The organism is Gilliamella sp. Bif1-4, assembly GCF_001690535.1.
Lineage (GTDB): Bacteria > Pseudomonadota > Gammaproteobacteria > Enterobacterales > Orbaceae > Gilliamella > Gilliamella bombi.
Map to the genome: position 1 here is coordinate 1 of NZ_LZHC01000059.1, position 52,269 is coordinate 52,269.

Genomic DNA, 52,269 nt, shown 5'->3' on the forward strand with positions numbered 1-52,269 from the left:
ACGTTAAATCCGCAACAACAATTTGTTTTTTATCACCTACATCAAATTGTCGTTGCAGGTGATTTTCTGTGGCGGTTTCATTCACTTCCGTATTGTGAGATTGATAACGTTTAACGGTGTATTTTGATACCAGCAATAAGGCTTTCATCACCCGAGCAATGTAACGGCGTGACACCCAAATATTCTCTTTCTGTAAATCAAAACGAATTCGTCTTGTACCATAAGACTGATAGCTCTGATTAAATAGCGTCACGATTTTATCGGCATAAAGCCCTACTGATTTTTGTCTATTCAATTTACACTGATAATAAGCATAATGTTTTGATAATCCTAAATATTGACATAGCTTTGTTATGCTATAACGATGTCGATTTGCTTTTAGGATAGCGATTTTCGCCCTATTATCAGTGCTGCTTGCTTTAGAATATCGTTTTCCATACGGAGTTGTTTAAGCTCTTTACGCAACGCGATTAACTCTTGTTCTTGTGGACTGCGATTATCTTTTGTTTTAAATGAGCCGCTTTGGCTTGCTTGCGTTATCCAACGGTCCAAAGCTGATGGTGTCAAATCATATTCGGCAACGATTTCACTACGTGATTTACCATGTTGATAAAGACTGACCATTTGGTGTTTAAAATCATCTGTGAATGTTCGTCTTTTGCGTTTAATCTTATTCATATTTGTTCCTTTTTTAGTTGTGATAAGTTTACCTTACCCCTTAAAAAAGTTGTATGATTTAGTGTAGCCTATCCACTAGTAAATCCTACATATCAATCAATAAAACGTTCGAAACCTAACAGTATAAAAAGTATTTTTATTTAAAATATTAAACTGAAAGATGTTGATAAAGAGTTATTACTCCAATAGAAATAAGTACTAACCCGCCCAAAAGCTCAGCCCGTTTACCAATTAAACAACCAATTTTATTACCCAATAATAACCCAATAGTAACCATTGTACAGGTAGCGAGTCCAATCATTGATGCAGCAAAAAAGATATTAACACTTGCTAATGCTAAGCCAACACCAACGGCAAATGCATCTATACTAGTTGAAATTGCTGTGAAAATTAACATTAAAAAAGATTTTTTTGATGATATTAATTCATCTTCTTGGCAATTTCCATCTGACTGTTTCTGGCTGTTATATATCATATTAATGCCTAAAAATAGCATGACAGCAAATACAACCCAATGATCCCATTTTTCAATATATTGCAACGTAATATAACCAACTAACCAGCCAAGCAATGGGGTAATAGCCTCAACAACACCAAATAGAATACCAATTTTTAATGCGCCTAAAATTGGTGTTGATTTAAGTGAAATCCCACGACAAATGGCGACAGCAAAGGCGTCGGTTGACATTGCTAGTGCTAATAATAAAATAGCCCAAAAATTCATGACATATACTCTTGCTTATAATTATTAAAAATTTATTACTTTTATAATAATAGTGATGATTTATTGATTTATTACTGAAAATAGATAATTTGCTATTTTTTTATCACCTTTGTTTTTATAAAGTTCAGCTGTTTTTATAACGTTGTCTCGACGATTAGCATCATATTGAAAAAGTTGCTTAAACATTAAGTCAGCTGTTTTTTTATCACTATTTTGGATTGCACAATAACCATATTGTTCATAAGCATCGGCTTTCCAACGATGACGATCGAACTCAATACTTTGTTCAAATTGTTTTTTTGCTTCTTGATAACGATCTCTACCACATAAAAAAGAACCATAATGGACATGATATAATCCATTACCTGGTTGCATTAGAGTAATACGTTTGTAAATCATCTCTGCTTCGTTGTATTCACCAACATGTTGATCAAACATTGCCATGGCTAACATAACTTGGGGATTATTTGGGGAGTATTGTGCAGCTAATTTTAGATTATAATGTGCTATCTTTATATTTTCTTCTGACTCATTTGCTTTAGCAAGATATCCTAATCCAAGTCGCATCCTAGCCAAAGCGGCTTTTTCTGGGTCAAATTCATTGTTGCTTTTCATTTGACAACCCGCTAGTACTATCATCAAAAAATAGCTAGATATAACTAACAATTTCTTCATCTATTTCTCCTTTTTATAAAGATTTATCCTTATGCTGTTTGCTTAACAAGGTTCTGCTTTTTATAAAGAGTTCTTTTAGTGCGGTCAACAACTTCACCAGCTAACTGGCCACATGCAGCATCGATATCATCCCCCCGTGTTTTACGAACAATTACGGTAAATCCATATCCCATTAATGTTTTCATGAAGCGATCAATTCGTGTATTTGAACATCTTGAATAAGGCGCACCAGGGAACGGATTCCAAGGAATTAAATTAATTTTGCTAGGTACATTTTTTAGGAATTGAGCAAGCTCATGAGCATGTTCAACGCTATCGTTAATTTGATTAAGTAATACATATTCAATAGTTACTTTTCCGTGATTTGCGTTTGAAGATGAAAGATAACGCAGAATTGAATCACGTAGCATAGACATATTGTATTTTAGGTTAATTGGCATAATTTCATTACGAATAGTATCATTAGGTGCATGAAGTGATATCGCTAGCGCCACATCAATCATACCGGCTAGCTTATCTAAAGCGGGAACAACTCCTGATGTCGATAGTGTTACACGCCTTTTTGATAAACCATAGCCAAAATCATCTAACATAATTTCCATAGCTGGTGCAACATTAGATAAATTAAGTAGCGGTTCACCCATACCCATCATAACTACATTAGTAATGGGCCTATCTGCTAATTTTCCGGTGACACCAATTGCATTTGATGCACGCCATACTTGGCCAATAATTTCAGAAACGGTTAAATTACGATTAAATCCTTGTTGGGCAGTAGAACAAAATTTACACTCTAATGCGCAACCAACTTGAGATGAAACACATAATGTTGCACGATCACGTTCAGGAATATAAACAGACTCAATCAGTTGGTTATTACCAACATCAAGTGCCCATTTTATTGTGCCATCAGAAGAACGCTGTTCTATGGCAATCTTCGGAGCTTTAATTTCTGCTAAAGTCTTTAGTTGTTCACGTAGTTTTTTATTGATATCGGTCATTTGATCAAAATTATCTATACCAAAATGATAGATCCATTTCATTACTTGATCAGCTCGAAACGGTTTTTCACCAAGTGATATAAAAAACTCTCTCAATTGTTGACGTGTGAAGTTTAGTAAATTTATTCTTTCGTTTATGGAATTAGTTGTATTAAGATTCATTGTATTGGCAGCGTCTAAACAATTTCCAGACGTATTAGATGTAGATGTTGTTAACATAAGGCCTCGTTTTTACACATTATGGCTATTTCTTTTTTAGGAAAAGGATTATACTGTTTTTAACTTAATCTGGCTATATAGAATATTGGCAATGCTTGAAAGATGAAGAAATCAACAATATTAAAAAAAATAGGTGGTTTGACTTTAAAATTATCTTTACTTCTATTTCCTACTTTTATCATGGCACAACAGATCACATTAAATAAATTGATTGGACAGTTTGACGAAAAAAAAGATAATGTTTTTATCGCGTTAGACTCAACTATACTACCTGTTAATAAAAAAGGAATGTATCTACAAAAAGAACCAACCGAACAACTTATAAAAGCCTACAATGATTTTAAAAAAGTTCATCCAGGTATTCCTTTTATCATAGTAAGTGCAACGCGAAATTACACTTACCAAAACGGTATTTGGCAACGGAAATGGGATGTTTTATCAGCTAAAATAAATGATCCAGAAAAAATTGCTGAAGAAATTTTGAAATTTTCGTCAATGCCTGGCACATCAAGGCATCATTGGGGAACAGATATTGATATTACCAGCGTTTCATCAACATATTTTAAGGATGATAAAAAAGGCATCATTCTATATAAATGGCTTCAAAAAAATCTACCTAAATATGGATTTTGCCAAGCTTTTAATGAGGGACGCAAAGGTGGGTATCAACCTGAAGAATGGCACTGGTCATATAAACCTATTGCTAGCCAATATATTGACCAATACAAAACTATATTGGAAAGTGATCCAGAAATTATCATGAAAGCTCTAAATTTTATAGGGCACGATAAAATCAAGCTGGAAAGCCTAGTTAAAGAGTATGTATTAACTGTGAATCCTGATTGTTATTAATATATTTTTATTATTAATGTTTTCTCCAATAAGGCAAACATATTGTCACAATAAGGCCTCCACCATCACGATTAGTTGCTTGGATAGTACCGTTATGCATAATGACGGTCTTTCTGGCAATTGCTAGTCCTAGACCATAACCTTTACCTAATTGTGGAGACTGAATACGGACAAATGGTTCAAAAATACTTGATAACTTATTTTCTTCAACACCAGGGCCTCGATCTTTAACTTCAATTTGTAAATACTTACCTGTTTCTTTTAGTGAAACTTGTACAGCTTGCTGAGCTTTTGAAAAACGAATAGCATTGCGGATAATGTTTTCAACAGCACGGCGTATTTGTTCTGAATTACCTTTAACAATTGGATGAGTAATGGATGATAAAGTAAAATGTACCTCAATTAACTGGTGATTAGCTTCATAATTAGCATCATTGATTACTACACTTATTAAGTCTTTTAAATCAAAATATTCATCAGTGCGATTATTCATTTCAGCACGAGAATAATTTAGAATTTCGCCAATTAACTGATCTAAACGTTCTGACTCTAACTCTATTCTAGCTAAAGATGTATCAATATTTTGTTTATTTTGTTGAGCAAGTCCAATTGCTAGTTGCAATCGAGCAAGCGGAGTTCTAAGTTCATGAGAAACATCATGAAGAAGAGATTGACGATCAGAAAGCAATATATTAAGTTGTTCAACCATCATATCAAAATCTTTACCTAATTCGCTAAGTTCGTCACGTCTAGGTTTTAGTTTATTAAATAATCTAACAGAAAGATCTCCCTGAGATACCTTGAAAAAACCTTGTCTTAATAGCCTCATTGGTCTAGTTAAATTCCATGCTAAAAAAAGGCTAAAAACAAGTCCCACACATATGCCCATTAATACAATGGGCAGGGGCATGTTGAACAATGCCTTTTTAACATGATCCTCTTTATCCTCTTTAAATGAAACAGAATAAAGAGTTCCGTCAGGGGCGACAGTCATACGTTGATAAGCATATGTAGGTGTTTCTAATTCATCGGTTAAAATATTAACTTGATCATTCAATGGAGAAACTAATTTTATTGACAATAACGTTCTTTCTCGATCAGGTAAATGCGCTATGAAATTAAGCGTTTCATCTTCGCCAGCTACATGTAATAACTGAGCAATCATATCGACTTTTGTGGGCATATGATTGAGAAATCTTTGATTTTTATTTTCTACATAAATAGAAAACGCAATCCAAGTCAATTGGAAGGTAAGATAAAAGATTACCCCAAACGTGATAAGTATTTTCCAGAATAATCGATGATTCATGTCAAGCCTATTTGTTTGTTAACGAATACGGTAACCGACGGCTCTAATCGTCTCTATTGTCACATCATTTTGTGCAACTTGATGTAATTTTTGGCGAATATTGCTGATATGGACATCAACACTACGATCATAAAGCTCTCTTGCTCGACCAAGTCCAATTTCAGATAATTCTTCTTTAGTTACTACTCGCTCGCTATGTTTCACTAATAAAACTAATAAATTAAACTCGGTTGATGTCAAATCAATCACTTGCCCATTCCACGTACAAAGTCGTTGAGGTAGATCTAACATTAAACCATTAAAATGATATTTTTTATCATCAACCATTTCGACCGAGCGTTCATCAAAACGTCGTAAAACTGCACGTAATCTTGCTAATAATTCACGCGGATAACATGGTTTTGGAATGTAATCATCAGCACCTAATTCCAAACCCAAAACGCGATCAATATTATCACCCTTAGCAGTTAACATAATAACAGGCATATTACATTGTTGACGGATGCTTTTCAGAACATCAATACCATTAATATCAGGTAACATCACGTCTAAGATTGCTGCACGATATTTACCTGATAGCGCTTCATCAATACCATCTTTACCTAAATAAACACTTTTAATATTAAAACCTTCATTAGTCAAATATTCGCTAAGCATTTGTGATAATTCAACATCATCATCTATTAATAAAATATTTATCATAATCGCAATCGCCATTGTTATCTAATTATAGGTTTTTACATTATTGCAATAATAAAAAAAAGTCAGGTTCTTTTACTAAAATATTACATATTTTAAACTATTCCTAATTATTTAATTTACTATTAAATAATGTAAAAAGGTTTCAGATATAACTATATGTTTTAATATATCTTTTCACAATAACCTCCATAACCACATGTTACTTTATACTGGTTATAAATAGGCATTATTCAATTCTTAATTAAGATAGACTAAAATAGTCTGCTTACTTAACATTAAATGTTTCACCATTTAACACTACTAAAGTTAATATGGAGATAAAAAATGGAACAACAAGTAATGTGGCAACAATTAATTCAATTGGTAAAACGTGAAGTTTTACCTGCAGTTGGTTGTACTGAACCCATCTCTTTAGCTTTGGCTGCAGCTATTGCGATTCAACATAGTAGCAACAAAATTATTGAAAAATTGATGCTTATATTTCGCCTAATTTAATGAAAAATGGTGAAGTCATTTTTAAGGCTGATAAACTTAACATAAATGAATCAAACATGATGCAATAATAGAAAATATATCGGTGAGATTAATTTATGACTTTGCAACTCAAGCTAATTTTAAAGATATAGAATTTATTTTGCACTCAGCTAAGCTCAACGATGCTTTATCTCAATAAGGATTAAAAAGAACCTATGGCTTAAGCATTGCCAACATTACATGAACAAACAAAAACAGGGCTATTAGCTGACGATTTACTATCAAAAGTGATTATTCACACAACTGCTGCATCTGATGCCAGCAAGACTACCAGCAATGAGTAATTCCGGTTCAGGTAATCAGGGTATTACCGCAACTATGCCTGTTGTTGTCGTTGCCGATTATCTGCAAGTAACGCCAGAGCAATTAGCAAGAGCGCTTATTTTGTCACACACCATTGCAATTTACATACATAGCAAGTTTCCACCATTGTCAGCACTTTGTGCCGCATCAACTGCCCGCTATGGGGGCAGCCGCTGGCATGGCATTGTTGCTTGGTAATGGGCATTATAAGCCTATTGATACGACTATTTGTAGTATGATTGGTGATTTAACTGGTATTGTTTGTGATAGCGTGGAAACATCAATCAATAATCTTGGTGCAATTGTTAGTCAAAGCATGAAAGTAACTGACACACAAATTATTGATATAATGTCACATAAAGCATAAACATTTGCTTAACGCTAAAATATTAGGCTTTTAGCGCTTTTAATATAAGCAATTAGCATGTTTTTTTAAAAAATTTACTGGACAATATTATTTTTTATGCGTAATATTTTGTCCTGCTTCTATGGTGGCTATAGCTCAGTTGGTAGAGCCCTGGATTGTGATTCCAGTTGTCGTGGGTTCGAATCCCATTAGCCACCCCATTTTATAAAATAGAAAATCTAACGGCGAGTAGCGCAGCTTGGTAGCGCAACTGGTTTGGGACCAGTGGGTCGGAGGTTCGAATCCTCTCTCGCCGACCATTTTTAAATAAAAATTTCTCTAATTTAGTTGTTTTTTTGTTTAGCAGTTCCTAATTTGAATTTTATAATTAAGTTATTTAGTTGAATTATTTTTTAGTTTTTCTATTCTTTTTCTTTCTTGTTTCAAAATAGACGACTTTTACTCTATTTATTCCAATATGTGCGACGAAGTGATCCAACCAAGAAAAGCGTTAGGAACATATAAGTTATTATAAATAAGTCGAATAATAATCTAATCGTTTCAATAAATAAAATTATATAGAAGCCGTATTTGGCTGCAGATGATGATTCGTTTTTCTATTCTTTATTATGGTTGTTTTGTCTTTCAATATATAACGCCATGTTATTATATTCTTGCCTACAAAAATTATTCTTATCTCACTTGTTTTATGGTGATATTTTGTTTTAATAGATGAAAATATCTCTTTATATAACCTCTATTTATTGGAAATAAATTATGAAAAATGTTGGTTTTGTAGGTTGGCGTGGAATGGTGGGGTCTGTTCTTATGCAACGTATGGTTGAAGAACATGATTTTGATTATATCAATCCTGTATTCTTTTCTACTTCTCAAGCAGGTCAAACAGCTCCTATTTTCGGCGGTAAAACAGGTACATTACAAAGTGCAGATAATATTGATGAATTAAGAGCATTAGATATTATTGTGACTTGCCAAGGAGGGGATTATACCTCTGAAATTTATTCTAAACTACGTGCAACTGGCTGGCAAGGTTATTGGATTGATGCAGCGTCGACTTTACGTATGGCTGATGATGCAATTATCGTGCTTGATCCTGTGAATAAAGATAACATTGATTCTGCGTTAGATAAAGGCATTAAAACCTTTGTTGGTGGTAACTGTACTGTGAGCTTAATGTTAATGTCTCTCGGTGGCTTATTTGCTGAAAATCTTGTTGATTGGGTTTCCGTTTCAACTTATCAAGCTGCTTCTGGTGGTGGTGCGCGTCATATGCGTGAACTGCTCACCCAAATGGGGATGCTAAATGCTGAGGTGGCAAAAGAGTTACAAGATCCTCATTCTTCTATTTTAGATATTGAGAGAAAAGTGACCCAAAAAATGCGAGATGGTAGTTTACCGACCGATAATTTTGGTGTGCCATTAGCAGGTAGCTTGATTCCTTGGATTGATAAGGCGCTTGATAATGGTCAAAGCAAAGAGGAATGGAAAGGGCAGGCAGAAACCAATAAAATTTTAGGTACCAGTCAAGTTATTCCTGTTGATGGACTTTGTATTCGTATTGGAGCACTACGTTGCCATAGCCAAGCTTTTACCATTAAATTGAAAAAAGATATCAGCGTACTTGAAATTGAAAAATTGCTTGCTGCTCATAATGATTGGGTAAAAGTCGTGCCGAATGATCGTGATCTTTCGATGCGTGAACTTACTCCTGCAGCAGTAACAGGCACCTTAACAACACCTGTTGGGCGCTTACGTAAATTGAATATGGGCAAAGATTACCTTTCTGCTTTTACGGTCGGTGACCAATTATTATGGGGGGCGGCCGAACCATTACGTAGAATGTTGCGCATTTTAGCCTAATTAGAAGTAAAATAGAAAAACCCGATTTATCGGGTTTTCAGATTGATGACAAACCTCGATATAATTCGGGGTTTATTTTTTTATTTAAACCATAAATAGGATTTTTAATTTGGATTTTATTAAATAAATTAAAAAATAGCCTAAAAAAACGTAACAAAAATAGCTTTATCGCTATTTTCTTGATATTTTGAGCCGTTGCGGCAAATAAACACTGCATTTGAACCTGCGCTCTATGGTCTCTTTTCGCCGAGCATAGACTTTTTTACCCCACTGACTTAAACGAATCTCGTTTTACTCTGTGTACACTGTGACAATAAAGGACAGACTTTGCAGGTTGCTACATCACAATGATAATGACGATAACCTTCCCTGCTGGTAGTTTTATATATTAATGTTTGCCCATTTGGGCAAGTATAAGTATCGTTTGACTGTTATAGATAAACTACTTTTTTCTGATGGGATTCGCACCATGGGTGGGGCGGCGATAACCCAATACCGGATATATCTGCTCTGCCAGCAGTAAATGGCAAATGGGAGCCGTAAAATAACCCGCATCAAGGACCGACACCAACGGGATTAAAGCCAAACCGCTCTAACTGGCGTTTTAATCGTGCCATATAAGGCTGGGAATCATGGATATTTCCGGCTGTGATATAAGTATCGGTAATTAAATTATATTTGCCATCAACCGTTCGGTGATCTAAGTAGAAGACCCCTTTAGGCTTGCCTTATCGATGCATAAAGCCACTGTCCGGATCTGTTGTATTGACTTTGACATCCTTGTATTTCTCTACCGTCGATGGCTTTAAGGCTTTTTTCCGTTTAATTCTCTTTCTGCGTTGATGGCTTGATTAAGCGCATCAATATATTGACTGGGCTCAACAATACGCTGCTCATTACGTGCCTTGCCTTTATTGGCATTTGCTTTCAGGTGAGTACTGTCCGTATATAAAACCCGACCACTTATCAACCCTTTGGCAATGGCTTGCTCAACAATATTATCAAAAATCTGTTGATAGATTTCACTGTCATTAAACCGACGGCGACGATTTTGGCTGAGTGTTGAGGCGTCAATCACTTTTTCGGTTAATCCCATTCCCAGAAACCAGCGGTAAGCTAAATTGACCTGAATTTCCTGAACCAGACGACGTTCACTGGGATACCGAAAAGATACCCCAATAGCATGATTTTAAACAGTCTGACCGGATCCTCTGCCGGACGACCGTTATTAGGGCTATAAAGAGGTGCTACCGCGTCTCGAATAAATTCAAAATCCATGACTTTAGCTATTTTACGAACAAGATGATTTTGAGGGACAAGCACATCTAGCGAGATTTGCGCTATTTTTTCTGGTGTCGCTGAAGTTGTTTTTTTAACATAGAAGAATTCCTCTTATAATGGACTCCTCTCTATTAGATCAAAGAACTCGCCAAAAAGCGAGTCCTTTGTCATCAATCTGGATTATGGTTATTTATCATTCAACAGCGTCACTAATAGTGATCCATTAAATAAAGCTTGCTGCACTAGTGCAAATGCACCAATTGCTGAGCTATCGTTAAGGGAAGAACAAGTGATAGTCAGGTTTTCCCGTAATCCCTCTAAACTTTGAGCATTTAATGCACTATTAACAGAAGCTAATAGTATTTCGGGCGACTTGGTAAGTTCTCCTGCTAACACAATTCGTTGAGGGTTAAAGATGTTAACCATAATTGCAACCGCTCTACCAAGATTTTCACCTGCATCCTTAACTAACTTAATAGCTAGTTCATCGCCTTGATTAGCATACTGACAGATATGATATATATCACAGTGCTCTAACGTTAACTTTGATACATAACCTTGCTCAATCATCTGTTTAGCTCTGTATTCAATTGCTTTATTTACAACTCGGTTTTCCAAGCAACCGAAATTACCACAATGGCAACGTTCACCTAATGTATCTACTTGAATGTGCCCAACTTCACAAGCGCTTTGATTGTGGTTTGTAAGCAACTGTTGATTAACGATAACACCAGAACCTACCCCGCGATGTACACGGATTAAAATAGAATCATCAACATGTTGTGTTGAACCAAAATAACTTTCAGCTAATGCTAGACTTTGAATATCATTTCCTAGAAAAATAGATACATTGAATTCCTTTTGTAGTATCTCGCTTAAAGCCCATTCTTTTATTTGAATATGTGGAGTGTATCGAACAATGCCATTAACTGAGTCAATCAAGCCAGGGAGTACAATAGATATTGCAATTAAATATTTTATTTTTTTTCTGTTTACCTGAATAAATTCTTTAATCAATGCAATTAGATATTCTTGAACTTGTTGTTGAGTAAAATTGGTAAGTGAGCATCTTTTTGACATAAGGCATTTAGCCCCTAAATCAAAAAGCTCTATTGTGACATTGGATCTACTTAATTGTACGGCAATTGCTTGGTAATATCCAAACTTAGCTTCGATTGAAACTGCAGGCCGTCCCCCCGTTGATTGTTGTGCATCGACTTCTTTAATTAATTTTTTTTTAAGAAGTTGACGGGTTATTTTGGTAATGCTTGCTGGGGCTAATTGGCTGATTTCGGCCAATTGAATACGAGAAACAGGCGCTTGCTGAACAATCAAACGGTAAATCATTGCATAATTTAGCTGTTTGATTAATTCAGCATTGCCAACTAAGTTCAGATAATTAAATTTCATATATTACTCAATATTTTTCATTAATTATCTGATATTCTAGCGACTCACTTCTCCATTAACAACAGTTTTAATTATTGTAAAGTCACGATTAAATACAACAAGGTTCGCAATCTTACCCTCACTAATGCTACCAAGATCTTTATCTACACCGATTGCTTTGGCTGGATAAAGTGTTGCCATTCTTAATGCTTCATCTAATGCAATACCTACATATTCAACTGCATTTTTTACTGCATTAATCATAGTTAATGCTGAACCACCAAGTGTGCCATTTTCATCAATACAGCGGCCATCTTTATAATAAATGGTTTTGCCTGCAAATACGCCTGATTCTAAATTAGAACCAGCAAGTAACATTGCATCAGTAACTAAAATTAAATGATTTTGTTTTATTTTATGACTATTGCGGATATTTGCCCAACTGACATGTTGACCGTCAGCAATAATGCCTACATAAACTTCAGGTTCATCATAAATTGCACCAACTACGCCAGGTTCGCGTCCAGAAATATAAGGCATGGCATTAAATAGGTGGGTACCTAAACGAATGCCATCATTAAATCCACGACGACAATCATCGTAATGACCATTCGAATGCCCTACAGATACATGAATACCTGCGTTAATCAATTGCTTAATGAAATGACTTTCAACTTTTTCTGGTGCTAACGTTATAATTTTAATCACATCAGCATTTTCACATAGAAAATCAATCATTTTTTGTGATGGTTGACGGATAATATTTTCGTCATGAATGCCTTTCTTTTCTGGATTAATGTAAGGTCCTTCAAGGTGTAAACCTAGCGCTTGGTTAGGATGCAAGATCAAATATTCACGCATCACTTCAACTGCCTTTATCATAAATTCATCAGTTGATGTAATTAATGTAGGCAAATAGCTAGTACAACCAGAAATAAGATTTGTGGCCTGCATGGCTTCTAATGTTTCAACGCTCAGTGCATCAAACGTTTCATTAAATTGCACACCACCACAACCATTAACTTGGATATCAATAAATCCAGGTGCAACAATTGCACCTTGTAAATTTTCAATTTTGATATCTGTAGGTAATTCGTCTTGTTTACAGATTTTAGCAATTTTATCACCGCTGATAATAACAGCATGATTTTCAAGAATTTCATAACCTGTATAAAAACGACAATTTGTTAATGCGTACATTGATTTATCCTTTATAAAACGGTCACTTTAAGATTATCAGCTTCCATTTGTTTAAAATATTTTAATGTTTTTACTTTTAGATCATCAGTACTTGGTTCATCACAAACAATAATTGATGCAGGATGCATTTGTAGTGCGGTTACAGTCCAAAGGTGATTAACGCTACCTTCAACACCTGCTTGTAACGCTAAACTTTTGTTATGACCACAAACTAATAAAATTACCTCTTGAGCATCCATTAAGGTTGCAACACCAATGGTTAATGCATGTTTTGGTACTTGATTCACATCATTATCAAAAAAACGGGAATTAGCAATGCGTGTATCTTCAGTTAATGTTTTGATGCGTGTACGTGAACAAAGTGAAGATGCCGGCTCATTAAAAGCGATATGTCCATCTTGACCCACCCCCCCAACAAAGATATTAATTTTGCCGTAAGCTTTGATCTTCGCTTCATATTGACGGCACTCTTGATCAATATCTGGTGCATTACCATTTAATATATTGATATTGTTCTTATCAATATCAATATGATTGAAAAAATTTTCGTACATAAATGTGTGGTAGCTTTGTGGATGTTCTTCTGGAATACCAACATATTCATCCATATTAAAGGTTACAACATGTTTAAAGCTGACGTTACCTGCTTTATATTGTCTAATCAATTGTTGATACATAACTAATGGTGAACTACCTGTTGGCAGCCCCAATAAAAATGGACGATCTGCGGTAGGCTTAAACTCATTAATTTTATTAACAATGCGCTGTGCAACCCAGGCACCGACTTCTTGTGCAGTTTCTAAAGGAATAAGTCTCATGTGCTGTTACCTCTTGTGATATAATTAAAAAACTTTTTTTTTGAATTAAAATATGTTGCCTTTATTTTACTATATTAAACTAATTAATCAAAAAAAATGGTGATTTAAATCACAAAAAAAGAATAATTAATTTGTGAAGTAAAATAAATAATATAGAGTGGAATAATAATACTTAATTATCATCACTTAAAGATGTAAAATTTCATTACTTTTTATTATATATACCCCCTAAAAATTATATGAGGTTAAACTTATGGGAATTTTAGCTTATATGCAACGTATCGGGCGTTCATTGATGGTGCCTGTGGCAGTTCTACCGGCTGCTGCAATACTACTAGGAATTGGGTATTGGATCGATCCTAATGGTTGGGGGCAAAATAGTATTATTGCCGCTTTTTTAATTAAATCTGGCGGAGCAATTATTGATAATATGCCAATACTTTTTGCTATTGGCGTGGCTTATGGCATGTCTAAAGATAAAGATGGTGCAGCCGCACTTGCTGGGTTAGTTGGCTTTTTAGTGGTTACAACTTTACTCTCTCCTAGTTCGATTGCATTATTTAATGGTATTGATACAAAAGCAGAAGATTGGCTAGAAAAAGTTCCTGCTGCATACCAAAAAATAAATAACCAATTTATTGGTATTCTCGTTGGTATTATTTCAGCTGAGCTTTACAATCGTTTTAGTCAGGTGGAATTACATAAAGCATTAGCATTTTTTAGTGGTAAAAGACTAGTGCCTATTATTGTATCGATAGTTATGCTATTGGTTTCTGCTGTTTTATATTTTATCTGGCCATCTATTTATGATGCATTAGTTGTTTTTGGCAAATATATTAAAGATTTAGGATCAGTGGGTGCTGGTATTTATGGATTCTTCAATCGTCTATTAATTCCTATTGGTTTACATCATGCACTTAATTCTGTTTTTTGGTTCGACGTTGCAGGTATTAATGATATTCCAACTTTCTTAGGAGGACAAAAGTCAATTGATGATGGATTAGCTACAATTGGTATTACTGGTCGTTACCAAGCCGGATTTTTCCCAATTATGATGTTTGGCTTACCGGGAGCTGCACTAGCTATGTATCATACAGCAAAAAAAGGTAATAAGGATAAAACAGCTTCAATTATGTTAGCCGCTTCATTTGCGGCATTCTTTACTGGCGTTACTGAACCGTTAGAATTTGCGTTTATGTTTGTTGCGCCATTACTTTATGGTTTACATGCTATTTTAGCTGGTATTTCACTTTATATTGCCGCAGCAATGCAATGGATTGCAGGATTTGGTTTTAGTGCTGGCTTAGTTGATATGTTACTTTCTAGTCGTAATCCACTTGCTGTACATTGGTATATGCTTATACTTCAAGGTTTAGTGTTCTTTGCTGTTTATTATGTTGCATTCCGCTTAGTTATTGTGAAATTTAATCTTAAAACACCAGGTCGTGAAGACGAAGTAGAAACACCCCAAAGTAAAACTGAAAAATCAACACAAGGCAATATAGATACAAAAAAACTTGCAGATCAATATTTAGCAGCTGTTGGCGGTAAAGAAAACCTAACCAATATTGATTCTTGTATTACACGTTTGCGTTTAGGCGTTAATGATTCTGAGCTTATTGATGAACAAGCTGCTAAAGCACTTGGTGCAATGGCAGTAATAAAATTAGGTAAAACGGGGGTACAAATTGTAGTTGGTCAGCAAGCAGAAAAGATTGCAGATCAAATGAAAAAGTTAGTTTAATTAAAATAAGAGTTAAATTGTAGGAAAACACCGAGTTGTTTACACTTCATAATTAAAATAACCTTTTAAAAATTCATAATGCGTTTTAACCATATTATAAAAGTTAATAAATCGCCTAAAATTTTATTCTCTATATTCTGAATCAGCAAATATTTGCTGATTCAGAATATATCCCTTTGTAAATCTATACTAAATTTGTATATTTGCCCATTAAAGGTGATAATTAATTTTGTCACAAAATTTTATAATAAACCGACCCATTGTATTTTTCTAGTTTTTGGCATAGTCCATTTTTCTAAAGCTTGTTGTATTGCTAACTAAATGTTTTTTTAAGTGAATTATTAGGACTCTTTACTTTTTGTGTTTATATATTAATCAACAATACATTGGTAACCACATAAGTATAAATACCAGCAATAACATAATGTTATCCTTGCGAAAGCTTGAAACAAATCGGTAGACCACCACTATCAAAAGCAAAGTGGATTTTAGCTGAGTTGCCCCACAGCTTTTTCCTATCTGATGTGAATGCTAAGTTGCTACATCTAAGCTACGTTGATGCGCTCGCACATTTGGTCGAGTTTTTTATGTGTTTGATTATTGGTTTTATGTTGAATCCTAATAATTGAGTCATCACATAAAACGATTGGTTGTAGGTCTTTAAAAAAAGTCCCTCTCTCAAAAAATGTATCGGATTTTCACTTAATACTAATCTTTGTTCTATTTCCATTGCATGACCCTCTTTATTTAATTTTACCCTTGTGCCACCGCCATCGACACTTTCAGCGTCGGCGGCGGTAGGAGCGGCGCAGTTTTGTGGCGCACAACCCTAAGGATGGCCCAAACTTACGCCGAGGCTTTATTCTTTCTTATATTGTCCTCTCAAGCACCATAACCACCTTCTGCGCTCTAAGGATTAAGGACTAAACGCTAAAAACTAAGGTGTGGTGCAAACAGCGTAAAGACGGGTACTGGTGCCGGCGCGGTAGCTGCGGACATCGCCGAAGATCGAGTTGACAAGGAACTGATAGCTACCTGTTACATCGCTTGTCCAGTAGTGGTAGTCGACGAAGCCCGCATCAGCGTATTCGTGCATGATGCCCCACTCCGTAAAAAATCCAGCGCCTATATGACGTTGGTATTTATTATGTCTTGACGACGGCGTGGCGCCATCTATGCCATTTATACAGGGGAAATAATTACTCTCTACACCACACTTCGAATTAGTTAAATCCCTTACCCTCGGCATGCGATAACCCAAACCATTACACCATGCTAACTGGTCACTATAAGTTTTCAATTGATCACCCCGATTGACGAACCACTGCTTTAACACAAATCCATATTTTACTACCTCATCAGCGGTACTAATATCTCTACCCACTAACTCAAACGTCTGTGGTAACCTTGGCTTAGCAATTGGGCTAGGATTCGGATTGTCCCATTGATTTCTTGCCTCTGGACCTGTTAGCTTTACCCGAAGATAAAAACTGTAGCCATGATGCTCTACAACCTCCACCACTGTCGCAGTAATTCCCTCATGCGTTACCGGTTCCCATGTCAATTGTTCTGGTTTGACTCTCTCTATTTTTAATACTAAATCAAAATATAAATTATGCGCACCTGTAGTCGGGAAATTGAGGTTGTATAATTCAGGATTGATTGATGATTGTACTAAAAAGCCTTCATAAGGATTCCATATGTCAGCTGGGCCTGCAAAGTCTCCGACACCAAAATTTGGATTCGGCCTTACATAATTGATAACTGGCGACGGTATTACTATTGCATCACTACGATTACCTGCTCGAGCCTTTTTACCATTCAATGCCTGTAAATTCGATGAAGATGACAATAATAACAATGCTAATACTAGCAAAGCTGTTTTAGGTGATTTGAGCGATAATTTCGATAATACGTTGAAAGATAATTTGGAAGATATAAATAAATTTCGTGTAAAAACTCGTCGAATAAGATTATTTGATAAATTTAAGACATAGGTTTGCCAGGTCTGGTGTCTGGTGTCTGGTGTCTAAAATAATAATGCATTATGGTTTACCTGTCAAGTAATAACTTGTTTTATTTAGATTTTTATAATTACTTGCTTATTTAATAAGCTTTTTTCTATAGCGATAAAAGTATAACCATTTAAAAAATAGTTGGCTAGTTTTTTGGCAAATTTTTTGTAAATAATTGTTCGTGGTGGGGCAAAAAGATGGAATTGATAGATGGGTTGGTCTTGAATGGTGGAATAAGCGCTTTTTGAAGGTATAAAATCGTTCAGGTAGGGTAATGATTTTATTTGATTTTTTATGCTTAAAACAAGTGGTCATATAGTAAATGCTATTTTTAGTCGTAGAAATTACTCTCATTGTTTACCGTAATTTAAGGAACGACAGCAATGAACATACAAAAAAATCAAACTAAAGATTTATCAATGGTGGCTAAAAGTAATAACAAAGCCTAGCTAGACGACAGTTTCAGGTCGACACCAAACATTTACATATTCCATTTATAACACCTAAAAACCGCATGAAGCATTAAATAATCATCCATTTAATATAAAGGACTAAAATAAACAATGTAATTCTCGGCATGATTTGTGAATATTTATATGACTATTCACTTTTTAGGCTGTATTTTTGTGAGAAACACTCAAGATCTCTATACCATTTGATAATTAATTAAAGTGTCGCTGTATCTATTCATTAAAACGTTTAATAACCATTTTATTAATCAAAATTTACGAAACCAGCCCACTAATAAACGAATGAAAAAACCGAAAGCATGATTACATATTTTAATTGCAATGTGGCATGATATAAAAAATATTTAACAATACAGAAAATAGAGAACAAAAGTCTAAGCTACTTATTCACATTTATAATATGGTTATACATAAAGCTATTTCTGGTAAAACGCCTTTATGTGTTTAAGCGGGTTGTTTTAATAATAAAATTTAAATAATACAATATGTTATTACATATTATCTGTTGGTTCTACTTATATACTCATTGCCATTGACCCTATTTTATAGTACCTTTAAAAGCAAAGAAAACTATAGGTATAGATGCTTTAACTAAATTATCTAATCAATAGAGGAAATGGCTGATTAGTTAACTCATCAGCCTAATAATATAGGTTAAATTATTATGACTTGTCCAACGAACACACCTGTAAAAAAACTATCTTTTTTAGACCGTTACTTAACTCTATGGATTTTTGCTGCAATGGCATTAGGTATTATCTTAGGTACGGTATTTACATCCTTACCAGATAGGCTTAATGAATTATCTGTTGGTTCGACTAATATACCTATTGCTATTGGCCTTATTTTAATGATGTATCCACCACTGGCAAAAGTGCGTTATGAAGAGTTACCTAAAATTTTTCAAGATAAAAAAATATTAGCTTTATCATTAATACAGAATTGGTTAATTGGCCCTGCATTAATGTTTATATTGGCGATAATTTTTTTGCATGACTATCCAGAGTATATGACAGGTGTTATTTTAATTGGCCTTGCGCGTTGTATCGCTATGGTGCTAGTTTGGAATCAATTAGCTGATGGGGATAACCAGTATATTGCTGCACTGGTTGCCTTCAACTCTATCTTCCAAATCCTATTTTTTAGTGTCTTTGCTTGGTTTTATCTTTCTTACTTACCTCCTTTATTTGGTTTAGCTGGGAGTGTTATTAATGTAAGTTTTGGTACTATCGCTGAAACTGTTCTTATCTATTTAGGCATACCCTTTTTAGCAGGTTTTTTAACTCGTTACTTTTTACGAAAAGTAAAAGGAGATGATTGGTATCAAAATAAATTTTTACCTAAAATCAGCCCTATTACATTGATTGCGTTACTATTTACTATTGTGGCTATGTTTAGCTTAAAAGGTAATGAAGTGGTTAAACTACCTTTAGATGCTATTCGAATTGCTATTCCACTAACAATCTATTTTGTTGTAATGTTTGTTTTAAGTTTTGTGATGGGTAAATTAGCCAATGAAAGCTACCCTAAAGTAACCGCCATGTCCTTTACAGCGGCCAGTAATAACTTTGAATTAGCTATTGCTGTGGCTATTGTCGCTTTTGGTTTAGCATCGCCTGTGGCCTTTGCTGCAGTGATAGGGCCACTAGTTGAAGTCCCTGTGCTTGTATTGCTAGTCAATGTAGCATTATGGATTAGAAAGAAATATTTTTAATCTAATATTTCGATAATACGTTAAGAGATAATTTGAAAGACATAAATAAATTTCGTGCAAAAACTCGTCGAATAGGATTATTTGGTAAATTTAAGACATAGGTTTGCCTGTGCTAGTGGAGTGTTTTTTGGAGATCGGTTTTGGGTGGCTGTTTTTGTAAAAATAGGACTCAAAAAAACATAAATAAAATCAATTCATTTACTGACCGATTTTTAAAATCAAGGAAAAACACTCTGCTTTATAAAACAGAGCGTTTGGAAGAAAAGAGGAAAAAGAAGATAAAAATTAGAATTCCATTAGTTCCTTTTCTTTATCGGCAAGCACTGTATCTAATTTTTTAATTGCGGCGTCTGTCGCTTTTTGGATTAAATCTTGTGCTTTACGCTCATCATCTTCAGATATTTCTTTATCTTTTAGTAATGCTTTGATTTGGTCGTTAGCATCACGGCGAATATTACGGATCGATACTCGACCTTGTTCTGCTTCGTTACGGACAATTTTGGTTAAGTCTCGACGGCGTTCTTCGGTTAGTGGCGGTAATGGAACGCGAATAACGGTACCTGCTGATGCTGGGTTAAGTCCTAAATCTGATGTTAAGATTGCTTTTTCAATTAGTGGTGTAAGTGATTTGTCAAATACAGTAATCGCTAGCGTTCTTGCATCTTCAGCAACGATGTTAGCTAGTTGGCGTAATGGCGTTGGACTACCATAATATTCAACCATAATACCATCTAATAAGCTTGGTGATGCGCGACCCGTTCTTACTTTAGAAATATGATTTTGAAACGCATCAATACTTTTTTCCATGCGCGTTTGCGCTTCTTTTTGAATCTCGTTTAACATAATAAAAGCCTTATTTAAAATAAAGATAATTAACTGGTTATAGTTGCTTTGTTATTAATTAATGTTCCTTCTTGTTCACCTAATATAACACGACGCAACGCTCCAGGTTTATTCATATTAAAGACACAAATTGGTAAATTATGATCCCTTGCTAATGTGAATGCCGCTAAATCCATTACTTTAAGCTCATCTGTAAGCACTTTTTCATAGCTTAGTGTTTTATAAAGTGTTGCTGTTGGATCTTTAACAGGATCGGCAGAGTAAACACCATCTACTTTGGTCGCTTTTAAGACAACATCTGCACCAATTTCAATACCCCGTAAGCATGCTGCTGAATCGGTTGTGAAAAAAGGATTACCAGTTCCAGCAGAAAGGATAACGACTTTACCATGACGAAGCAAGCTAATTGCTTCAGTCCAACGATAGTCATCACATACACCATTTAATGGAATGGCTGACATTAAGCGAGCGTTTACTTCTATTCGGTGTAATGCATCGCGCATCGCTAGTCCATTCATGACGGTTGCAAGCATGCCCATGTGATCACCAACTACTCGGTTCATTCCCGCTTTAGCAAGTCCTGCACCACGAAATAGATTACCACCCCCAATAACAACAGCAACTTCAACATTCATTTCAATAAGCTCTTTTATTTCTTGAGCCATACGATCAAGAACGGTTGCATCAATACCAAAACCTTCATCACCTTGTAGTGCTTCACCACTGAGTTTAAGAAGAATACGTTTATAAAAAGGGGTTACCATATGATGTCTCACTGTTTCGTTATTTAATAAAATAAGGAGCTAGGGCTCCTATCTAGCAGTAATTTTAAAATATTTTGTAGATAAACAAAACCGCCTTAACGGCGGTTTTATAAAACAATTAAGATTGTTTTGATATTGCTGCAACTTCTGCAGCGAAGTCAACTTCGACTTTTTCAATACCTTCACCCACTTCAAAACGAATGAATGAAGTAACTGCTGCGCTCTTTTCTTTTAATAAATCGCCAACAGTTTTTGAAGGTTCCATTACAAATGGTTGACCAGTTAGTGATACTTCACCAGTGAATTTACGCATACGGCCTTCAACCATTTTTTCAGCGATTTCACGTGGTTTACCTGATTGCATTGCGATATCAATTTGAATGTTACGTTCATGTTCAACTACATCAGCAGGTACGTCACTTGGATCAACGTACTCTGGTTTGCTTGCAGCAATGTGCATTGCGATGTGTTTAACTAATTCATCGTCAGCACCGTTTGCAGCAACTAATACACCAATACGAGCACCGTGTTGGTAACTACCTACTACGTCACCAGCAATTTCAGCAACACGACGAATACCGATATTTTCACCAATTTTAGCAACTAAAGCTGTGCGCTCTTCTTCAAATTTAGCTTGTAGTGCAGCAATATCGCTAATGCGTTCTGTTAATGCCGCCTCTGCAACTTTATCACTAAATGCTAAGAATCCTGCATCTTTAGCAACAAAGTCTGTTTCGCAGTTTACTTCTAAGATAACACCCAATTTTTTATCCGCAGATATTTTAGAAATAATAACACCTTCAGCCGCAACACGACCTGCTTTTTTAGCTGCTTTTGCTTGACCTGATTTACGCATGTTGTCAATTGCAAGTTCGATATCACCGTTTGCTTCAACTAATGCTTTTTTACATTCCATCATACCTGCGCCAGTTCTTTCGCGCAGTTCTTTTACCATAGAAGCGGTAACTTCAGCCATTTTTTAATCCTCTATTTAACCATTGTGATGATTTTCATTAGAATGGGTCGATATTATTATCGACCCTGAAAATATTTGAGTTTATTACTCTGCTGCTGGCGCTTCTTCTACGAAGCTTTCTTCAGATACTGGAGATTGGTTTTGTTCACGACCAGAACGTACGGCTTCAGCAACTGCATTTGCATATAATTGAATTGCACGAATCGCATCATCATTACCTGGAACAATGTAATCAATACCATCAGGATCTGAGTTAGTATCAACAATAGCAATGACTGGAATACCTAAGTTGTTAGCTTCTTTGATAGCGATATGTTCGTGGTCTGCACCAATAACAAAGATCACATCAGGTAAGCCACCCATATTTTTAATTCCACCCAAGCTATTTTCTAATTTAGCCATTTCACGAGCACGCATTAGTGCTTCTTTTTTGGTTAATTTATCGAATGTACCATCACTAGCTTGTGTTTCTAAATCTTTTAGACGTTTGATTGATTGACGTACTGTTTTCCAGTTAGTCAACATACCACCTAACCAACGGTGATTAACGTAGTACTGTCCACAGCTTTCAGCAGCTTGTTTAATTGCTTCGCTAGCTGCACGTTTTGTACCAACAAATAAAATTTTACCTTTACGAGCGGCAATCTTGTTTAATTCAGCTAATGCTTCGTTAAACAATGGTACTGTTTTTTCAAGATTGATAATATGAACTTTATTGCGTGCACCAAAAATAAATGGTTTCATTTTTGGGTTCCAATAACGAGTTTGGTGTCCAAAGTGTACACCCGCTTGTAGCATATCGCGCATTGATACTGTAGTCATGATTTCCTCATTTTGACGTTGGGGTTATGCCTCCACATATCCGCTCTATCCGACCTATACATAAAGTAAAAGGCACCCCGGAAAAGTGTAATGATATGTGTGTGTTATAACGTTAATTAATCATTAAATTTAATGCTTTTATTCACCATTACTTTTACAAAAAATAATGTGAAATGTAGCGCGCGTTTTATACCATAAATAGTATAAGATTGCTAGCTTTATTTATATTTATAAGTTGTTAACGGTGTTAATTATTGTAATGATGTATAGATTAGTTTTATTAAGTGTTTATTGTATATTTAATTAGCAACTATTTGTTAAATATAGCGTTTTGATAAAAAATTCAATAAAATCAATAATCTACCTGACAGTTTTTTATGGCAGTTTTTTATATTAGAAGATGTTTATTTTTAAAAAGTAAAGTTGTTCTGTAAGCTGATACTTACAGAACAATGATAATTGAAACTAGCTAAATAATTTATGGCATTGTAGGCAGATCCAATCCCAGATTCCACCAAAAAATCCTGTTTCTTCAACATTTTGCAAAGCAACAAGTGGCTGTTCACTAATTACTTTACCATCTAATAGGAACTGCATTTTACCTACGGCTGTACCTTTGGTTATTGGAGCATAAATATAATCATCAATTTTATATTCAACTTGCACATCTGCCGCACGACCTTTTGGTACGGTGATGTAAGCGCCATTAATTGCACCTAATTGAATTTTATTTTCATCACCATACCAAATCGTTTCTGATGCTAATGGCGTATCGGCTTTTACAGGATTTGCAGTTTCAAAAAAGCGGAATCCCCATACTAGTAATTTTTTACTTTCTTCTTCACGCCCTTTAAAGGTTCGTCCACCTAGTACCGCTGAAATTAAACGGGTATTGCCTTCAACCGCTGAAGCAACTAAGTTATAGCCAGCAGCATTGGTATGTCCTGTTTTAATTCCATCAACGTTTAATGTGGTATCCCAAAGTAGTCCATTTCGATTAAGTTGTGGTTTTGATAGGGTATAGGTAAATTCTTTTTGTTTATAAATAGAATATTCTTCTGGTAAATCACGAATCAATGCTTGCCCTAAAAAAGCCATGTCTTTAGCTGTTGTGTATTGCCCTGGCGCATCAAGCCCATGAACGGTTTCAAAATGGGTATGGTTTAGTCCAATTTTTTTTGCATAATCATTCATTAGGTTAACAAATGCACCTTGACTTCCTGCAACATGTTCTGCCATTGCAATACAAGCATCGTTACCAGATTGGATGATAATACCTTTATTAAGATCAGATACTGATACTGTTTTACCCACTTCTAAAAACATCAATGATGACCCTTTTAAAACAGGGTTGCCCGTTGCCCATGCATCTTTACTCACTACAACCATATCATCATTTTTTATGCGTCCTGATCGTAGTGCTTGACCAACCACATAACTGGTCATCATTTTGGTTAGGCTAGCTGGATCACGCTGTTGTTCAGCATTATATTGTGCTAAAATTTCGCCTGATTTTGCATCGATTAAAATATAAGATTCAGCATCTAGTTGCGGAATAGCTGGGATAGGAAAAACCATTTCAGCTGATGCTGATGAACAAATTGCAAGCGCAAACAAAGCAAAAGATAATTTAAATTTCTTTTTCATTTATTTCAGTTCCGTTAAATATTTTTAGACAACATATATCGATGTGTGTGGATAGACATCATAATGCCAAAACTTGCCATTAATACGACTAAAGATGAGCCCCCATAACTTATTAGAGGTAATGGTACACCAACTACTGGTAAGATTCCACTGACCATACCAATATTAATAAATGCATAAATAAAAAATACTAAAATTAGTCCACCCGATAAAATTCGTCCAAATGTTGTTTGTGCTTGAGCTGCAATAATAAGTCCGCGCACAATTAAGCATAAAAATAGAATTAACAAAATAATGGAACCAATAAAACCAAACTCTTCAGCTATAACTGAAAAGATAAAATCGGTGTGCCGCTCTGGTAAAAATTCAAGTTGCGATTGCGTACCTTCAAGCCAGCCTTTACCCCATATACCACCCGAGCCAATTGCTGTTTTAGATTGAATAATATGATAACCAGCTCCATTTGGATCAAGCTCAGGATTTATTAGCATCAATACGCGTTTTTGTTGATAATCATGCATTAAAAAGAACCACATAATTGGTAAAAATATAGCAATTAAAATTAATGCAATAAGAATATAGCGCCAATTAATGCCTGCTAAAAAAATAATAAAAATTCCTGACATAATAATCAATATTGCTGTGCCCAGATCTGGTTGCATAGCAACAAGTAATGTAGGCACTCCAATTATACCAAGTGTTTGTAATGTGGTTTTTAATGGCGGTGGGCATCCATCACGATGAATGAACTTTGCAACCATTAATGGTACGGCTATTTTGGCTATTTCAGAAGGTTGAAATCGCAAAATACCTAAATCTAACCAGCGCTGTGCGCCTTTACTGGTATATCCAAAAATATCTACTAGTAATAGTATGATAATACAAACAACATACAGATATGGTGACCATTTTTCATAGGTTCTGGGCGAAAATTGTGCCAGCGTAATCATTACAGTATAGCCAAGTAATATTTGTATTACTCGCTTTTGCATCATATCAATATTTTGCCCACTAGCGCTCCAAAGTATATAAAGACTATAACCTAGTAATAAAGTAATAAATAGAAAAAATAAGGGATCAATATGTATTTTTTGCCAAAAAGGTTTTTTACTATTATTCATTATTAATCTTCAGCTCCTGTATTTGGTGATGGTTCATCTAGCTCTGTTGAGTTATTTCCAAGAAGATAAAAATCTAATATTTTACGAGCTACAGCACCGCCGTTTGAGCTTCCTCCACCACCATTTTCTAAGACAATGGCTAAGGCAATTTTTGGATTATCGTAAGGAGCATAAGCAATAAATAACGCATGATCGCGTAAATGTTCAGGGATCTTATGAGCGTTATAAACTTCATCTTGTTTTAAGCCATAAACTTGTGCGGTACCTGATTTGCCAGCCGCTTGATATTTTGCATCTGCATAAATTTTACGAGCCGTTCCTCGTGATCCAAACATGACACGATGCATACCTTCTTTAGCTAAATCCCAATAAATTGATTTAACATTAACTAAACTATTATCTTCTATATATTTTTCAGGATTAATTGTTGGTTGATGTTCATCTGAATTTAAAATATCGCTCTTTTTATATAATAAAAAATGCGGAGTATAAGTTTTACCATTATTAATTAAAGTGGTTAATGCTTTTGCCATTTGGATAGGTGTTGCAGTCCAATAACCTTGACCAATACCAACTGGTATAGTATCGCCTTGTAACCAAGACTTTTTATAACGTTTGATTTTCCATTCACGACTAGGCATAACTGCTCGTGTTTCTTCGTTTGGTGAAATATCTATACCTGTTCGTTCACCATAACCAAATTTAGTCATCCACAAATTTAGGCGGTCAATGCCCATATCATAAGCAACTTGATAAAAGTAGGTATCAACTGATTCTTCAATCGCTCTTAATACATCAACTCGACCGTGTCCCCATTTTAACCAATCACGATAACGCCGTTCAGTACCAGGTAATTGCCACCAACCAGGATCATTAACCACGCTTTTTGGTGTGATCACTCCTTCACTTAAGGCCGCTATGGAAATAAAAGGTTTAACTGTTGAAGCTGGTGGATAAGCACCTAATAAAGCTCGATTAAAAAGTGGCTTACTAGGATCTTTGAGTAATTCGCTATATTTAGTGCTTGATATACCACCAACAAAAGGATTGGAGTCATAACTTGGGCTAGAAACCAAGGATAAAACTTCACCATTATTAGGGTCAATAGCTACCACTGCAGCTTTACGTCCAGCCAGTAATTGCTCTATATAAAGCTGTAATTTTAGGTTAATAGATAAATAGATATCTTCACCTGCTTGTGGTGGATGTTGATTTAGCTGGCGTACAATTCTACCTCGGCTGTTAACTTCAACCTTTTCATAACCAGGGGTTCCATGTAATACGTCTTCGTAGTACTTTTCTATCCCCATTTTACCAATATTAAAAGTTGCCACATAATCACTCGCTTTATTTTCATCTTCTAATCGCTGTTTATCTTGGCTATTAATTTTAGAGATATAGCCAAGAATATGGGTCAGTGATGATCCATAAGGGTAATAACGATGCTGTATACCTACAATAGAAACAAACGGAAAACGATGTTGATCTACAACAAAACGAGCTATTTGTTTTTCGGTTAAATTATCTTTTAGCGGTACTGGACGATGAGCTCTATAATTGCGTCGTTCTTTTTGAAATGTTTCAATATCTTCATCTGTCAAATCAACAATTTTTTTTAATTGCTCAAATTGTTCATTGAGGTTTTTAGTTTTATCGGGAATGATATTTAATTGATATGTAATATTATTAATCGCTAATGGCGTACCATTACGATCATAAATCATGCCACGATTAGGTGGAATAGGAATAATTTCAATACGATTATCATTAGATTTAGTAGTGTAATAGCTATAATTCAAAATCTGTAAACTAGCTAAGTTTGCAATCAATATGATAATTAAAATAATAATGACAATAAAAGAAAACAGTGCTCGGCGTAAAAACAAATTTGCTTCCGCGGAATGATCTCGAATCTTCGTTTTCTTTTTTTTACTTGAGATAGAGATAATAGTACTCCTCTAAATACTTCTTTCTGTATGCTGCAACTTATGTTGCATATGTTGCTGTTCTTCCCATTTTTCGTAAGCATTAACAATTCTAGCAACTACTGGGTGGCGCACGACATCTTCACTATTAAAAAAATTAAAACTAATTTCATCAACTTGGCTTAATACTTCTATTGCATGACGTAACCCAGATTTTTGATTACGCGGTAAATCGATTTGAGTAATATCACCTGTTATTACCGCTTTCGAATTAAAGCCAATTCGAGTTAAAAACATTTTCATTTGTTCAATCGTTGTATTTTGGCTTTCATCAAGAATAATAAATGCATCATTTAATGTTCGTCCACGCATATAAGCGAGTGGCGCCACTTCAATCACACTTTTTTCAATTAATTTTTCGACTTTTTCAAAACCTAACATTTCAAATAAAGCATCATAAAGTGGACGTAAGTAAGGATCCACTTTTTGGCTTAAATCGCCTGGTAAAAAGCCAAGTTTTTCACCAGCTTCGACTGCTGGTCGAGTTAGTACAATACGACGAATCTGTTGTTTTTCGAGCGCATCAACTGCAGCGGCTACCGCTAAATAAGTTTTACCTGTTCCAGCAGGCCCTATACCAAAAGAAATGTCGTAATCCAAAACATGAGCTATGTATTGTGCTTGGTTCGCTGTTCGGGGTTTGATTATACCTCGCTTAGTTTTTATCATCACTAGCTTTCCGCCTTGATGATCAACATAACTAGGTAAGTGTTCACTCACTTTTTCAAGCGCACCTGTCTCTTTGATAGCTAAATGAATTTGTTCTGGTTCAATATCAATTATTTTGTCTTTGATTTTGGTTTGTTTATAAAGAGATTGCAAAATATCAATAGTCGCTCGAACACAAATATCATCACCAGTTATTGAAAATAAATTACCTCGATGATTAATTTCAATACCAAGCCGACGTTCTAACTGTTTTATATTGTCATTATAAGGACCACAAAGACTATTAAGCCGCTGATTATCAGCGGGCTCAAGTATGGTTTCTTGTGTTGTAATATTCAAAAATAAAACCTCTATTCAATTAATTTTAATTGCTCAGACGCTGTTCATATAAAGAACATTTTTCAACGCCTTTTATAAAATCCATTTTACATTGATGACAAGAAACAATATTTCCGTTAACAACATTAGCTACTCCACTTGTTGATTGATTTTCATCAAATCCTTGTGATTTCAATTTATTAACCAAAATTGAAATAGGTGTTCCACTTTTTAACTCTTGTTCAACATATGAAGCTATTTGTTCTTCAAATGTTGGCGGTACATACTCGAGCACATTTTCGTTATAATCGCTATTGCATTGATTACATTTTATATAACGACCTAAGGTAAAGTAACTAAAAATAGAAATAAAAAATAATGTAAAATATTTTGCTACTTTTATTTGTGTGTATTTCTGTTGTTTTTCGTCAGTAGTAATATTTTGTTGTGAGCAACAATTAGGACAATTAAATTGTCCACCACGTTCGTTGACTTCTCTTCCACGAGTACCTAAAATAATAAACGTTTTTGCTTTCCTATTTTCTTATTTAATAATTTTTTAATTTCTATAAAAAAATAACTAAATATTTTACGTTTTGTTTTTATGGTTGATAAATACCAACACCTAAATCATTTTCCTTTCGAGTTCGAGATATAACTGACATTGGTGATTCGCTTACGCGTAGATCCATTTCATCTTCAGTTCTAACTACTTTGCCACGCAATGAATTTGGATAAACATCGGTAATTTCAACGTCAACAAATTTTCCAATCATTTCAGGGCGACCTTCAAAGTTAACTATTCTATTATTTTCGGTTCGGCCTGTTAATTCCATAAGATCTTTTTTAGATGGACCTTCAACCAAAATGCGTTGCACGGTATTTAACATACGACGGCTAAATTGCATGGCTTGTTGGTTAATTCGCTCTTGAAGAATGTATAGTCTTTGTTTTTTTTCTTCTTCCGAAACATTATCTTCCATTTCAGCAGCTGGCGTACCAGGACGTGCTGAATAAACAAAACTGTAACTTAAATCAAAATTAACATCGGCAATTAATTTCATGGTTTGCTCAAAGTCTTCTTGTGTTTCACCTGGGAAACCAACAATAAAATCGGAGCTAATTTGAATATCTGGTCGTACTTTGCGTAGTTTTCGAATAATTGATTTATATTCAAGTGCGGTATGCGTACGTTTCATTAAGTTTAATACACGATCTGAGCCACTTTGTACTGGCAAATGTAAAAAATTTACTAGCTCTGGTGTGTCACGATAAACATCAATAATATCATCTGTAAATTCGATTGGATGGCTAGTTGTAAAACGAATACGATCTATACCATCAATGGCTGCAACTAAGCGTAGTAATTCAGCAAAGGAACAAATATCACCATCGAATGTGGGTCCACGATATGCATTTACATTTTGACCTAATAGATTGACTTCACGTACACCTTGCTCGGCAAGCTGAGCTATTTCATAAATAACATCATCACAAGGTCGACTAACTTCTTCACCTCGAGTATAAGGAACTACGCAATAAGTACAATATTTATTACATCCTTCCATAATTGAAACAAATGCGGTTGGGCCTTCGCTACGAGGTTCTGGTAGGCGATCAAATTTTTCAATTTCAGGAAAGCTTACATCAACCACATGATTACCTTTACCACTTCTAACTTGCTCAATCATTTCTGGTAATCGGTGAAAGGTCTGAGGTCCAAAAATAATATCCACAAATGGTGCACGTTTACGAATATGGGCGCCTTCTTGTGAAGCAACACATCCTCCTACACCAATAATGATATTTGGGTTATTTTTTTTAAGGTTCTTCCAACGTCCTAATTGATGAAAGACTTTTTCTTGGGCTTTTTCTCGAATAGAGCAGGTATTGAGTAATAAAATATCTGCTTCTTCGGCATTTTCAGTTAAAGTTAAACCGTGGGTAGATTCAAGGAGATCTGCCATTTTTGTTGAGTCATACTCATTCATTTGACAGCCCCAAGTTTTGATATGTAGTTTTTTGCTCATCAATAACTCAGCTATAATTTAATTGTTAAAATGAAAACGGGTTTAAATCCGCGATTTTAGCGTGCTATATTGTAATCTTTTGTTATTATAGGGTCTATAACAAAATAAAAATGACAACTCAAAACAAGGTTGTTTTTATTATTTAATTTTATAATCTTTTTTATTATAAAAATTGATTGATAATTTAGAACAGACTATTTACAAAAATAACAGTCGATTATGATAATCATTCTTTTTAATATCCCTTTAGTTTATGCTATTATCAGCAACTAATTTTGATAATAAATAAAGTTTTTAAGGTATGAAAAAAACATTTAGCCCAACAAAGCGCCTATTAATAAAAGGTATTATTGCTACATGTTTGTTATCCGTCACTCGTGTAGGCTTTGCCGCTGCAATGGCGCAAGTTATTGCTGTGCGTGTTTGGCCTTCATCAACTTATACAAGAATTACTTTAGAATCAAATATCAGCTTAAAATATAAGCACTTTTTATTAAGTAATCCTAATAGGATCGCTGTTGACATTAACAATGTTAATCTAAATCCAATTTTAAAAAATATCTCATCAAAAGTATTAAAGCACGATCCTTATATTAAATCTATACGCGTTGTTCAACGTGATCCAAAGACAGTTAGAATTTTGATCGAATTAAAACAAGGTGTTCAACCTAATACTTTTACCTTATCGCCGATTGCAAAATTCAAACATCGTTTGGTGATGGATCTTTATCCATCTAAACCTGCTTCAAGTACAGATGATGACCCTTTACTTGCGCTTTTAGAAGAATATAAAAAAGGTGATCTCAATAAAAAGCAATCTGGTATAAAAACACCAACCAATAAGAGTAAAAATGCTCCTGTTATTGTCGTGCTCGATCCTGGACACGGTGGAGAAGATCCCGGCGCTATTGGCTACAATAAAACACGTGAAAAAGATATTGTTTTGCAAATTGCACGTCGTACTTATAATTTACTTAAGAAAGAACCGAATATAAAAGTCTACATGACCCGTAATGAAGATGTTTTTATCCCATTAAAAGTACGAGTTGCTAAAGCTCGTTCACTCCATGCAGATCTATTCATTTCTATTCATGCTGATGCCTTTGCTAATCGTTCTGTCGGTGGTTCATCTGTTTTTGCATTATCAACAGGTGGAGCAAGTAGTTCTGCAGCCAATTACTTAGCCCAAACTCAAAATGAAGCAGATCAAATAGGTGGTGTTAGTCGCAGTGGCGATAAATATTTAGATAATACCATTTTAGATTTGGTTCAAAAAACAACATTAAATAATGGTGTATTACTTGGTAATGCTATTTTGAATCGAATGAAAAGAGTCAATAAGTTGCATAAACCATCACTTGAAAAAGCAGGTTTTGCAGTGTTAAAAGCACCCGATATTCCATCTGTTTTAGTAGAAACAGCCTTTATTAGTAATATTACTGAAGAAAAAAAATTAAAGACTGTTTCATTCCAAAATCAAGTATCTAAATCAATTGTTGATGGTATTAAAGATTATCTGAAAAAACGCAAAAATTAAATTTGTAAAAAGTTTCAGAACAGCTTGTATTTAAGTATAAAACTATTGAATAATAATTAAACACCTTTCAGCATCTAATTCTGGTATAGTCAATTTAATATTTTGTTTAAGTGTAAAACCATCAGCAATAGGATCTATATCGCTTCCTTTTAAAGCATAAAAAAATCCTTGTTCATTAGGAAGATGTTTACACCAACTAAGCATGTCTTGCAATGAAGCAAATGCTCGGCTAATAACTCCATCAAACTTTTTATCGTTATACTCTTCTATTCGGCTTTGTATTGGGTTTATATTAGTTAACTTTAATTCAAACTTAACCTGTTTTAAAAATCGAATACGCTTACCTAAACTATCCACCAAATCAAATTGTTTATCTGGGTTAATAATTGCTAGTGGAACGCCTGGTAAACCAGGACCGGTTCCAACATCAATAAAAGTTTTGCCAGTTAAATAGGGCGATACAACTAAACTATCCATAATATGTTTGATTAACATTTCATTAGGATCTCGTACAGCTGTTAAGTTGTAAGTCTTATTCCATTTGTTGAGCATTTCAACATAATGGATCAATTGATCTATTTGTGATTCTGAGATCAAAAGATCCGTTTGATCTATTAGATTAATTAGTTTCTTTTTTAACATAATTTTTCTTTTTTAAATAAACTAGTAACATTGAAATCGCAGCAGGAGTAATTCCTGATATACGCGAAGCTTGTCCTATTGAAATAGGTTTATGTTGTTTTAATTTAGCCACAACTTCGTTCGATAAACCCGATATTTCAGCATAATCAATATGCTCAGGAATAAGCGTTTCTTCATTGCGTTTTTGACGTTCAATTTCTTCTATTTGCAGTTTTATATATCCATCATATTTAACTTGAATTTCAACCTGTTCCGCAGCCTGTGCGTCAGACAATCCAGGAGCAAATAATGAAAGCGATTTCAGTGTGTTATAACTCATTTCAGGTCGCTTAAGTAACTCTTCTCCATTGGCTTCTTTAGTCAAATTAGCACTTAACACTGCATTTACTTCGTCAATGCTTTCAATATGAGGATGTACCCATATATCACGTAATCTTGCTCTTTCTTGTTCAATAGCTTCAAATTTTTCGTTAAAACGTTGCCAGCGATAATCATCAACCATACCTAGCTTGCGGCCAATCTCAGTTAAGCGAATATCAGCATTGTCTTCACGTAACATTAAACGATATTCAGCACGCGAGGTAAACATGCGATAAGGTTCGTTAGTACCAAGAGTACAAAGATCATCAACTAATACCCCTAAATAGGCTTGATCACGGCTTGGATACCATTGATCTTGATCATATGCAAAACGTGCTGCATTTAAACCAGCAAGCATTCCTTGAGCTGCGGCTTCTTCATAGCCAGTTGTTCCGTTGATCTGTCCTGCTAAAAAGAGACCTTTAATAACTTTACTTTCAAGTGTTGGTTTAAGATCCCTTGGATCAAAATAATCATATTCGATCGCATAACCAGGTCTGACAATATTAGCATTTTCTAATCCTTTCATACTGCGTACAAATGCTAATTGTGTATCAAATGGTAAACTTGTTGAGATCCCATTTGGATATATTTCGTTGCTATCTAATCCTTCAGGTTCTAAATAGATCTGATGAGAATTACGATCCGCAAAACGCATAATTTTGTCTTCAATAGATGGGCAGTATCTTGGACCAACTCCTTCTATAACACCTGTATACATGGGACTACGATCTAAACTATTTCGGATGATCTCGTGCGTTGTTTCGTTAGTGCTTGTTATATAGCAAGGAATTTGTTTAGGATGTTCGTTTGCATTACCTAAAAATGAGAATACAGGAACAGGATCATCACCATATTGTGTACCTAATTTTGAAAAATCAATTGTTCTCGCATCAATTCGTGGTGGGGTACCAGTTTTTAATCGTCCCATTCTAAATGGATATTGATGAAGTGATTTTGATAAGCCTATCGAAGCAGGATCGCCTGTACGTCCACCACTGTAATTATTAAGTCCTATATGGATCTTTCCGTCTAAAAAGGTGCCTGTTGTTAATACGACTGTTTTAGCTTTAAAGCAAACTCCCATTTGGGTTTTTACACCTATGATCTGATCGTTTTCGATGATCACATCTTCAACAGATTGTTGAAAGATCATTAAGTTATCTTGATTTTCAAGCGTAGTTCGGATCACTTTGCAATATAGTGATCGATCTGCTTGTGCTCTTGTAGCCCTAACTGCAGGTCCTTTACTGCTATTTAAGATCCTAAATTGAATCCCAGCATGATCAATAGCGTGTGCCATTAAACCACCCATAGCATCAATTTCTTTTACTAAATGGCCTTTTCCTATACCTCCAATGGCAGGATTACAAGACATTTGTCCTAAAGTATTGATATTATGGGTTAAAAGTAGTGTTTTTCGCCCCATTCTTGCTGATGCCATTGCTGCTTCTGTTCCTGCATGACCGCCACCAACGATGATGGCATCAAAAAGATCTGGATAAAACATAAAAAGCCTCGTATTTTTTTTGTGTATAGATGATCGCTAATTTAGATCGGGAGATTTGATTTATTCAGGGTAGGAGATTTTACTCATCTTTTTGGTTACGTCAAATGATCTATTAGGATCGCGTTCTAAATAAAATAAGATCTTTTAGATGATCTTTTTATTTTTATTATTATTAGATCGGATCCTTTTTGTTGATAACTCTTTTTTGTGATTATTTTATAGGATCTTATCGATCTGTTCATTCTGTTAATTGATCGGATCTTTTTTTGTTTAAACTTGTGTATAACTATTATTTTTATCCACAGCTGTTTTCTATTTTTAAGTTGTTAGTGCGATTATAACAGCTTGTTATCCTAATTTTTAACAGAGTTATCCACAAAAATTAAGTTTGATCGCTTAATTTTTAACTTTTTGTTGTTTTTATTTTAAACAACACTTTTTGATCGTTTTATTGTTTTTTGTTTTATTTTTTTATTAACTGTTATCTGTTTGTCTTTTTGTATAAAAGTGATTGATTTTTATAAAAGCAAATTTATACTTAATATGATTTTATTTGTATTGTGAGGTTACTTTATTACTCTTTCACAGTTACCTTTGCCTTTTCCATTATCTAATAATGAAACTTTTGATAGTTTTTATGTAGGTAATAATCGGTTATTGTTTGATTCATTGCAAACCTTGTTAGGTAAAGAGGGATTTAATGTCTTTTATATATGGGCGGCTAGCGTTGCAGGCCGAACTCACCTTTTACATGCGTCAAGCCAAAATAAATTAGCTAGTTATATTCCATTAAAACAGCATTACCATTTGGTACCTGAAATTTTACAGGGATTAGAAAATTATGATTTAGTCTGTCTAGATGATATTGATGCAATAGCAGGTCATAGAGATTGGGAAGAGGCTATTTTCGATTTATTTAATCGTTTGACAGAAAAAAATGTGAGTAAATTATTGATAACCGCAAATGCACCACCTAAACAAATTTCTTTTATATTGCCTGATCTAGTTTCTAGATTATCTTGGGGGCAGGTTTATCAATTAAAAGAACTTAGCGATGATGACAAGCTTAAAGCTTTGCAATTGAGAGCGCAATTAAGTGGATTTGAACTATCAACAGATGTTGGGTTATTTTTATTAAAACGTGTTAATCGCGATATGCGTACATTATTTTCTTTATTAGAAAAGTTTGAAGTAGCAACGTTAGCACAACAACGAAAGCTAACTATTCCTTTTATTAAAAATATTTTGGATTTGTAATATGAGTCATAAACCTGAAGCTATTGTTTTTTTTGATTTAGATGGAACATTGTTTAATAGTCAAATTGATGTTTTGTCCAGTTCCCTTGATGCTATAAAAAAATTAAAACATAATAATGTTATTCCAGTGATAGCAACAGGTCGAACACCTTGTGAAGTTGCTGATTTAATGCAAAAGACTCAAATTGATTCAATTATCGGTATGAATGGGCAAGTTGTTTTATACAAAGGCGAAAAGGTTTTTACTAATAATATTGATAAAGATGTAATAATAAAAATACATCGGTATTCTAAGCAAGAAACAAATATTCCTTTATCTTTTTATAATGATGAAATGATGTGTATATCTGAGTATAGTCAACCAGCCGAGAAGTTTTATCATTATCTTAAGCAACCAGTTCCTCCTGTTGATGATCAGGTTTATTTAAAATCACCTATCCAGATGCTTTTATTACTTTGTGAATCTGGAGAAGAGCTTTATCGAGATGTTTTCCCTGAACTAACCTTTATTCGTAATACCCCTTACTGTGTTGATGTTTTTAATCATGGTGGCTCTAAAGGTTATGGTATTACTCAGTTATTAAAAAATAAAGGGTTTACCGATGTGCCAACTTATGCATTTGGTGATGGTATGAATGATTTTGAAATGTTCCTAACCGTTGATCATCCTATTGCTATGGGTAATGCAGTTGATGAATTAAAAGCAAAAGCCGAGTTTGTTACAGATACTAATAATAATGATGGTATTGCTAAAGCGTTACAAAAATTTGGGTTGATTTGATCGATATTTATATATTTTTTAGTTTATTTATAAATAACCCCCAAACACACAGCTTGGCTTGCGCCAGTTACTTCGGGAATATTTGATGGAATATTGTTGATTCGGCAATAAGCAAGCCAAGCAAAGGCTATTGCTTCCATATCGTCACCATTTACGCCTTTAGTATCCGTTGTTGATACTGACCATGATGGTAATAATGCTGATAATCTTTGCATAATAAGTGGATTTTTAGCACCTCCGCCACAGACTAAAAGCTCGCAAGGTAATTTTTTTAATATAGATAATTTGTTGATCTCATTTGCAATTGATAAAGAGGTTAATTCAACGAGCGTTGCTTGAATATCTTCTGCTTTAAAATCCGTCCCTATTAATTTTTTATGTAACCATGGTAAATTAAATAACTCTCTCCCTGTACTTTTAGGTGCTGGTATTTTGAAATAATCTTCATCAAATAATTTATTCAATAAGTCTTGATTAACTTTTCCTGTTTTTGCCCACAGTCCATTTTTATCATAGCTTTTACCTAGGTTTTGATTTATCCAGCAATCAAGCAGTACGTTTCCTGGACCTGTATCGTAACCTATAACAGTATGGTTAGGAATTAATACTGAAATGTTACTAATTCCTCCTATATTCAATACTACACAATTAATTTGTGGATCTTGTAGCACCGCTTTATGAAAAGCGGGGACCAGTGGTGCTCCTTGCCCGCCATAAGCCATATCTTTTCGGCGAAAATCAGCTATGGTGGTTATGCCTGTTTTTGCTGCGATAATATTGGCATCGGCAATTTGTAAGGTGAATGGATTTTTACCGTTTGGTGCATGGTAAATAGTTTGTCCGTGGCAACCAATTGCTTTTATTTGTTGTTTATCAATTTTATTGTCTTTTAAAAATTGATTGATACTATCGGCAAATAATTCACCAAGTTGATGGTCTAATTCACCCAAATTTTGTAATGTGGTTTGCTTTGTTTCACATAATGTTAATAGTTGCTGTTTTAAGTTGGTGGGCATTGGGTAGCAACTACTAGCTATTGATGTGACATTTTTTTCGGTAATATTAACCATAGCAATATCAATTCCATCCATGCTGGTTCCCGACATTACACCAATATATAAATTTTGCATATATCTATCCTTGTCGAATAATGTTACCTGTTTGAATATCTCTGATTTGAGATGGCTGCAATCTATTACCTGCTTTGCCTGCTAAAATTGGAAAATTTTGGCCAAATTGTTTGGCTACTTCGATGGCTTTTTTACAAGGAGGATAACTCGATAAATTAGCACTGGTTGAAACTATTGGTTTGCCATAAAGATCGCATAGTTTACAAACTAAAGGGTGATTGGTGACTCGTACTGCTATGGTGTCGAATTTACCAGTCAAAAAATAAGGTGTTTTTTTATTTTTAGGAAAAACCCAAGTAATAGGACCTGGCCAACTAGTAAGTGCTAACTGTTTTTGTTCATTGGTAATAGCTAATTCATCTACATAAGGAGTCAATTGTTGGTAATGGCTAGCAATTAAAATTAAGCCTTTATCTACTGAACGCTGTTTTAGTTGTAACAGTTTTAATACGGCTAATTCACAATCAGGATCACACCCTAGACCGAAAACGGCCTCGGTAGGGTAAGCAATCACTTCACCATTTTTTAAATAATTATTGATTTCCGATAGCGTTAATAAATTAGCCATAAATTTGAATACGAGCTGAGTACAATTGAGATTTATATTAAACTTAGGTTTTAAGTTTTGCAAATTTGCATGATTCGTGCTTTTTAAAACTGGGTAGCATTATGCCCTATGGTTATTCCCAGTTCATTTGTGGAAAATGGTTAGTTGTAAGTTCAACAACTTGTTGCATATTGATAATTTTAAGCCTTGAATCAATAATTTTGCTTATTCCTCGAGCCTCTATATCGCTGTTGATGACGTAACAGTGTTTAGTTTTTTTTATAATATCATTTAATAATGGATTATTTTGTATAGCCAGAATAACGCCATTTTGCCAGAACAATACAACATCTTGAGCTGATATTAATTGTGGATTTATGGCTGATTGGTTTGCTGTTGATATAGTATGTAGCATTATTTTCACTTTTTATACTGAAACGTATAGTTACCTGAAACTTTTTTACAAAATCAAGCTCATTTTGATTAGTACATCTTTGATGTTATTAGTATATAATAAGAACCATTTATTGAGCAAAGAATTCATCATGAAATCAGTTATTTTAAGCAATGAGCAACAAACGATTTTGTTTGGCAGCAAACTTGCCAAATTGTGTTTAAACTATTTGTCCAAGCATGATGATACGATTGTTATCTATTTAATTGGCGATCTTGGTGCAGGTAAAACAACTTTTAGTCGCGGTTTTTTGCAACAATTAGGTCATGTAGGTAACGTAAAAAGTCCAACTTATACATTAGTTGAGCCCTACCAATTTGATGATTTTTCAGTTTACCATTTTGATTTATATCGGCTTTGCGATCCAGAAGAATTAGAGTTTATGGGGATTCGTGAATATTTTTCTTCGCGATCAATTTGTTTGATTGAGTGGCCACAGCAAGCAAATGGGATCTTGCCAAGCGCTGATCTTGAAATTCATTTGACTTATTTGGCGCTTGAACGTACTGCTTGCGTTCAGGCAATAAGCGAAAAAGGCAGTGAGATTATTAATCTATCATAATTGAAATAAACAATATAAAGACAATGAAAAAACTATTCACTTTTTTTATCTTATTACTGCTTTGTAGTTCTGCCTATGCAGCTAAAGTTGTGATTGCCGTTGATGCAGGGCATGGTGGTAAAGATTCCGGCGCAATAGGGAAAAATAAGTTATATGAAAAAACAGTTACGCTTTCTATTGCTAAAAAACTTACCAATTTACTAAATAAAGATCCTAATTTTAAAGGGGTATTAACCCGTAGTAGTGATAATTTTATTTCTGTTTCACAACGCTCTGAAATCGCTAGAAAAAATAAAGCTAATTTGTTAGTTTCAGTTCACGCCGATGCTGCACCAAATCGGAATGCAACTGGTGCTTCGATCTGGGTATTGTCAACTAAGCGAGCTGACACAGAACTTGGCCGTTGGCTTGAACAAGATGAAAAACAGTCACAATTACTTGGTGGGGCAGGTGATGCGCTTAGCGATGATCATGATCCTCATTTAAGTCAAGCTGTATTAGATCTCCAATTTTCTTATTCTCAACGAGTGGGGTATGAGTTAGCAAAACAAGTATTAAAAGAAATGAAAGGGATAACAAAGCTACATAAATCTGCTCCAGAACATGCAAGCTTAGGGGTATTACGTTCACCAGATATTCCATCAATTTTAGTTGAAGTTGGTTTTATTTCTAACGAAGGTGAAGAACGCTTACTAAGTAGTAATACTCATCAAAATAAGATTGCCAAAGCTATCTATCAAGGTATAAAAAATTATGTTAAACAAAATCCAAAATTTGGAGAACAGCATTAATGGCAATTCATATTCTTTCTCCTCAATTAGCTAATCAAATTGCTGCTGGTGAGGTAGTAGAACGTCCAGCATCAGTCATTAAAGAGTTGGTTGAAAATAGCCTTGATGCGGGCAGTACTCAAATTGATATTGATCTTGAGCAAGGCGGCTGTAAATTAATTCGTATTCGAGATAATGGTTGCGGTATTGCTAAAGATGAATTAGCACTGGCGCTTGCTCGTCATGCGACAAGTAAAATCAGCAAGTTAGATGATTTAGATTCTATTATTAGCCTTGGATTTCGTGGTGAGGCGCTGGCGAGTATAAGTTCAGTTGCAAGATTGACATTAACTTCACGCACAGCTGAACAAACTGAAGCTTGGCAAGTTTATGCTGAAGGGCGAGATATGGAACCGGTGATTAAACCTGCTGCACATCCTGTTGGCTCGACTGTTGAAGTACTTGATTTGTTTTACAATACTCCTGCAAGACGCCGTTTTTTAAAAACAGAAAAAACCGAATTTATGCATATTGAGGAATTTGTTCGGCGTATTGCGCTTGCACGTCCTGATGTTACTTTTAATTTGCAGCATAATAGTAAACTTGTTAAGCAGTACCGTTCATCTACCCTTGAAAAAAGGGTAGAATTGGTATGTGGACGAGTATTTATGCAAAAAGCAGTCAAATTAGATTGGCAACATGATGATTTGTTCATTCAAGGTTGGGTAACAAGTAGTGAAGTTAGTAATTTGCAATATTTTTATGTTAATGGTCGAGTTATCAAAGATAAATTACTTAATCATGCATTGCGACAAGCCTATATAAGACGTGCTAATGAACAGCAAAGTTATGTGGTGTTTTTACAAATTGATCCAAAACAAGTTGATGTTAATGTTCACCCTGCTAAACATGAAGTCCGTTTTCATGAGGCAAGATTGGTTCATGATTTCGTTTATCAAGCTATAGTTATGGCTCTTGAATCGGATTTATCTGTAACAGATGAAAAAGTAACAATAACACCTAATCGGCAAGCAGCTGGAGAAAATATCTTTAATCAAAAGACGATTTCTAAGCCTTATCAAGCTAGTAACCAATTACCCAAAAAACCTAGTAATTATGCTAAAGAAAATGCGTTGTATGGTCAGTTAGTTAGTGTTGAATCTCCTTCTCAAAATATTGCACAACTTGAGCCAGAAAAGCCATTTTTATCGGTAGAAGAAAATGAAATAACTGAACCTCAAAAAGCGGTTATTGAATCATTATTTCCTAAACGAAATTCACCATTGCAATCACTACAACAGCAGCTTGATAATTCATTATTAGTGACATTTGGACGGGTGTTAACTATTATTCAACCTGATATTGCATTGCTTGAAAAAAATGAAGATAATCAACAAAAATTAATGTTGATGAAGTTGCCTATTGCTCAGCAAAAAGTCGTTGCTATTAAGTTATTGTCACAAGATTCTGAAAAATTGCTTATCCCATTAACAATTTTAATTAATAATAAAGAGCAGAAAATCCTTTCTTCTTATCAGCCGCAACTAAATTTTTTAGGTTTTGATTTTTATATTGATAAAGCAAAGCTGTATTTGCAAAATGTTCCTAAAATGTTGCGCACTATCAATTGGCAACAATTATTACCCGCTTTAATTGCTTTTATTTCTAATTCAAAAAATGAAGTTTTAGATCCAACGCAAATAGCGGCTTGGTTAGCTAATCAGTATTATGATAGTATTGCGAAGAACTGGAGTGTAGTAAAAGCCATTCAGTTATTAGCTCAATTAGAAAAAGTGGATATTAATCTTTTACAACAAGATTCGTTTTTATACCCAATTGATATGCAATCTTTAACTCAATCGATTTATCATGAATAAACCTAAAATTATTTTACTAATGGGGCCAACAGCATCTGGTAAAACGGCATTTGCTATGGCTCTTTATGATCGTTATCCCATTGATATTATTAGTGTCGATTCAGCTCTAATTTATCGTGGTATGGACATTGGTACTGCAAAACCAACTAAAGATGAACAACAAAAGTATCCACATAAATTGATTGATATTTGTGATCCTGCAAAAAGTTATTCGGCAGCTAATTTTAGATATGATGCCATTGTGGAAGTTGAAAAAACACTAAAAAAAGGGCGAATTCCATTGTTGGTTGGTGGGACAATGCTTTATTTTAAGGCTTTAATTGAAGGGCTTTCACCGCTTCCTGCTGCTAATAGCGAAATTCGTGGGCAAATAGAGGAAAAAGCCAAAAAATTAGGTTGGCAAGCGATTCACGAAGATCTAAAAAAAGTCGATCCAATTTCAGCTGAACGAATTCATCCTAACGATCCTCAGCGGCTTAATCGTGCTTTAGAGGTTTATTTAATTTCAGGCAAAAGTTTAACTGAACTTACAACACAAGAAAGTGGCGAAACATTACCATACGATATTATGCAATTTGCTATTATGCCGCAAGATCGTTCGCAATTACATGAACGTATTGAACAACGCTTTTTACAGATGTTGGATCAAGGATTTGAAAATGAAGTCAGAGCACTTATGCAGCGATCGGATTTACATTTAAATTTACCTTCTATGCGTTGTGTTGGATATCGTCAAATGTGGGAGTATTTAAATGGAAATACAAGTTATGATGAAATGGTTTTTAAAGGAATCTGCGCTACTCGTCAATTAGCTAAACGACAAATAACATGGCTTCGTGGTTGGAAGCAACCTATTACATGGTTGAACAACGATAATATGGATTCAATATTCCAAAACATATTTTAAGTGATAATTTTTAGAGTGGTTTAATAGTATACAATTGTAAATTTTTTCGTAGGTAAAATTATGTGTATTAATGTCAGTATTTAGTATTTTTTTTTTACCTTTTTAGTTTAAATTTATTAAAATTTTAGTTATTTGTGCATTAATTATAGTTGATTGGTTCAAGAGAAGCTTTTTTTATGTTATTTTGGTAGATACTAAAGATGTATCTGAAATAGTATGTAAAATACATTAATCATTTATAAATGTATTTATTTTATCTTAATATAATTATTTTTAAAGGATAAACTCATGTCAAAAGGGCAGTCATTACAAGATCCTTATTTAAATTTGCTTCGTCGAGAGCATATTCCTGTCTCAATCTATTTAGTTAATGGTATTAAGTTACAAGGGCAAATTGAATCATTTGATCAATTTGTGATTTTGTTAAAAAATACTGTAAGTCAAATGGTATATAAACATGCTATCTCGACAGTCGTACCATCTAGACCTATTTCTGGATTGGTATCTCAACCCGAAGATGAAAGCGAAAGCTGAATTTCTATGGAGAGTCTGATTGTTTGAGAGATATAAAGGTGGTGAATCTGCCTTATTAGTCCATGTATTCTTTCCTCAAGAGAGCAATATCGAGGATCTTAAAGAGTTTGAAATTTTGGTTTCTTCGGCTCAAATAGATATTCTCGATATTGTAACAACTTCAAGAAAAGCACCTCAAACCAAATATTTTGTAGGTGAAGGTAAAGCTCAAGAAATAGCAGAAAAAGTTAAAAAGCTCAATGCTTCTGTTATTTTAGTAAATCATTCTTTAACTCCCTCCCAAGAACGTAATCTAGAGCAATTGTGCAAATGTCGTGTTGTTGATAGAACAGGATTGATTCTTGATATTTTTGCTCAAAGAGCCAGAACACATGAAGGTAAATTACAGGTTGAGCTAGCACAGTTACAACATCTTTCGACTCGTTTAGTTAGAGGTTGGACGCATTTAGAACGTCAAAAAGGTGGGATAGGTTTACGTGGTCCAGGTGAAACTCAATTAGAAACTGATAGAAGGTTGATTCGTCAACGGATTCAATTAATTTTATCAAGACTTGCTAAAGTTGAAAAACAGCGAAATCAAAATCGTCAATCACGAAATAAAGCAGATCTATCAACAGTCTCTTTTGTTGGCTACACGAATGCAGGTAAATCAACATTATTTAATGCGTTAACAAATGCTGATGTATATGCTGCTAATCAGTTATTTGCTACACTCGATCCAACGCTTCGTCGAGTTATTGTTGATGATGTCGGTGAAGTTGTTTTAGCTGACACAGTTGGTTTTATTCGCCATTTGCCACATGATTTAATTGCGGCTTTTAAAGCAACGTTATTAGAAACTCAACAAGCTGCATTGTTATTACATGTTGTTGATGCAGCAGATCCTAATTTATTAGATAATATGCATGCTGTTGATGAAGTTTTGCACGAAATTGATGCGCACGAAATTCCAACATTACTTGTTATGAATAAAATCGACTTGATAGAAGGCAAACAACCAAGTATTGATAGAGATGAAAACGGTATACCAATTCGTGTTTGGATTTCAGCGCAAAATAGTTTAGGATTAGATCAATTATTTATTGCTTTAAAAGAAAGGCTAGCTAAGCAAATACAAGTTTGCCACTTAAACTTACCTGCTTATTTAGCAAGATTAAGAAGTCGTTTATATCAGTTAAATGCGGTAGAAAATGAATTTATTAATGAGGATGGTAGTTTTCATCTAGATGTGAGAATTCCCTCTATAGAATGGAATCGCCTCTGTAAACAAGAACCAGATCTGTTATACTTGATCAATAAGCAAAATAACAACTAATTATCAAATGGAGCATATACAATATGGCGTGGAATCAGCCCGGCAATAACGGACAAGATAACGACCCATGGGGGAATAATAAAAAAAAGCCAACTAATCATTCATCTGATGGTTTATTTGATAAAGTTAAAAAATTATTAAAAAAAAATAATTTCGGTAATAATAATGGTTCCTCTGGAATTAAATTGCCGATGAGTACAACTAAAATTATCATATCTATAATTGCTTTACTTGTTGTAGTTTGGGCGGGAAGTGGGTTTTATACCATTAACCAAAATCAACGTGGTGTAATTACTCGCTTCGGTCAAGTTCAATCTGAAATCATTCAACCAGGACTAAATTGGAAGCCAACTTTAATCAATAAAGTGTATATTGTTGATACACAGGGTATTCGAAATTTCAACGAAAAGGGACTTATTGTTACAGCTGGTGAAAATTTGGTTTTTGTTGATATAAATGTGCAATATAGTGTCAGCGATCCTTTAAAATATTTATTTAATGTCACTAATGTAGAAGATAGTTTGCGCCAAGCTGCCGATAGCGCCCTTAGAACGGTGGTGGCAAGTTCAAATATTGATGCGATAATTTCTGATGAACGTTCAGCTCTAGAACGTAGCACTAAAGATGAGTTAGTTAATATCATTAGTCCCTATGATATGGGTATTAATATTGTTAATTTGAATTTTCAAGTTGCTCGTCTACCAGATGAAGTGAAAGGTACTGACAATAAAACGCTTCATTCTCAAGACGATAGTGAGAGAGAAATCAAACAAGCTGAAGCTGATAAGGTGAAAAAAATTCAGCAAGCAGAAGAACGTTCAGCAGGAATTTTAGCTGATGCTAATGCATATAAGGTTAGAGTAGAACTTGAAGCTGCAGGTGATGTGGCCAGTTTTGAAAAAATCTTACCACAATATAAAGTAGCACCAGAAATTACTAAAGAACATTTATATATTGAAACTATGGAAAGAGTATTAACCAAAACTAATAAGATTATAGTGAATGATAAAAGTGGAAATTTGATGGTGTTACCGTTAGAAGCACTATTAAAAAATAAGAGTGAAAAAAATTCTCAAACAATGACGTTATTAAACCAAAATAGTGAATATAATTCCAATATGCTGAGCTCGTCTGAAACAGTAAAAGAACAGCCTAAATCAAAGCTGGAATTATCAAAAGAAAATAACAATAACACTAATAACACCATTAAAGTTGGCGAGACTACGCGGACTCCACGGTTTATGAAAAGATAAGGAGAAAAGCATGCGCAAATTATTGGTTCCTATAGTATTAATTTTGATTGGTGTGTTTTTTTCTAGCGCTTATGTTATTGAAGAAGGTACTCGTGGAATAGTTTTACGGTTTAATAAAATTATAGGATTATCTGAACCTGGATTACATTTTAAATTTCCAGGAATGGATAATGTAAAAATTGTTGATGCTAAAATAAAAACAATAAATAGTCCTAATAATGCCGGTCAAGAACAAAAATTTAGAACACGTGAAAATAAAGATTTAGTTGTTGATTATTTTGTACAATGGAAGATTATTGATTTTAATCGATATTATGAAACTATTGCTGCTGGTAATAGTATCGAGAACTTGTTGCTTGCTCGATCAAATGGTTGTTTAAGAACAGAAATTGAAAAATTAAATATCATTGATGTTGTTAATGATACGAATAATAACTCTCATAATTCTATAGTAACCCGTGTAAAAGATATTTTAAATAGCACGGTTAAAGAATTGGATAAAAGTAATTCGATTGAAAATCAAGCTAATAAAGATGAAAAAGCTTTAGAGGTTAATCAAGCGAGTATGAGACCTTTCGGTATTGAAGTTATTGATGTTCGCTTAAAGAAAGTTAATTTTCCTCAAGAAATGTCTAATTCTATTTATGAGAAAATGAAAGCAGAACGAAATAATGTGTTCCAAAATCAACATTTTCAAGGTGTTAAAAGAGCTGATGAAATACGAGCAGAGGCTACACTAGAAGTAACCAAAATATTATCTGAAGCTGAACGTCAATCTCGCTCTATTCGTGGTGAAGGTGATGCGAATGCAATCAAACTTTATGCTGATGCCTTTGGTAAAGATATAGAGTTTTTTAGCTTTATACGGAGGCTAAAAACTTATGAACGAAGCTTTACAGATAATGATATTGTAGTTATTAGCCCTGATAGTGAATTTTTTAAATATATGAAATTAAAATCTGATAATTAACAAAATGAGTAAATAGTCTATGAGTAATAATGTTGTTGTGTTAGGTACACAATGGGGTGATGAAGGAAAAGGTAAAGTTGTTGATTTACTTACGGAAAAAGCAAAGTATGTTGTTCGCTATCAAGGAGGGCATAATGCAGGTCATACATTAGTTATTAATGGTGAAAAAACAGTATTACACTTAATTCCATCAGGAATTTTACGTAATGATGTTATTAGCATTATTGCTAATGGTGTAGTGCTTTGTCCTGATGCTTTGATGAAAGAGATGAAAGAGTTAGAAAATAGTGGTATTCCTGTTAGGGAAAGACTCCTTATCTCTGAATCATGTCCTCTAATTTTGCCTTACCATATTGCATTAGATCAAGCTCGAGAAAAAGCTCGTGGCAATAAAGCTATTGGAACAACAGGGCGTGGTATTGGTCCTGCTTATGAGGATAAAGTTGCTCGCCGTGGACTTCGAGTTGGTGATTTACGTGATCGTCAAGCTTTTGCTGAAAAACTAAAAGATGTGATGGAATATCATAATTTCCAATTAGTCAATTATTACAAAACCGAAGCAGTAGATTATCAAAAAGTTTTAGATGCTACATTAGCTATAGCTGATATTTTAGTTGCTATGATTGCCGATATTCCTGCGCTTTTAGAAGATGCACGAAGAAAAGGTGAAAGAATTATGTTCGAAGGTGCACAAGGTACATTACTTGATATCGATCATGGTACTTATCCTTTTGTAACTTCTTCTAATACTACTGCTGGTGGTGTGGCAACGGGATCTGGTTTTGGCCCGCGTTATGTTGGCTATGTGTTAGGTATTGTTAAAGCTTATTCTACTCGTGTTGGTGCAGGCCCATTTCCTACCGAGCTGTTTGATGAAGTTGGTGAGTATCTTTGTAAACAAGGTAATGAATTTGGTGCAACAACAGGTCGTCGCCGCCGAACTGGATGGCTTGATGCAGTTGCTGTGCGTAAAGCGGTACAACTTAATTCTGTTTCAGGATTTTGTTTAACTAAGCTTGATGTGTTAGATGGGCTGAAAGAAGTAAAAATTTGTGTCGGTTACCAATTACCAAATGGTGATGTTATCAAAAATGCTCCAGCTGCCGCTGAAGACTGGAGCTTAGTTAAACCTGTTTATGAAACTATGCCAGGTTGGAGCGAATCAACTTTTGGTATTAAAAGCTATGATGCACTGCCACAAGCAGCAAAAGCTTATATCAAAAGAATTGAAGAGTTAACCGAAACACCAATTGATATTATTTCAACAGGTCCGGATCGCAATGAAACCATGATTTTACGTGATCCTTATCAAGCTTAATATTGATTAAAAAATCGGGATAATTTTCCCGATTTTTTATTTCTTGAGATATAACGATTAACTGTGTATGAGGGAATTATGGCTAAATTAGGTACTCCTTTATCACCGACTGCAACAAAAGTATTACTTTGTGGTGCAGGAGAGTTAGCTAAAGAAGTGGCGATTGAATTACAACGTTTTGGCTGTGAAGTTATTGCAGTTGATCGATACGCTAATGCGCCAGCAATGCAAGTAGCTCATCGGTATCATACTGTTAATATGCTTGATGGGGATGCTCTAAAAAAAGTCATTGAAATGGAAAATCCCGATTATATTGTTCCAGAAATTGAAGCTATTTCCACATCTACATTAGTTGAGTTGGAAAAAGAAGGATTTACTGTTATTCCAACAGCAAAAGCAACGCAATTAACAATGAATCGTGAGGGGATTCGTCGTCTTGCTGCAGAAGAATTAAAACTACCCACTTCACCTTACCGTTTCGCTGAAAACGAATTTGAATATGAACAAATGGTAAAAGAGATCGGTTTTCCATGTTTGATTAAGCCAGTTATGAGCTCTTCGGGTAAAGGTCAATCTTTATTGCGTAGTGAAGTAGATATTAAATCTTCATGGATATATGCTCAAGAGGGAGGGCGCTCTGGTGGAGGTAAAGTAATCATAGAAGGTTTTGTTGATTTTGATTACGAGATTACTTTGCTGACTGTTCGGCATATTAACGGAGTTTCATTCTGCGAACCAATTGGCCATCGTCAAGAAAAAGGTGATTATCGAGAATCTTGGCAACCTCAGCAGATGCCTGAAAAAGCATTGAAACAAGCGAAAAATATTGCAACTAAAATAACAGAAGCATTAGGTGGACGAGGGGTATTTGGTGTTGAATTATTTGTTAAAGGGGAGCAAGTATGGTTTAGTGAAGTATCACCTCGCCCCCATGATACTGGTATGGTGACATTAATTTCACAAAACCTATCTGAGTTTGCATTACATGCTAGGGCAATATTAGGATTGCCAATTCCAACTATAGAACAATATGGTGCTTGTGCATCATCAGTCTTATTAATAGAAGGTAATTCCAAACAAATAACTTTTGCTAATATTGATAAAGCATTAAGCGAACCGCAAACTGATTTACGTTTATTTGGTAAACCAGAAGTAAAAGGAACAAGAAGAATGGGAGTTGCGTTAGCTAGAGCATCGACAGTTAAAGAGGCTACTAATAAAGCTATTAATGTGACAAAACAACTAAAAATAACCCTATAATGCCTAAATTTGTGTAAAAAGCAGTCATTCAATAAAAAAAAATAAAAATTTCTAAAATAGGGGTTGACGTTCGCATGTGAAGTGAGTAATATACGCAACCCTTGAGACAGCAAACTGAATCAACGAAAGGTTGATGAAGAAGTAAAAGCTGTTAGCTCTTTAAAAAGAAGAAACAGACAATCTGTGTGGGCACTTGCGAGACAAAAGATTAAAGTCTACGGACTAAAAAAAATTAAGTCTTGATAAGTGACACTGAAGATTCATTTGAATATGTCAGAGACAGTTATTGAGCATCAAACTTTAAATTGAAGAGTTTGATCATGGCTCAGATTGAACGCTGGCGGCAGGCTTAACACATGCAAGTCGAACGGTAACATGAGTGCTTGCACTTGATGACGAGTGGCGGACGGGTGAGTAAGGTATGGGGATCTGCCGAATGGAGGGGGACAACAGTTGGAAACGACTGCTAATACCGCATAAAGTTGAGAGACCAAAGCATGGGACCTTAGGGCCATGCGCCATTTGATGAACCCATATGGGATTAGCTAGTTGGTGGGGTAAAGGCTCACCAAGGCGACGATCTCTAGCTGGTCTGAGAGGATGACCAGCCACACTGGAACTGAGACACGGTCCAGACTCCTACGGGAGGCAGCAGTGGGGAATATTGCACAATGGGGGGAACCCTGATGCAGCCATGCCGCGTGTATGAAGAAGGCCTTCGGGTTGTAAAGTACTTTCGGTGATGAGGAAGGAAGTGTATCTAATAGGTACATTAATTGACGTTAATTACAGAAGAAGCACCGGCTAACTCCGTGCCAGCAGCCGCGGTAATACGGAGGGTGCGAGCGTTAATCGGAATGACTGGGCGTAAAGGGCATGTAGGCGGATAATTAAGTTAGGTGTGAAAGCCCTGGGCTCAACCTAGGAATTGCACTTAAAACTGGTTAACTAGAGTATTGTAGAGGAAGGTAGAATTCCACGTGTAGCGGTGAAATGCGTAGAGATGTGGAGGAATACCGGTGGCGAAGGCGGCCTTCTGGACAGATACTGACGCTGAGATGCGAAAGCGTGGGGAGCAAACAGGATTAGATACCCTGGTAGTCCACGCTGTAAACGATGTCGATTTGGAGTTTGTTGCCTAGAGTGATGGGCTCCGAAGCTAACGCGATAAATCGACCGCCTGGGGAGTACGGCCGCAAGGTTAAAACTCAAATGAATTGACGGGGGCCCGCACAAGCGGTGGAGCATGTGGTTTAATTCGATGCAACGCGAAGAACCTTACCTGGTCTTGACATCCACAGAATCTTGTAGAGATACGAGAGTGCCTTCGGGAACTGTGAGACAGGTGCTGCATGGCTGTCGTCAGCTCGTGTTGTGAAATGTTGGGTTAAGTCCCGCAACGAGCGCAACCCTTATCCTTTGTTGCCATCGATTCGGTCGGGAACTCAAAGGAGACTGCCGTTGATAAAGCGGAGGAAGGTGGGGACGACGTCAAGTCATCATGGCCCTTACGACCAGGGCTACACACGTGCTACAATGGCGTATACAAAGGGAGGCGACCTCGCGAGAGTAAGCGGACCTCACAAAGTACGTCTAAGTCCGGATTGGAGTCTGCAACTCGACTCCATGAAGTCGGAATCGCTAGTAATCGTGAATCAGAATGTCACGGTGAATACGTTCCCGGGCCTTGTACACACCGCCCGTCACACCATGGGAGTGGGTTGCACCAGAAGTAGATAGCTTAACCTTCGGGAGGGCGTTTACCACGGTGTGGTTCATGACTGGGGTGAAGTCGTAACAAGGTAACCGTAGGGGAACCTGCGGTTGGATCACCTCCTTACGAAGTGCTTGTAAGTGTTCACACAGATTGTTTGTTTAGAAGAAAGAGTCACTTTATTGGGTCTGTAGCTCAGGTGGTTAGAGCGCACCCCTGATAAGGGTGAGGTCGGTGGTTCAAGTCCACTCAGACCCACCAATTCAACATAAGTTTTGCTGGTTTTGGCTTTAACGGGTTGAAGAAGTGAACACAATGGGGCTATAGCTCAGCTGGGAGAGCGCCTGCCTTGCACGCAGGAGGCCAGCGGTTCGATCCCGCTTAGCTCCACCATTAAAGAAGTCTCTTTTAAAATAAATTATGTTTGTATTTACTTGATTTAGTGGTTTAAGTGAATAGAAAGATAAAGCTCTTTAACAATTAGGAACAAGCTGAAAGAAACGAGTTCTCGTTTTTATGAAAAGCTTTTTATTATAGATTG

42 protein-coding genes, 4 tRNA genes, 1 rRNA gene and 4 pseudogenes are annotated in these 52,269 nt (G+C 35.1%); 23 read left to right on the forward strand and 28 right to left on the reverse strand.

Going from position 1 to position 52,269, the window contains the following annotated elements; genetic code table 11:
- From A9G25_RS08295 to A9G25_RS08315, 5 genes are all read right to left on the reverse strand, one after another.
- Positions 1 to 295, reverse strand: a 295-nt coding sequence (locus A9G25_RS08295; RefSeq protein WP_141675061.1) for an IS3 family transposase, incomplete at its 3' end; no start/stop codon positions are given.
- An 83-nt stretch (positions 296 to 378) separates the two neighbouring features.
- Complete coding sequence (locus tag A9G25_RS08300; protein WP_034885636.1) at positions 379 to 678, reverse strand: IS3 family transposase; 300 nt, start codon at positions 676 to 678, stop codon at positions 379 to 381.
- A gap of 148 nt (positions 679 to 826) precedes the next feature.
- Positions 827 to 1,402, reverse strand: a complete 576-nt coding sequence (locus tag A9G25_RS08305) for a manganese efflux pump MntP (RefSeq protein ID WP_065626538.1) — start codon at positions 1,400 to 1,402, stop codon at positions 827 to 829.
- Positions 1,403 to 1,462: 60 nt separating this feature from the next.
- Positions 1,463 to 2,077, reverse strand: a complete 615-nt coding sequence (locus tag A9G25_RS08310) for a hypothetical protein (RefSeq protein WP_065626539.1) — start codon at positions 2,075 to 2,077, stop codon at positions 1,463 to 1,465.
- A 29-nt stretch (positions 2,078 to 2,106) separates the two neighbouring features.
- Complete coding sequence (locus A9G25_RS08315) at positions 2,107 to 3,240, reverse strand: bifunctional tRNA (adenosine(37)-C2)-methyltransferase TrmG/ribosomal RNA large subunit methyltransferase RlmN (protein ID WP_065626570.1); 1,134 nt, start codon at positions 3,238 to 3,240, stop codon at positions 2,107 to 2,109.
- Positions 3,241 to 3,399: 159 nt separating this feature from the next.
- Here A9G25_RS08315 and A9G25_RS08320 point away from each other — a divergent pair, with 159 nt between their 5' ends.
- Positions 3,400 to 4,149, forward strand: a complete 750-nt coding sequence (locus tag A9G25_RS08320; protein ID WP_065626540.1) for a M15 family metallopeptidase — start codon at positions 3,400 to 3,402, stop codon at positions 4,147 to 4,149.
- Positions 4,150 to 4,162: 13 nt separating this feature from the next.
- Here A9G25_RS08320 and A9G25_RS08325 read toward each other — a convergent pair whose 3' ends face one another.
- On the reverse strand, positions 4,163 to 5,332 hold the full coding sequence (locus tag A9G25_RS08325) for an ATP-binding protein (RefSeq protein WP_218057577.1): 1,170 nt from the start codon (positions 5,330 to 5,332) through the stop codon (positions 4,163 to 4,165).
- A gap of 144 nt (positions 5,333 to 5,476) precedes the next feature.
- Entirely contained in the window at positions 5,477 to 6,157 is a 681-nt protein-coding gene (locus A9G25_RS08330; protein WP_065626571.1) for a response regulator transcription factor, read from the reverse strand.
- 327 nt (positions 6,158 to 6,484) lie between these two features.
- On the opposite strand from A9G25_RS08330, the pseudogene A9G25_RS13410 reads away from it, so the two are divergent.
- The 4 genes and pseudogenes from A9G25_RS13410 to asd all read left to right on the forward strand — a co-directional run bounded on the left by A9G25_RS13410 (position 6,485) and on the right by asd (position 9,224).
- Positions 6,485 to 7,364, forward strand: a pseudogene (locus tag A9G25_RS13410) (L-serine ammonia-lyase, iron-sulfur-dependent, subunit alpha).
- A 124-nt stretch (positions 7,365 to 7,488) separates the two neighbouring features.
- Positions 7,489 to 7,564 (forward strand) — tRNA-His (locus tag A9G25_RS08345).
- 22 nt (positions 7,565 to 7,586) lie between these two features.
- Positions 7,587 to 7,663, forward strand: a tRNA-Pro gene (locus A9G25_RS08350).
- A gap of 457 nt (positions 7,664 to 8,120) precedes the next feature.
- Positions 8,121 to 9,224: an aspartate-semialdehyde dehydrogenase gene (gene asd / locus A9G25_RS08355; RefSeq protein WP_065626544.1), complete on the forward strand. Its 1,104-nt coding sequence runs from the start codon at positions 8,121 to 8,123 to the stop codon at positions 9,222 to 9,224.
- A 37-nt stretch (positions 9,225 to 9,261) separates the two neighbouring features.
- On the opposite strand, the pseudogene A9G25_RS12380 reads toward asd, so the two are convergent.
- The 4 genes and pseudogenes from A9G25_RS12380 to nagB form a co-directional block, all read right to left on the reverse strand.
- A pseudogene (locus A9G25_RS12380) lies at positions 9,262 to 10,568 on the reverse strand (IS1182 family transposase).
- Positions 10,569 to 10,691: 123 nt separating this feature from the next.
- The gene (locus A9G25_RS08370) at positions 10,692 to 11,915 is read right to left on the reverse strand and encodes an ROK family protein (RefSeq protein ID WP_065626546.1); all 1,224 of its coding nucleotides are present in this window, start codon (positions 11,913 to 11,915) and stop codon (positions 10,692 to 10,694) included.
- Positions 11,916 to 11,951: 36 nt separating this feature from the next.
- On the reverse strand, positions 11,952 to 13,094 hold the full coding sequence (nagA, locus tag A9G25_RS08375; RefSeq protein WP_065626547.1) for an N-acetylglucosamine-6-phosphate deacetylase: 1,143 nt from the start codon (positions 13,092 to 13,094) through the stop codon (positions 11,952 to 11,954).
- 11 nt (positions 13,095 to 13,105) lie between these two features.
- Positions 13,106 to 13,912 carry a glucosamine-6-phosphate deaminase gene (gene nagB / locus A9G25_RS08380; RefSeq protein ID WP_065626548.1) on the reverse strand — a complete coding sequence of 269 codons (807 nt, stop codon included), beginning with the start codon at positions 13,910 to 13,912 and terminating at the stop codon, positions 13,106 to 13,108.
- 253 nt (positions 13,913 to 14,165) lie between these two features.
- Between nagB and nagE the strand changes: the two genes are divergently transcribed.
- Positions 14,166 to 15,656, forward strand: a complete 1,491-nt coding sequence (nagE, locus tag A9G25_RS08385) for an N-acetylglucosamine-specific PTS transporter subunit IIBC (protein WP_065626549.1) — start codon at positions 14,166 to 14,168, stop codon at positions 15,654 to 15,656.
- Positions 15,657 to 16,086: 430 nt separating this feature from the next.
- Here the strand turns inward: nagE and A9G25_RS13205 are convergent.
- A pseudogene (locus A9G25_RS13205) lies at positions 16,087 to 16,226 on the reverse strand (IS5/IS1182 family transposase); the annotation flags it as partial.
- 367 nt (positions 16,227 to 16,593) lie between these two features.
- Positions 16,594 to 17,508, reverse strand: a complete 915-nt coding sequence (locus tag A9G25_RS08390) for a hypothetical protein (protein WP_141675062.1) — start codon at positions 17,506 to 17,508, stop codon at positions 16,594 to 16,596.
- A 1,297-nt stretch (positions 17,509 to 18,805) separates the two neighbouring features.
- Between A9G25_RS08390 and arsB the strand changes: the two genes are divergently transcribed.
- Entirely contained in the window at positions 18,806 to 19,855 is a 1,050-nt protein-coding gene (arsB, locus tag A9G25_RS08395; RefSeq protein ID WP_065626551.1) for an ACR3 family arsenite efflux transporter, read from the forward strand.
- 285 nt (positions 19,856 to 20,140) lie between these two features.
- Here arsB and frr read toward each other — a convergent pair whose 3' ends face one another.
- The 10 genes from frr to miaB all read right to left on the reverse strand — a co-directional run bounded on the left by frr (position 20,141) and on the right by miaB (position 31,030).
- Positions 20,141 to 20,698: a ribosome recycling factor gene (gene frr, locus A9G25_RS08400; RefSeq protein ID WP_065560532.1), complete on the reverse strand. Its 558-nt coding sequence runs from the start codon at positions 20,696 to 20,698 to the stop codon at positions 20,141 to 20,143.
- 29 nt (positions 20,699 to 20,727) lie between these two features.
- On the reverse strand, positions 20,728 to 21,462 hold the full coding sequence (pyrH, locus tag A9G25_RS08405) for a UMP kinase (protein ID WP_065626572.1): 735 nt from the start codon (positions 21,460 to 21,462) through the stop codon (positions 20,728 to 20,730).
- A gap of 118 nt (positions 21,463 to 21,580) precedes the next feature.
- Positions 21,581 to 22,438: a translation elongation factor Ts gene (gene tsf, locus A9G25_RS08410; protein WP_034911975.1), complete on the reverse strand. Its 858-nt coding sequence runs from the start codon at positions 22,436 to 22,438 to the stop codon at positions 21,581 to 21,583.
- Positions 22,439 to 22,522: 84 nt separating this feature from the next.
- Positions 22,523 to 23,260, reverse strand: coding sequence for a 30S ribosomal protein S2 (rpsB, locus tag A9G25_RS08415; RefSeq protein ID WP_065560530.1), 738 nt, complete (start codon positions 23,258 to 23,260; stop codon positions 22,523 to 22,525).
- Between the two features lie 465 nt (positions 23,261 to 23,725).
- A complete protein-coding gene (locus A9G25_RS08420) occupies positions 23,726 to 24,907 on the reverse strand; it encodes a serine hydrolase (protein WP_065626552.1) in 1,182 nt (393 codons plus the stop codon).
- A gap of 14 nt (positions 24,908 to 24,921) precedes the next feature.
- Positions 24,922 to 26,028 carry a peptidoglycan glycosyltransferase MrdB gene (gene mrdB, locus A9G25_RS08425; RefSeq protein ID WP_065626553.1) on the reverse strand — a complete coding sequence of 369 codons (1,107 nt, stop codon included), beginning with the start codon at positions 26,026 to 26,028 and terminating at the stop codon, positions 24,922 to 24,924.
- Between the two features lie 2 nt (positions 26,029 to 26,030).
- Complete coding sequence (gene mrdA / locus A9G25_RS08430) at positions 26,031 to 27,968, reverse strand: penicillin-binding protein 2 (RefSeq protein ID WP_065626554.1); 1,938 nt, start codon at positions 27,966 to 27,968, stop codon at positions 26,031 to 26,033.
- An 18-nt stretch (positions 27,969 to 27,986) separates the two neighbouring features.
- The gene (locus tag A9G25_RS08435) at positions 27,987 to 29,021 is read right to left on the reverse strand and encodes a PhoH family protein (RefSeq protein ID WP_065610013.1); all 1,035 of its coding nucleotides are present in this window, start codon (positions 29,019 to 29,021) and stop codon (positions 27,987 to 27,989) included.
- A 25-nt stretch (positions 29,022 to 29,046) separates the two neighbouring features.
- Positions 29,047 to 29,295 carry a hypothetical protein gene (locus A9G25_RS08440; protein ID WP_065626555.1) on the reverse strand — a complete coding sequence of 83 codons (249 nt, stop codon included), beginning with the start codon at positions 29,293 to 29,295 and terminating at the stop codon, positions 29,047 to 29,049.
- Between the two features lie 307 nt (positions 29,296 to 29,602).
- A complete protein-coding gene (gene miaB / locus A9G25_RS08445) occupies positions 29,603 to 31,030 on the reverse strand; it encodes a tRNA (N6-isopentenyl adenosine(37)-C2)-methylthiotransferase MiaB (protein WP_065590779.1) in 1,428 nt (475 codons plus the stop codon).
- A 301-nt stretch (positions 31,031 to 31,331) separates the two neighbouring features.
- Here miaB and A9G25_RS08450 point away from each other — a divergent pair, with 301 nt between their 5' ends.
- Positions 31,332 to 32,567, forward strand: a complete 1,236-nt coding sequence (locus tag A9G25_RS08450; RefSeq protein ID WP_065626556.1) for an N-acetylmuramoyl-L-alanine amidase — start codon at positions 31,332 to 31,334, stop codon at positions 32,565 to 32,567.
- 42 nt (positions 32,568 to 32,609) lie between these two features.
- On the opposite strand, the gene rsmG is transcribed toward A9G25_RS08450, so the two are convergent.
- Both rsmG and mnmG read right to left on the reverse strand, forming a co-directional pair.
- Entirely contained in the window at positions 32,610 to 33,209 is a 600-nt protein-coding gene (rsmG, locus tag A9G25_RS08455) for a 16S rRNA (guanine(527)-N(7))-methyltransferase RsmG (protein ID WP_065626557.1), read from the reverse strand.
- The gene (gene mnmG, locus A9G25_RS08460; RefSeq protein ID WP_065626558.1) at positions 33,187 to 35,079 is read right to left on the reverse strand and encodes a tRNA uridine-5-carboxymethylaminomethyl(34) synthesis enzyme MnmG; all 1,893 of its coding nucleotides are present in this window, start codon (positions 35,077 to 35,079) and stop codon (positions 33,187 to 33,189) included. The genes rsmG and mnmG overlap by 23 nt, the downstream gene beginning before the upstream one ends.
- Before the next feature lie 573 nt (positions 35,080 to 35,652).
- Between mnmG and hda the strand changes: the two genes are divergently transcribed.
- Together hda and A9G25_RS08470 are read left to right on the forward strand one after the other, a co-directional pair.
- Entirely contained in the window at positions 35,653 to 36,336 is a 684-nt protein-coding gene (gene hda, locus A9G25_RS08465; protein ID WP_080702332.1) for a DnaA inactivator Hda, read from the forward strand.
- Between the two features lies 1 nt (position 36,337).
- The gene (locus A9G25_RS08470) at positions 36,338 to 37,117 is read left to right on the forward strand and encodes a Cof-type HAD-IIB family hydrolase (protein ID WP_034911936.1); all 780 of its coding nucleotides are present in this window, start codon (positions 36,338 to 36,340) and stop codon (positions 37,115 to 37,117) included.
- 23 nt (positions 37,118 to 37,140) lie between these two features.
- Here A9G25_RS08470 and A9G25_RS08475 read toward each other — a convergent pair whose 3' ends face one another.
- From A9G25_RS08475 to tusB, 3 genes are all read right to left on the reverse strand, one after another.
- The gene (locus tag A9G25_RS08475; protein ID WP_065626559.1) at positions 37,141 to 38,247 is read right to left on the reverse strand and encodes an anhydro-N-acetylmuramic acid kinase; all 1,107 of its coding nucleotides are present in this window, start codon (positions 38,245 to 38,247) and stop codon (positions 37,141 to 37,143) included.
- 4 nt (positions 38,248 to 38,251) lie between these two features.
- The gene (locus A9G25_RS08480) at positions 38,252 to 38,815 is read right to left on the reverse strand and encodes a Sua5/YciO/YrdC/YwlC family protein (protein ID WP_065626560.1); all 564 of its coding nucleotides are present in this window, start codon (positions 38,813 to 38,815) and stop codon (positions 38,252 to 38,254) included.
- 112 nt (positions 38,816 to 38,927) lie between these two features.
- The gene (tusB, locus tag A9G25_RS08485) at positions 38,928 to 39,209 is read right to left on the reverse strand and encodes a sulfurtransferase complex subunit TusB (protein ID WP_034911926.1); all 282 of its coding nucleotides are present in this window, start codon (positions 39,207 to 39,209) and stop codon (positions 38,928 to 38,930) included.
- A 127-nt stretch (positions 39,210 to 39,336) separates the two neighbouring features.
- On the opposite strand from tusB, the gene tsaE reads away from it, so the two are divergent.
- The 13 genes and pseudogenes from tsaE (at position 39,337) to A9G25_RS08550 (ending at position 52,121) form a co-directional block, all read left to right on the forward strand.
- On the forward strand, positions 39,337 to 39,810 hold the full coding sequence (gene tsaE, locus A9G25_RS08490; RefSeq protein ID WP_065626573.1) for a tRNA (adenosine(37)-N6)-threonylcarbamoyltransferase complex ATPase subunit type 1 TsaE: 474 nt from the start codon (positions 39,337 to 39,339) through the stop codon (positions 39,808 to 39,810).
- A 65-nt stretch (positions 39,811 to 39,875) separates the two neighbouring features.
- Positions 39,876 to 40,580: pseudogene (locus A9G25_RS08495) on the forward strand (N-acetylmuramoyl-L-alanine amidase); the annotation flags it as partial.
- A 20-nt stretch (positions 40,581 to 40,600) separates the two neighbouring features.
- Positions 40,601 to 42,457, forward strand: coding sequence for a DNA mismatch repair endonuclease MutL (gene mutL, locus A9G25_RS08500; protein WP_065626562.1), 1,857 nt, complete (start codon positions 40,601 to 40,603; stop codon positions 42,455 to 42,457).
- Positions 42,450 to 43,364, forward strand: a complete 915-nt coding sequence (miaA, locus tag A9G25_RS08505; RefSeq protein WP_065626563.1) for a tRNA (adenosine(37)-N6)-dimethylallyltransferase MiaA — start codon at positions 42,450 to 42,452, stop codon at positions 43,362 to 43,364. The genes mutL and miaA overlap by 8 nt, the downstream gene beginning before the upstream one ends.
- Positions 43,365 to 43,652: 288 nt before the next feature.
- Positions 43,653 to 43,898: an RNA chaperone Hfq gene (gene hfq, locus A9G25_RS08510; protein ID WP_065626564.1), complete on the forward strand. Its 246-nt coding sequence runs from the start codon at positions 43,653 to 43,655 to the stop codon at positions 43,896 to 43,898.
- 19 nt (positions 43,899 to 43,917) lie between these two features.
- Complete coding sequence (gene hflX, locus A9G25_RS08515) at positions 43,918 to 45,213, forward strand: ribosome rescue GTPase HflX (RefSeq protein WP_065626565.1); 1,296 nt, start codon at positions 43,918 to 43,920, stop codon at positions 45,211 to 45,213.
- A 23-nt stretch (positions 45,214 to 45,236) separates the two neighbouring features.
- A complete protein-coding gene (gene hflK, locus A9G25_RS08520; protein WP_065626566.1) occupies positions 45,237 to 46,466 on the forward strand; it encodes an FtsH protease activity modulator HflK in 1,230 nt (409 codons plus the stop codon).
- A 10-nt stretch (positions 46,467 to 46,476) separates the two neighbouring features.
- Complete coding sequence (gene hflC / locus A9G25_RS08525) at positions 46,477 to 47,436, forward strand: protease modulator HflC (protein ID WP_065626567.1); 960 nt, start codon at positions 46,477 to 46,479, stop codon at positions 47,434 to 47,436.
- A gap of 19 nt (positions 47,437 to 47,455) precedes the next feature.
- Positions 47,456 to 48,754, forward strand: coding sequence for an adenylosuccinate synthase (locus A9G25_RS08530; RefSeq protein ID WP_065626568.1), 1,299 nt, complete (start codon positions 47,456 to 47,458; stop codon positions 48,752 to 48,754).
- 78 nt (positions 48,755 to 48,832) lie between these two features.
- Positions 48,833 to 50,014: a formate-dependent phosphoribosylglycinamide formyltransferase gene (gene purT / locus A9G25_RS08535; RefSeq protein ID WP_065626569.1), complete on the forward strand. Its 1,182-nt coding sequence runs from the start codon at positions 48,833 to 48,835 to the stop codon at positions 50,012 to 50,014.
- A 302-nt stretch (positions 50,015 to 50,316) separates the two neighbouring features.
- A 16S ribosomal RNA gene (locus A9G25_RS08540) occupies positions 50,317 to 51,854 on the forward strand.
- A gap of 58 nt (positions 51,855 to 51,912) precedes the next feature.
- A tRNA-Ile gene (locus A9G25_RS08545) sits at positions 51,913 to 51,989 on the forward strand.
- A 56-nt stretch (positions 51,990 to 52,045) separates the two neighbouring features.
- Positions 52,046 to 52,121 (forward strand) — tRNA-Ala (locus tag A9G25_RS08550).
- Positions 52,122 to 52,269 lie beyond the last annotated feature (148 nt).

Coding starts and splice junctions, on each gene's coding strand:
- A9G25_RS08470 (WP_034911936.1), top strand. CDS start 36,338: ATGAGTCATAAACCTGAAGCTATTGTTTTTTTTGATTTAGATGGAACA.
- A9G25_RS08320 (WP_065626540.1), top strand. CDS start 3,400: ATGAAGAAATCAACAATATTAAAAAAAATAGGTGGTTTGACTTTAAAA.
- hflC (WP_065626567.1), top strand. CDS start 46,477: ATGCGCAAATTATTGGTTCCTATAGTATTAATTTTGATTGGTGTGTTT.
- A9G25_RS08530 (WP_065626568.1), top strand. CDS start 47,456: ATGAGTAATAATGTTGTTGTGTTAGGTACACAATGGGGTGATGAAGGA.
- rsmG (WP_065626557.1), bottom strand. CDS start 33,209: ATGTTAAAAAAGAAACTAATTAATCTAATAGATCAAACGGATCTTTTG.
- hflK (WP_065626566.1), top strand. CDS start 45,237: ATGGCGTGGAATCAGCCCGGCAATAACGGACAAGATAACGACCCATGG.
- A9G25_RS08315 (WP_065626570.1), bottom strand. CDS start 3,240: ATGAATCTTAATACAACTAATTCCATAAACGAAAGAATAAATTTACTA.
- nagB (WP_065626548.1), bottom strand. CDS start 13,912: ATGAGACTTATTCCTTTAGAAACTGCACAAGAAGTCGGTGCCTGGGTT.
- nagA (WP_065626547.1), bottom strand. CDS start 13,094: ATGTACGCATTAACAAATTGTCGTTTTTATACAGGTTATGAAATTCTT.
- mnmG (WP_065626558.1), bottom strand. CDS start 35,079: ATGTTTTATCCAGATCTTTTTGATGCCATCATCGTTGGTGGCGGTCAT.
- asd (WP_065626544.1), top strand. CDS start 8,121: ATGAAAAATGTTGGTTTTGTAGGTTGGCGTGGAATGGTGGGGTCTGTT.
- nagE (WP_065626549.1), top strand. CDS start 14,166: ATGGGAATTTTAGCTTATATGCAACGTATCGGGCGTTCATTGATGGTG.
- frr (WP_065560532.1), bottom strand. CDS start 20,698: ATGTTAAACGAGATTCAAAAAGAAGCGCAAACGCGCATGGAAAAAAGT.
- A9G25_RS08480 (WP_065626560.1), bottom strand. CDS start 38,815: ATGGCTAATTTATTAACGCTATCGGAAATCAATAATTATTTAAAAAAT.
- rpsB (WP_065560530.1), bottom strand. CDS start 23,260: ATGACTACAGTATCAATGCGCGATATGCTACAAGCGGGTGTACACTTT.
- arsB (WP_065626551.1), top strand. CDS start 18,806: ATGACTTGTCCAACGAACACACCTGTAAAAAAACTATCTTTTTTAGAC.
- A9G25_RS08325 (WP_218057577.1), bottom strand. CDS start 5,332: ATGCCCACAAAAGTCGATATGATTGCTCAGTTATTACATGTAGCTGGC.
- A9G25_RS08310 (WP_065626539.1), bottom strand. CDS start 2,077: ATGAAGAAATTGTTAGTTATATCTAGCTATTTTTTGATGATAGTACTA.
- tsf (WP_034911975.1), bottom strand. CDS start 22,438: ATGGCTGAAGTTACCGCTTCTATGGTAAAAGAACTGCGCGAAAGAACT.
- tusB (WP_034911926.1), bottom strand. CDS start 39,209: ATGCTACATACTATATCAACAGCAAACCAATCAGCCATAAATCCACAA.
- hfq (WP_065626564.1), top strand. CDS start 43,653: ATGTCAAAAGGGCAGTCATTACAAGATCCTTATTTAAATTTGCTTCGT.
- A9G25_RS08450 (WP_065626556.1), top strand. CDS start 31,332: ATGAAAAAAACATTTAGCCCAACAAAGCGCCTATTAATAAAAGGTATT.
- A9G25_RS08300 (WP_034885636.1), bottom strand. CDS start 678: ATGAATAAGATTAAACGCAAAAGACGAACATTCACAGATGATTTTAAA.
- mrdB (WP_065626553.1), bottom strand. CDS start 26,028: ATGAATAATAGTAAAAAACCTTTTTGGCAAAAAATACATATTGATCCC.
- pyrH (WP_065626572.1), bottom strand. CDS start 21,462: ATGGTAACCCCTTTTTATAAACGTATTCTTCTTAAACTCAGTGGTGAA.
- A9G25_RS08305 (WP_065626538.1), bottom strand. CDS start 1,402: ATGAATTTTTGGGCTATTTTATTATTAGCACTAGCAATGTCAACCGAC.
- A9G25_RS08420 (WP_065626552.1), bottom strand. CDS start 24,907: ATGAAAAAGAAATTTAAATTATCTTTTGCTTTGTTTGCGCTTGCAATT.
- miaA (WP_065626563.1), top strand. CDS start 42,450: ATGAATAAACCTAAAATTATTTTACTAATGGGGCCAACAGCATCTGGT.
- mutL (WP_065626562.1), top strand. CDS start 40,601: ATGGCAATTCATATTCTTTCTCCTCAATTAGCTAATCAAATTGCTGCT.
- A9G25_RS08475 (WP_065626559.1), bottom strand. CDS start 38,247: ATGCAAAATTTATATATTGGTGTAATGTCGGGAACCAGCATGGATGGA.
- miaB (WP_065590779.1), bottom strand. CDS start 31,030: ATGAGCAAAAAACTACATATCAAAACTTGGGGCTGTCAAATGAATGAG.
- purT (WP_065626569.1), top strand. CDS start 48,833: ATGGCTAAATTAGGTACTCCTTTATCACCGACTGCAACAAAAGTATTA.
- A9G25_RS08370 (WP_065626546.1), bottom strand. CDS start 11,915: ATGAAATTTAATTATCTGAACTTAGTTGGCAATGCTGAATTAATCAAA.